General features: G+C 66.2%; 49 protein-coding genes, 5 pseudogenes and 1 riboswitch (2 of these 55 cut by a window edge). Of the genes and pseudogenes, 29 read left to right on the top strand and 25 right to left on the bottom strand.

Annotation, left to right across the window (positions count from 1 at the left end):
• The 5 genes from ACYQPG_RS31570 to ACYQPG_RS31550 all read left to right on the top strand — a co-directional run.
• Positions 1-177, top strand: the 3' portion of a protein-coding gene (locus ACYQPG_RS31570) for a Na(+)/H(+) antiporter subunit B (RefSeq protein ID WP_147941600.1). Its footprint begins 111 nt before the window's first position; the window shows 177 of its 288 coding nt (coding positions 112-288); its start codon lies off the left edge, out of view; its stop codon occupies positions 175-177.
• Positions 174-950, top strand: coding sequence for an MnhB domain-containing protein (locus tag ACYQPG_RS31565; protein ID WP_147941601.1), 777 nt, complete (start codon positions 174-176; stop codon positions 948-950). The genes ACYQPG_RS31570 and ACYQPG_RS31565 overlap by 4 nt, the downstream gene beginning before the upstream one ends.
• On the top strand, positions 947-1,348 hold the full coding sequence (locus tag ACYQPG_RS31560) for a sodium:proton antiporter (protein WP_147941602.1): 402 nt from the start codon (positions 947-949) through the stop codon (positions 1,346-1,348). Before ACYQPG_RS31565 ends, ACYQPG_RS31560 begins: the two co-directional genes overlap by 4 nt.
• The gene (locus ACYQPG_RS31555) at positions 1,348-3,117 is read left to right on the top strand and encodes a complex I subunit 5 family protein (protein ID WP_461232851.1); all 1,770 of its coding nucleotides are present in this window, start codon (positions 1,348-1,350) and stop codon (positions 3,115-3,117) included. Before ACYQPG_RS31560 ends, ACYQPG_RS31555 begins: the two co-directional genes overlap by 1 nt.
• 290 nt (positions 3,118-3,407) lie before the next feature.
• Positions 3,408-5,792 carry a type IA DNA topoisomerase gene (locus tag ACYQPG_RS31550; protein WP_461232850.1) on the top strand — a complete coding sequence of 795 codons (2,385 nt, stop codon included), beginning with the start codon at positions 3,408-3,410 and terminating at the stop codon, positions 5,790-5,792.
• Between the two features lie 115 nt (positions 5,793-5,907).
• Here the strand turns inward: ACYQPG_RS31550 and ACYQPG_RS31545 are convergent.
• The 3 genes and pseudogenes from ACYQPG_RS31545 to recD2 all read right to left on the bottom strand — a co-directional run.
• Positions 5,908-6,039, bottom strand: a pseudogene (locus ACYQPG_RS31545) (DUF4186 family protein); the annotation flags it as partial.
• A 40-nt stretch (positions 6,040-6,079) separates the two neighbouring features.
• On the bottom strand, positions 6,080-6,589 hold the full coding sequence (locus tag ACYQPG_RS31540) for a DNA polymerase ligase N-terminal domain-containing protein (protein ID WP_461232918.1): 510 nt from the start codon (positions 6,587-6,589) through the stop codon (positions 6,080-6,082).
• Positions 6,590-6,611: 22 nt separating this feature from the next.
• Positions 6,612-8,822, bottom strand: coding sequence for an SF1B family DNA helicase RecD2 (gene recD2, locus ACYQPG_RS31535; RefSeq protein WP_461232849.1), 2,211 nt, complete (start codon positions 8,820-8,822; stop codon positions 6,612-6,614).
• A 156-nt stretch (positions 8,823-8,978) separates the two neighbouring features.
• Between recD2 and ACYQPG_RS31530 the strand changes: the two genes are divergently transcribed.
• Complete coding sequence (locus ACYQPG_RS31530; protein WP_461232917.1) at positions 8,979-9,827, top strand: metal-dependent phosphohydrolase; 849 nt, start codon at positions 8,979-8,981, stop codon at positions 9,825-9,827.
• 98 nt (positions 9,828-9,925) lie between these two features.
• Here ACYQPG_RS31530 and ACYQPG_RS31525 read toward each other — a convergent pair whose 3' ends face one another.
• From ACYQPG_RS31525 to ACYQPG_RS31500, 6 genes are all read right to left on the bottom strand, one after another.
• Positions 9,926-10,735, bottom strand: coding sequence for a GntR family transcriptional regulator (locus tag ACYQPG_RS31525; RefSeq protein ID WP_461232848.1), 810 nt, complete (start codon positions 10,733-10,735; stop codon positions 9,926-9,928).
• Positions 10,732-11,739 carry a Gfo/Idh/MocA family protein gene (locus tag ACYQPG_RS31520; RefSeq protein WP_461232847.1) on the bottom strand — a complete coding sequence of 336 codons (1,008 nt, stop codon included), beginning with the start codon at positions 11,737-11,739 and terminating at the stop codon, positions 10,732-10,734. The genes ACYQPG_RS31525 and ACYQPG_RS31520 overlap by 4 nt, the downstream gene beginning before the upstream one ends.
• A complete protein-coding gene (locus ACYQPG_RS31515; protein ID WP_461232846.1) occupies positions 11,736-12,896 on the bottom strand; it encodes an ABC transporter ATP-binding protein in 1,161 nt (386 codons plus the stop codon). Before ACYQPG_RS31515 ends, ACYQPG_RS31520 begins: the two co-directional genes overlap by 4 nt.
• 9 nt (positions 12,897-12,905) lie before the next feature.
• Complete coding sequence (locus ACYQPG_RS31510) at positions 12,906-13,766, bottom strand: carbohydrate ABC transporter permease (protein ID WP_461232845.1); 861 nt, start codon at positions 13,764-13,766, stop codon at positions 12,906-12,908.
• A 1-nt stretch (position 13,767) separates the two neighbouring features.
• Positions 13,768-14,658: a carbohydrate ABC transporter permease gene (locus ACYQPG_RS31505; protein ID WP_461232844.1), complete on the bottom strand. Its 891-nt coding sequence runs from the start codon at positions 14,656-14,658 to the stop codon at positions 13,768-13,770.
• 73 nt (positions 14,659-14,731) lie between these two features.
• Positions 14,732-16,018, bottom strand: coding sequence for an ABC transporter substrate-binding protein (locus tag ACYQPG_RS31500; protein ID WP_461232843.1), 1,287 nt, complete (start codon positions 16,016-16,018; stop codon positions 14,732-14,734).
• Between the two features lie 995 nt (positions 16,019-17,013).
• On the opposite strand from ACYQPG_RS31500, the gene ACYQPG_RS31495 reads away from it, so the two are divergent.
• The 3 genes from ACYQPG_RS31495 to ACYQPG_RS31485 are packed head-to-tail and all read left to right on the top strand — an operon-like array spanning position 17,014 to position 19,503.
• Positions 17,014-17,448: a MarR family winged helix-turn-helix transcriptional regulator gene (locus ACYQPG_RS31495; protein WP_461232842.1), complete on the top strand. Its 435-nt coding sequence runs from the start codon at positions 17,014-17,016 to the stop codon at positions 17,446-17,448.
• 1 nt (position 17,449) lies between these two features.
• Positions 17,450-17,818, top strand: a complete 369-nt coding sequence (locus ACYQPG_RS31490; protein WP_340564720.1) for an antibiotic biosynthesis monooxygenase family protein — start codon at positions 17,450-17,452, stop codon at positions 17,816-17,818.
• A gap of 29 nt (positions 17,819-17,847) precedes the next feature.
• Positions 17,848-19,503: an FAD-dependent monooxygenase gene (locus ACYQPG_RS31485; RefSeq protein ID WP_461232841.1), complete on the top strand. Its 1,656-nt coding sequence runs from the start codon at positions 17,848-17,850 to the stop codon at positions 19,501-19,503.
• Positions 19,504-19,955: 452 nt separating this feature from the next.
• Here ACYQPG_RS31485 and ACYQPG_RS31480 read toward each other — a convergent pair whose 3' ends face one another.
• Positions 19,956-20,201: a hypothetical protein gene (locus ACYQPG_RS31480; RefSeq protein WP_461232840.1), complete on the bottom strand. Its 246-nt coding sequence runs from the start codon at positions 20,199-20,201 to the stop codon at positions 19,956-19,958.
• Entirely contained in the window at positions 20,198-21,325 is a 1,128-nt protein-coding gene (locus ACYQPG_RS31475; RefSeq protein WP_461232839.1) for a helix-turn-helix domain-containing protein, read from the bottom strand. The genes ACYQPG_RS31480 and ACYQPG_RS31475 overlap by 4 nt, the downstream gene beginning before the upstream one ends.
• Before the next feature lie 277 nt (positions 21,326-21,602).
• Here ACYQPG_RS31475 and ACYQPG_RS31470 point away from each other — a divergent pair.
• Positions 21,603-22,316: pseudogene (locus ACYQPG_RS31470) on the top strand (Crp/Fnr family transcriptional regulator).
• A complete protein-coding gene (locus ACYQPG_RS31465; protein WP_461232838.1) occupies positions 22,316-22,573 on the top strand; it encodes a DUF6894 family protein in 258 nt (85 codons plus the stop codon). The pseudogene ACYQPG_RS31470 and the gene ACYQPG_RS31465 overlap by 1 nt, the downstream one beginning before the upstream one ends.
• Before the next feature lie 511 nt (positions 22,574-23,084).
• Here the strand turns inward: ACYQPG_RS31465 and ACYQPG_RS31460 are convergent.
• From ACYQPG_RS31460 to ACYQPG_RS31450, 3 genes are all read right to left on the bottom strand, one after another.
• Positions 23,085-23,573, bottom strand: coding sequence for an SMI1/KNR4 family protein (locus ACYQPG_RS31460; protein ID WP_461232837.1), 489 nt, complete (start codon positions 23,571-23,573; stop codon positions 23,085-23,087).
• 109 nt (positions 23,574-23,682) lie between these two features.
• Complete coding sequence (locus ACYQPG_RS31455; RefSeq protein WP_461232836.1) at positions 23,683-24,231, bottom strand: hypothetical protein; 549 nt, start codon at positions 24,229-24,231, stop codon at positions 23,683-23,685.
• A gap of 92 nt (positions 24,232-24,323) precedes the next feature.
• Positions 24,324-24,494, bottom strand: coding sequence for a hypothetical protein (locus ACYQPG_RS31450; RefSeq protein WP_461232835.1), 171 nt, complete (start codon positions 24,492-24,494; stop codon positions 24,324-24,326).
• Between the two features lie 205 nt (positions 24,495-24,699).
• Here ACYQPG_RS31450 and ACYQPG_RS31445 point away from each other — a divergent pair, with 205 nt between their 5' ends.
• Entirely contained in the window at positions 24,700-26,043 is a 1,344-nt protein-coding gene (locus tag ACYQPG_RS31445) for a DUF2157 domain-containing protein (RefSeq protein ID WP_461232834.1), read from the top strand.
• Positions 26,040-26,702, top strand: a complete 663-nt coding sequence (locus tag ACYQPG_RS31440) for a GDYXXLXY domain-containing protein (protein WP_461232833.1) — start codon at positions 26,040-26,042, stop codon at positions 26,700-26,702. Before ACYQPG_RS31445 ends, ACYQPG_RS31440 begins: the two co-directional genes overlap by 4 nt.
• 170 nt (positions 26,703-26,872) lie before the next feature.
• Here the strand turns inward: ACYQPG_RS31440 and ACYQPG_RS31435 are convergent, their stop codons facing one another.
• Positions 26,873-27,250, bottom strand: a complete 378-nt coding sequence (locus ACYQPG_RS31435; protein ID WP_461232832.1) for a winged helix-turn-helix transcriptional regulator — start codon at positions 27,248-27,250, stop codon at positions 26,873-26,875.
• 131 nt (positions 27,251-27,381) lie between these two features.
• Between ACYQPG_RS31435 and ACYQPG_RS31430 the strand changes: the two genes are divergently transcribed.
• Both ACYQPG_RS31430 and ACYQPG_RS31425 read left to right on the top strand, forming a co-directional pair.
• Positions 27,382-28,260, top strand: a complete 879-nt coding sequence (locus tag ACYQPG_RS31430) for an alpha/beta fold hydrolase (RefSeq protein ID WP_461232831.1) — start codon at positions 27,382-27,384, stop codon at positions 28,258-28,260.
• Between the two features lie 130 nt (positions 28,261-28,390).
• Positions 28,391-28,525 (top strand): hypothetical protein, encoded by a 135-nt coding sequence (locus tag ACYQPG_RS31425; RefSeq protein WP_461232830.1) that lies wholly within the window; start codon positions 28,391-28,393, stop codon positions 28,523-28,525.
• 52 nt (positions 28,526-28,577) lie between these two features.
• On the opposite strand, the gene ACYQPG_RS31420 is transcribed toward ACYQPG_RS31425, so the two are convergent.
• Positions 28,578-28,871 carry a hypothetical protein gene (locus tag ACYQPG_RS31420; RefSeq protein ID WP_461232829.1) on the bottom strand — a complete coding sequence of 98 codons (294 nt, stop codon included), beginning with the start codon at positions 28,869-28,871 and terminating at the stop codon, positions 28,578-28,580.
• Positions 28,872-29,512: 641 nt separating this feature from the next.
• A riboswitch (cobalamin riboswitch) is annotated at positions 29,513-29,721 on the top strand.
• Positions 29,722-29,774: 53 nt separating this feature from the next.
• Between ACYQPG_RS31420 and ACYQPG_RS31415 the strand changes: the two genes are divergently transcribed.
• A complete protein-coding gene (locus ACYQPG_RS31415; RefSeq protein ID WP_461232916.1) occupies positions 29,775-31,940 on the top strand; it encodes a TonB-dependent siderophore receptor in 2,166 nt (721 codons plus the stop codon).
• Positions 31,941-31,966: 26 nt separating this feature from the next.
• Positions 31,967-33,121, top strand: a complete 1,155-nt coding sequence (locus ACYQPG_RS31410) for a DUF1624 domain-containing protein (protein ID WP_461232828.1) — start codon at positions 31,967-31,969, stop codon at positions 33,119-33,121.
• A 319-nt stretch (positions 33,122-33,440) separates the two neighbouring features.
• Here ACYQPG_RS31410 and ACYQPG_RS31405 read toward each other — a convergent pair whose 3' ends face one another.
• Entirely contained in the window at positions 33,441-34,877 is a 1,437-nt protein-coding gene (locus tag ACYQPG_RS31405) for an 8'-apo-carotenoid 13,14-cleaving dioxygenase (RefSeq protein WP_461232827.1), read from the bottom strand.
• Positions 34,878-35,414: 537 nt separating this feature from the next.
• On the opposite strand from ACYQPG_RS31405, the gene ACYQPG_RS31400 reads away from it, so the two are divergent.
• On the top strand, positions 35,415-35,939 hold the full coding sequence (locus tag ACYQPG_RS31400) for a hypothetical protein (protein ID WP_461232826.1): 525 nt from the start codon (positions 35,415-35,417) through the stop codon (positions 35,937-35,939).
• Positions 35,940-36,016: 77 nt separating this feature from the next.
• On the opposite strand, the pseudogene ACYQPG_RS31395 reads toward ACYQPG_RS31400, so the two are convergent.
• Positions 36,017-36,735, bottom strand: a pseudogene (locus ACYQPG_RS31395) (IS5 family transposase); the annotation flags it as partial.
• Between ACYQPG_RS31395 and ACYQPG_RS31390 the strand changes: the two are divergent.
• Positions 36,735-36,986 (top strand): annotated as a pseudogene (locus ACYQPG_RS31390) (C4-dicarboxylate transporter DctA); the annotation flags it as partial. The pseudogenes ACYQPG_RS31395 and ACYQPG_RS31390 sit on opposite strands and share 1 nt — an antisense overlap.
• Before the next feature lie 96 nt (positions 36,987-37,082).
• Positions 37,083-37,499, top strand: a complete 417-nt coding sequence (locus ACYQPG_RS31385) for a DUF3830 family protein (protein WP_461232825.1) — start codon at positions 37,083-37,085, stop codon at positions 37,497-37,499.
• Between the two features lie 49 nt (positions 37,500-37,548).
• On the opposite strand, the gene uraD is transcribed toward ACYQPG_RS31385, so the two are convergent.
• The 6 genes from uraD to ACYQPG_RS31355 all read right to left on the bottom strand — a co-directional run bounded on the left by uraD (position 37,549) and on the right by ACYQPG_RS31355 (position 46,304).
• Complete coding sequence (gene uraD / locus ACYQPG_RS31380) at positions 37,549-38,067, bottom strand: 2-oxo-4-hydroxy-4-carboxy-5-ureidoimidazoline decarboxylase (RefSeq protein WP_461232824.1); 519 nt, start codon at positions 38,065-38,067, stop codon at positions 37,549-37,551.
• 6 nt (positions 38,068-38,073) lie between these two features.
• A complete protein-coding gene (uraH, locus tag ACYQPG_RS31375; protein ID WP_147910287.1) occupies positions 38,074-38,427 on the bottom strand; it encodes a hydroxyisourate hydrolase in 354 nt (117 codons plus the stop codon).
• A gap of 55 nt (positions 38,428-38,482) precedes the next feature.
• The gene (gene uraH / locus ACYQPG_RS31370) at positions 38,483-39,007 is read right to left on the bottom strand and encodes a hydroxyisourate hydrolase (RefSeq protein WP_461232823.1); all 525 of its coding nucleotides are present in this window, start codon (positions 39,005-39,007) and stop codon (positions 38,483-38,485) included.
• A gap of 24 nt (positions 39,008-39,031) precedes the next feature.
• Positions 39,032-40,399 (bottom strand): MFS transporter, encoded by a 1,368-nt coding sequence (locus ACYQPG_RS31365; RefSeq protein WP_461232822.1) that lies wholly within the window; start codon positions 40,397-40,399, stop codon positions 39,032-39,034.
• A gap of 701 nt (positions 40,400-41,100) precedes the next feature.
• A complete protein-coding gene (locus ACYQPG_RS31360; RefSeq protein WP_461232821.1) occupies positions 41,101-45,345 on the bottom strand; it encodes a diguanylate cyclase domain-containing protein in 4,245 nt (1,414 codons plus the stop codon).
• Between the two features lie 500 nt (positions 45,346-45,845).
• A complete protein-coding gene (locus ACYQPG_RS31355) occupies positions 45,846-46,304 on the bottom strand; it encodes a Ros/MucR family transcriptional regulator (RefSeq protein ID WP_461232820.1) in 459 nt (152 codons plus the stop codon).
• 726 nt (positions 46,305-47,030) lie between these two features.
• On the opposite strand from ACYQPG_RS31355, the gene ACYQPG_RS31350 reads away from it, so the two are divergent.
• Both ACYQPG_RS31350 and ACYQPG_RS31345 read left to right on the top strand, forming a co-directional pair.
• Complete coding sequence (locus ACYQPG_RS31350; protein ID WP_461232819.1) at positions 47,031-47,990, top strand: AraC-like ligand-binding domain-containing protein; 960 nt, start codon at positions 47,031-47,033, stop codon at positions 47,988-47,990.
• A gap of 329 nt (positions 47,991-48,319) precedes the next feature.
• Positions 48,320-49,285, top strand: a complete 966-nt coding sequence (locus ACYQPG_RS31345; RefSeq protein WP_461232818.1) for an LLM class oxidoreductase — start codon at positions 48,320-48,322, stop codon at positions 49,283-49,285.
• A gap of 222 nt (positions 49,286-49,507) precedes the next feature.
• Here the strand turns inward: ACYQPG_RS31345 and ACYQPG_RS31340 are convergent, their stop codons facing one another.
• Positions 49,508-50,212 (bottom strand): helix-turn-helix domain-containing protein, encoded by a 705-nt coding sequence (locus ACYQPG_RS31340; RefSeq protein WP_461232817.1) that lies wholly within the window; start codon positions 50,210-50,212, stop codon positions 49,508-49,510.
• 274 nt (positions 50,213-50,486) lie between these two features.
• Between ACYQPG_RS31340 and ACYQPG_RS31335 the strand changes: the two genes are divergently transcribed.
• From ACYQPG_RS31335 to ACYQPG_RS31305, 7 genes and pseudogenes are all read left to right on the top strand, one after another.
• The gene (locus tag ACYQPG_RS31335; RefSeq protein WP_461232816.1) at positions 50,487-50,723 is read left to right on the top strand and encodes a redoxin domain-containing protein; all 237 of its coding nucleotides are present in this window, start codon (positions 50,487-50,489) and stop codon (positions 50,721-50,723) included.
• Between the two features lie 96 nt (positions 50,724-50,819).
• On the top strand, positions 50,820-51,119 hold the full coding sequence (locus ACYQPG_RS31330) for a putative quinol monooxygenase (RefSeq protein WP_461232815.1): 300 nt from the start codon (positions 50,820-50,822) through the stop codon (positions 51,117-51,119).
• A gap of 178 nt (positions 51,120-51,297) precedes the next feature.
• Positions 51,298-52,245, top strand: a pseudogene (locus ACYQPG_RS31325) (zinc-dependent alcohol dehydrogenase family protein).
• A 197-nt stretch (positions 52,246-52,442) separates the two neighbouring features.
• Positions 52,443-54,425: a PAS domain S-box protein gene (locus ACYQPG_RS31320; RefSeq protein ID WP_461232814.1), complete on the top strand. Its 1,983-nt coding sequence runs from the start codon at positions 52,443-52,445 to the stop codon at positions 54,423-54,425.
• 228 nt (positions 54,426-54,653) lie between these two features.
• Positions 54,654-55,808 carry a glutathione-independent formaldehyde dehydrogenase gene (locus ACYQPG_RS31315; RefSeq protein ID WP_461232813.1) on the top strand — a complete coding sequence of 385 codons (1,155 nt, stop codon included), beginning with the start codon at positions 54,654-54,656 and terminating at the stop codon, positions 55,806-55,808.
• Between the two features lie 86 nt (positions 55,809-55,894).
• Positions 55,895-56,224 carry an FmdB family zinc ribbon protein gene (locus ACYQPG_RS31310; protein ID WP_461232812.1) on the top strand — a complete coding sequence of 110 codons (330 nt, stop codon included), beginning with the start codon at positions 55,895-55,897 and terminating at the stop codon, positions 56,222-56,224.
• Positions 56,225-56,274: 50 nt separating this feature from the next.
• Positions 56,275-56,560, top strand: partial view of a type 1 glutamine amidotransferase domain-containing protein gene (locus ACYQPG_RS31305; RefSeq protein WP_461232811.1) — the 5' portion only. The gene runs 281 nt beyond the window's last position; only the first 286 of its 567 coding nucleotides appear in the window; its start codon is at positions 56,275-56,277; its stop codon lies beyond the right edge, outside the window.

Genomic DNA, 56,560 nt, shown 5'->3' with positions numbered 1-56,560 from the left:
GTTCTGACCGTACTCTTCACCGCGCTTCAGGCGCCGGATGTGGCACTGTCCGAACTCGCCGTCGGCACCGCGGCCGTACCGTTGCTGTTCGTGGTGGCGTTGAGCGCCGTGCGGACCGCTGCGCCGAGCCAATCGGCGGATCCCGGTGACCACGAGAAATCTCCTGAGGACGCATGAACGTACGGTGGCGCCTCGTCCTGCTCGGGCTTGCCTGCCTCGTCCTCGTGCCCTGCGCCGTCTCGGCGATCCGGGCAATGCCGGATTTCGGCGCCGACATCGCGGCCTATGGCGCGCGGATCAACGCGATCGCACCGGCCGAGCGTCACGTCGCCAACATGGTCAGCGCGATCAACTTCGACATCCGTGGGCTCGACACGTTGGGCGAGGAGTTCATGCTGCTGGCCGCCATCACCGGTACCGTCGTGCTCCTACGCGGCAGCCGCGGCGAGGCGATTACCGACCGCGCAGTTCGGCTCTCTGGCCGTCGGGTTCTGCCGCGCGCTGAGGTGGTGGTCCTGGCCTGCCGCATCGCAGGGCCGATCACTGCCCTGTTCGGGCTCTACGTGGTGCTGCACGCCACCGTGACGCCTGGCGGCGGCTTCCAGGGCGGCGTGATCCTCGCGTCCGCGACCCTGCTGATCTACCTCGGCGAAGGCTATTCCGGATGGCGCGATAGCGTCCGCAGTCGGTGGCTCGACGTCATGGAAGGCGGCGGCGCGCTGCTCTTCGTGCTCTGCGGCCTGGCGCCGATGCTGGTCGGAGCCGCGTTCATGGAGAACGTGCTGCCGTTGGGCACGTTTCGCGACCTCTTTTCCGGCGGCCTGATGCTGGTGGAAAATCTCGGCGTGGCGGCGGCCGTCGCGGGTGGTTTCACTCAGCTCTTCCTCGAATTCATGGAGGAGACCCGGGAACCCGACCAATCGGACGATCCGAAGGGAGAAGACGCGTGAGCTGGCTCCCCTACGCGGTTGCCGCATGGCTGTTCGGCATCGGCCTGTTCGGGATCAGCACCAGCCGGAACTACATCCATCTGATCGGCTGCCTCTCGGTCTGCCAATCGGCCACCTACGTGCTGCTTCTCGGCATCGGCTACCGCTGGGACGCCATCGCTCCGATCTTCTACGACCACCCGCCCGGCACACCCGCCGTCGACCCGGTGATGCAAGCGCTCGTGCTCACCGACATCGTCGTCGGCGCGACATTGACCGCTCTGCTGCTGGTCCTGACGCTGCAGGTGTACAAGCGTAGCGGCACACTCGACCCGGAGCGGCTCCGACCGATGCGGAAGAATGCCGGCGGCGGACGCGTCGGCGCGCGTCAGGAACCTGGCGCGGAGGCGCAGCTCTGATGCCGGATTGGTTCTCGCTCGGCTGGATCCCGAGCGCGGTGCTGCCGCCCCTTCCGGTGGCGCTGCCGCTGGCGATGTGCGCGGCCCTGCTCGCGACGGCCCACCTCATGCCCGGTCGTTGGCCCGACATCCTCGCGAGCCTGACGGCGCTCGCGGTTGCAACCCTCTGCGGCCTGATCGCCGTGCGGGCGGCGGACGCACCGCTGGTCTACTGGTTCGGCGGCTGGACGCCGCGGGCGGGCATGCCGCTCGGCATCGGCTTCTCGGTCGATGCCGCGAGCGGCTGGGTCGCGGCGTTCATTGGGACGCTGTTTGCCGCGAGCTTCGTCTTCGCCTGGGGCTTCTTCGAGGAGACCCACGGCCACTTTCAGATCCTGATGCTGCTGTTCCTGGCGGCCATGGTCGGATTCGTCTTCACCCGAGACCTGTTCAATCTGTTCGTCTGGTTCGAGGTGATGAGCGTCGCGGCCTTCGCGCTGACCGCCTATCATCTCGACGAATCGGCGCTGGCCGGCGCCCTGAACTTCACCGTCACCAATAGCCTCGCGGGCTTCCTGATGCTCGGCGGCATCGGGCTGATCTACGCGCGTGCGGGCACGCTCGACTTCGAGGAACTGGCCCGCGCGGTCGCCCATGCAGGGCGCGATCCGGTGACAGCTGGCGCCTTCTGCCTGGTCGCCACCGCGCTGATGATCAAGGCCGCCGTGGTCCCGTTTCAGTTCTGGCTCGCCGACGCCCACGCGGTGGCCCCGAGCCCGGTCTCGGTGATCTTCTCCGGCGCCATGGTCTCGCTCGGACTGTTCGGGCTCGCCAAGCTGACCGCGGTGGTGTTCTCCGGCTCCGATCAGGTCCGCGGGGCGGTCTCGCTGTTCATGATCGGCGCCGGCAGCGCGACCGCGCTGGTGGGCGGCTGGATGGCTGTGCTCCAGCGCCACCTCAAGCGCCTGCTTGCCTTCTCGACGATAAGCCATGCCGGCATCATGCTGCTCGGCATCGGAACGCTGTCGCAGGGCGGCACCGGCGGCCTGCTTCTCTACCTCGTCGGCCACGGGCTGGTGAAGGGCGCGCTGTTCATGGTGGCGGGCATCCTGCTCGCCACTCGCGCCGGGATCGACGAGATCGCCCTGCGCGGCCTCGGCCGCGGGATCGGGCCCGCGGGCATCGCGATGGCGCTCGGCGGCCTTCTGCTGTGCGGCCTGCCACTCGGCCTCCTCGACCAGGGCACCCGCGTGCTCCAGGGCGCCCTCCTCGACGGCGGCCACCCCTTCGCAGTCGCGGCGACCGTCGTCGGGGCGGGGCTCACCGGTGCAGCGGTCCTGCGCGCCGCCGGCCGGATCTTTCTTGGACTTGGGCCGGATCCCGGCAATGAAGCGCAGGCGCCAAGCGAGGCCGAGCGAGAGAAGGCCAACCGCCCGCTCTGGCTGATGTTGGCGCCCTGTCTGGTCCTGCTAGCCCTGAACATCGTGGCACCGGAGGCTGGGGTCGCGCGCCTCGCCGCCAAAGCGACACCGGCCTTCATGCACCAGGGTGGCAGCTTGGGGCACGGACCCGAGTGGCTGCCCTGGCTCAGCCTCGCCCTAGCACTCGTGATCGCGGCCTTTGCGCTCGGCCGCCATAAACTGCCCCGCTGGTTCTCGAGGCCGGTCCGCGCCACGCAATTGGCGCCGACCCGGCTCTTGGAACAGGTTCACAGCGGCTTGATCGGCGACTACGTGACCTGGGTGGTTGTCGGATTGGCTATCCTCGCGGGTCTTCTCGCAACCTCCTGAGCTGGCGGCTTCTTACAAACGGAGAGGGCTGCGATGCCGATGGCACGGTCGGCGGATCTGTTTGGACGTGCCCACTCCGCTTCGCCGCGTAATTCCCCCGAAGCGGTCGTTCGAAGCTCTCTCGTTGATCCTCTAAAGCAGACGTCACCGCCCATGCCCTCGGACAGCAGTTCGCGTTCAGCATCAGCCGCGGTCCTTCGCACCCCTTCGCGCCAGTTGCATGCGAAGCCGCTTTAGAACAAAATGTGAACTATCGGCCAAGCGTAGCAAGAGCCCTAGCGGTCAGCGACATGTCACCCCCGAGCTCCGGCCGCACGCTGTTCTTCTTTGAAAAGCCCTCTGCGATGCGGCAGTTGCAGCGCTTTTTCCATTCGCCGAACACGGTCTGCGTGGCGGCGGAGGGGCACCTGCTGTCTGCCGAGGAACCAGGTAGCATCCGGCCCGAATGGAAGCCCTGGCGCTTCGATATCCTCCCGATCGTGCTCGCCACCATCCCGGTCAGCTACGGCACCAACCGGTCCGGCCAGTCGCACGAACCGAAGATTGCTGCCATCCGGCAGGCGCTGAGCGGCGTCGAGCGTGTGATCATCGCCACCGATCCCGGACGCGAGGGCTCGATGATCGCCTGGGAGGTGCTGGAGCACCTCGGCTGGCGTGGGCGGGTCGACCGGCTCAAGCTCGGCGCGCTCGACGACGTCTCGATCCGCCGCGCCTTCGCTGCCCTGGCCAAGGAACCAAGCTCGGGCGAGCGCGACTACGCCGCCTATCTCGAAGCGCTCTGCAGGCAGTATGAGGACTACCACCTCGGCCTGAACGGCACACGGGCCATCTCGCTGCGTCTACGCCCGCCTGCTTTCCGGGAGCCCTGGCGCTTCGGCGGCGTGCAGACGCCCACCCTCGCTATCCTGACCGACCTGGAGGAGCGTATCCGCTCCTTCGTGCCGCAGGACTTCTTCAAGGTCGCTTTGCACCTGGGGACCCAGTCCGGTGCTGAGCTGACCCTGTGGCACGCACCCAAAGAGCGGATCTTCGACGCGGAGATCGCCGAGACGATCCGGACAGCCGCCGCGACGTGGTCGGGGGCCCTGACGGTCGAGCACAAGGATGTGCGACGCGCACCGCCCCGGCTCTTCTCGAAGGACACCCTCGCCCGGCGCTGCGCCAAGCGGTTCGGCTGGGATCCCCAACATACAGCGGGCATCGCCCAGGATCTGTACGATCAGGGCTACCTCAGCTACCCGCGCACGGAGTCCGAGTACCTGCCGGAGGGGCAGGCGGCTGATGCTGCAACGGTGATCGCCGCGATCGCCACCGTGCTGACCGACCTGCGTAGCCTCATCGCGCGGGATCATGTGCCTGTGATCCGCCGTGGCATCAAAGGGCACTACGTCAAGGATCCAGGGGAGCATCACGCGATCGTGCCCTTGCGCAAGGTTCCTGAGCGCAGCCGCCTCTCAGCCGATCAATTCCGGTTGTGGGAGCTCGTCGCGAAGACCTACCTGACCGCTCATCTCCCTGACGGAATCGATGCCCGCACCAGCGTGACTGCCGAGGTACGGACGCCGATTGGCCCAAAACGGTTTGTCGTCTCCGGCAACGTCATACGTGCGCCCGGGTGGCGTGCGGTCTACGGGAGCGAGACGGAACTCGAAGCGGACGCCGTGCCCGGCAAGGCCAGGCGCGAGGCGGAGGCCATGTCCGCCCGCCTGCCGGTTGTAAACGACGGTGAGGGCGCATCGGCTGGAACTGCTGACGTCGCTTCCGCGATGACCGAGCCGCCGCGGCGGATCACCCGAGGCGAGCTCCCGGTGGTGATGGGCCGACTGATTGATCAAGTGGATGATCCAGTGGTCAAACGCGCCCTGGAGAACCCGGTCAACCCGAACGAGCCCAAGGGGCTCGGCACGGCCGCCACGCGCGATACGATCCTGCCCAAACTCCTGAAGAGCCGCTACATCACGCTGTCCAACGGCAAGGATCCAGCCATCGAAGTCACCGAGGTGGGGCTGGCATTCATCACGGCGGTGCGACGCGTGTTCCCGGCCTACGGTGATCCGGTGGGGCGAGCGATGTTCGAGGCGGAGTTGGCAGAAATCGGTCGTGCCAAAACGCGCGCTGAGGCCATCCAGCGCGCCGATGCCTTTCAACATCGCACGCGGGCGCGTCTCGATGAGCTGATCGCCGCGATCTCGAACTCACCGGTGGTCAGCCTCGATCCCAGCCTGATCCCACACGGTCAGGGCGACAATCGGCCACCGACCTCGGCCATGCTGTCGTTCGCGGTGAGCTTGGCCGAGCGAAAGGGCGTGAAGCTGCCGCGCGGCTGCAAGAGCAACATCAGCGTCTGCCGGGCCTTTCTGGACACCCATGCCGGGCCGCGCGCGCCTCAAAACGACGGCGTCAGCCAGCCCGGACACCAGCGTGTTCCGAGCGCGGCGATGCTGAGCTATGCACACGGTCTGGCGGAGCAGCGAGGCATCACTTGTCCGCCGGAGATCGAGACGAACTTCGACGCATGTCGTCGCTTCCTCGACGCACACACCTCTCAGCCGCGGCAGCAGACGCCAGAGCCAAGCTCCGGAGGAGCGAAAGGCAACAAACCTGCCGAACGGGAAAAGCGGCGGGGCAGGGTAGTCGAGATGCCGAGAAAGGCCCCGATACGGCGCCGAGCCTAAAGCGGCGGGCGTGAGCGTTGAGATTTAAGCTCTCGATCGTGAAGCCTTGGATGGCTCGCGAAGTTCGTAATGGTTCATCGCCGGTCTCGTGGCGGCGTCACGCGCCCTGAGCATTCTAAGCAGGGCAGCCAGCATGCGCTCGTATGTGCCTGCTCGGCCGCGGTAATCCCCGCCCCACGGGTACGGCGTGCCACTCAGCCAAACAGTTGCGGCAGCAGGTTGCCATCGCATGCCGCGCCGTGAAGTTCGGATGTTCGCCTACGGCGTTCGCAAACGTGGGGCTCCGGTCATTCCCGGGACCTCAATCCGTCATCCACGGCGGAAATCTCTTCGATGGCGCGGGTCGAGATCACAGAAAGCGGCTGCTCGACCAGGATGTCGGACGCCCCGCGCGGCCGAGCGGCAGCATCCCGGCTCTTTATCAGCAGCCATGTCGCGCGTTGCTCCTCCCGCTTGGTCTTCATCCGCACCAGGCGCCACGCGCCCGTGAGTTTCTTGCCGTGCAGCTGGAATCGAAGTGAGCCCGCGGCGAGACCGGCCACGGCGTCGCCGTCCGGTTTCCAGATGCCGCGGTCCCAGATCAGCACAGCGCCCGCCCCGTACGAGCCCGCCGGGATGACTCCCTCGAACCCGGCATAATCCAGTCGATGGTCCTCCACCGGCACGGCCAGCCGACGCTCGCCCGCCACGAGACTCGGGCCACGCGCCAACGCCCAACTTTTGAGTACGCCGTCGAGCTCGAGCCGGAAATCGTAGTGCAGCCGGCGCGCAGCGTGCTTCTGTACGACGAAGGCGATGTCCGTAATCGCGTCCTCATCGTCAGGATGCTTCTACGGGATCAGCATGACCCAGCCACGCGCGCAACTTGGTCCAGCGGGGCTTGGTATTGCCGCCGCGGACCGCGATGCCCAGTGCTTTGCGCTGCCCGAGCAGCACGACCAACCGCTTTCCGCGAGTGACCCCCGTGTACAGGAGGTTCCTCGCCAGCATCGTCCAGTGCTGCATGGCCAATGGGATCACCACCGCCGGGTACTCCGAGCCCTGCGACTTGTGGATGGTCGTGGCGTAGGCCGGCACCAGCGTGTCGAGTTCGCCGTACGGGTAGACCACCTCGCGGCCGTCGAAATCGACGATCACCGCACCCTCGTCCTCGTCGATGCGGGCGACGGTTCCGAGATCGCCGTTGAACACCTCCCGGTCGTAGTCGTTCTGGCTCTCCATCACCCGGTCGCCGGGTGAGAAGCGCCAGCCGAACCGCTCCACCGAGATGGCGGGGTTCGGGTTCAGCACCGCCTGGAGTTCGTGGTTGAGGTTGCGCGCGCCGAGCACGCCGCGCTGCATCGGGGTGAGCACTTGCACGTCGCGCACCGGATCGAGGCCGAAGCGCGCCGGGATGCGTCTGGTCACCACCTCGATCAGCGTCTCCACCGCCGGCTCGGGCTCGTCGATCTCGATCAGGTGGAAGTCGCTGTCCGCGCCCCGAGCAGCTGGCTCGGGCATCTTGCCGGCGTTGATCCGGTGCGCATTCACGACGATCCGGCTCTCGGCCGCCTGCCGGAACACTTCGGTCAGCCGCGCCACCGGGATAGCTCCCGAGGCGATGATGTCCGCCAAGACCTGCCCGGGCCCGACCGAGGGCAACTGGTCAACATCGCCGACGAGGAGCAGCGCCGCGTGCTCCGGCACCGCCTTGGTCAGGGCGTTCATCAGCGGCACGTCGACCATCGAGGTCTCGTCGATCACCAGCAGGTCGCAGGCGAGCGGGTTGTCCTCGTTGCGCGAGAAACCGCCGTGCTTCGGGTCGATCTCCAGCAGGCGGTGGATCGTCTTGGCCTCGAGCCCGGTCTGCTCGGTCATGCGCTTGGCCGCCCGGCCGGTCGGGGCGGCAAGCAGCACCTGCACGCTCTTCGCCCGCAGAATGCGCAGGATCGTGTCGAGCGTCGAGGTCTTGCCCACGCCCGGACCGCCGGTGATCACCGCGAGCTTGGCGCCGAGCACCCGCCGCACGGCTTCCCCTTGCGAGGGTGAGAGCGTCTTGCCGGTCTTGTCCTGGACCCAGGGCAGAGCCCGGGCGAGGTCGATCTCGGGCCAGGGCGGTGTGCCCTTCGTTCGGCGGAGCAGCCGCTCGGCGATCATCCGCTCGGCGGCGTGCAGCCCAGCCAGGAAGATGCACGCCTTTTCGCCGAGGATGTCCTGCACGACCTCGCCGGTCTCCAGCACGTCGAGCAACGCCGAGCGGATCAGTGCCGGCTCGACGCCGAGGAGGTCGCCCGCGAGCTTGATCAGTTCCACCACAGGGAGCGCGCAGTGTCCGCCGTCGGTCGCCGTCTGCAGGGCAAACGAGATGCCCGCGCGCAGCCGCTGCGGTGCCTCCGGGGTCAGCCCGAGTTTCATGGCGATGGCGTCGGCGGTCTTGAAGCCGATGCCGCGGATGTCCTTGGCCAGCCGGTAGGGGTCCTCGGTCATGACCGCGATGGCGTCGTGCCCGTAGGTCTTGAAGATCCGCACCGCCCGCGCTGTGCCGACGCCGTGGGCGTGCAGGAACAGCATGATCTCGCGCACCGCCTTCTGTTCGGCCCATCCGGCGATGATGCGGGCGGCGCGCTTCGGGCCGATGCCGGCGACCTCGGGCAGCCGCTGCGGCTCGGCCTCGATGATCTCAAACGTGCCTTCGCCGAACGCCGCGACGATGCGCTTGGCCATGGCCGGACCGATGCCGCGCATGTGGCCGGAGGCGAGGTATTTCTCGATGCCCTCGACCCCGGTGGGCGGCGTGACCTTGAGGGTGTCGGCCTTGAACTGCACGCCGTGCTGGCGATCCGTGTGCCAGATGCCGGTGGCGGTGATCCACTCGCCGGCCGCGATGGCGGGGGCGTGACCGATCACCGGGACGAGGTCGCGCTTGCCCCGAGCCTGGACCTTGAGCACGCAGAAGCCGGTCTCGGGGCTGTGGAAGGTGACGCGCTCGATGGTACCGGCCAGCGCCTCGATCTTGGGACCGGCCGAGCCGGGGAATGCGCGCGCAGCCACGACGGCTATGAGATCCTACGAGCCTGCCCCGAAGTCTGACGCCCCGACATTTCGCGGGGCGCCTTGCTCAATATGGGCCGCCGCTCACTTGATGTCATGATGCTGATCGACACAGCAGGCCGTGTGGGCGTTTGTACGATTTGCGAGAGTCCAGTCATGTTCGATGTAACGAAGATGCTGGCCGACGCGCTGGGCGAGCACCTCGCGGTCACCTACCAGCGCACCTTCGGCAGTCGTGAACCACGTTTCGCCGAGGTGATCGAGGCGTCCGCACGTCTGACCATTGAGCGCATCGTCGGCAGCGACGCGCTCTACCACGATGGCGACCACACCGCCCTCGTCACCCTCGTGGCTCAGGACATCCTGCGCGGCCGGTTCCTCGACAAGGGCATCACGCCGGAGGATTGGCTGCACATGATCCTGGCCGCCCTGTATCATGAGATCGGCTACGTGCGCGGTGTCTGCTCAGGTGACCGGGCGAACGCCTTCGTCATCGACGCGCAGGGCACGACCATCGGTTTGCCGCGGGGTGCCTCGGACGCGGCGCTGGCGCCCTACCACATCGAGCGTTCGAAGCTGGCGGTGCAAGAGCGCTTCGGCACGCATGATCTCGTCGATGCGCCGCGGGTGATGCGAGCCATCGAGTTGACCCGTTTCCCCGTGCCCGCGGACGATGAGCATCGGGAGACTGGGACCGAAGCTGGCCTGATGCGTGCGGCAGACCTGATCGGGCAACTCGGCGATCCGCTCTACCCACGCAAACTGAACGCGCTGTTCCACGAGTTCGCCGAGATCGGCCTCGACGCCCAACTCGGCTATGCCAGCCCGGCCGACCTCGCGGAGCGGTATCCGGCATTCTTCTGGGGCAAGATCGAACCGGTCATCGGCGACGCGGTGCGCTTTCTCGATTTGACGGTGGAAGGGCGGAGCTGGGTGGCCAACCTCTACAGTCATGTGTTTGCGATCGAGCATGACCGTCGCCGCATGGGACCACACCCAGGCTGAGCCGCAGAAGTAGTCCTCACGCAGGCGAAAGTGGTGATAGCTTTCGAGAACAACCGCGCTCACGCCATGACGTATCGTCGGCTTTGCGCCCATCCCGGTCATTCAAGGCCAGAGGAGAACGGCTCCGAAGCGGACACCAAGGTCTCGGGCAGCACTGATGGCATTATTCGCGCGAGCGCGGCCGGGCGCGCGCGGCGTGACGCGTCCATCAATGACCGCGCGCCCCCGATTTCCTCACTGGCAATGCGTGCTAGATAATCGACCTTGCTCGCCTGCATGTGGTCAACGCAGAGCTGCGCGAGCGCCCAGCTATCGCGTCCGCGCAAGAGTTCGATCATCGTTCGATGATGGCCGATCGAGACCCGAAGGCCATCGGCATCCGCCAGGTTCTTGGCGCGTATGGGCAACGTCAGGCCCATGTAGTCGGTGAGCGTGCGCACTAGGTACGGGTTCCCGCACACATTGAACAAGGCGACATGGAAGGCGTCATTCGCCTCGTGGATGCCGCGCAGGTCGCGCTTCTCCACTTGGTCGCGGTAGGCGTCCTGAAGCGCTTCGAGTTGGGCGATCAGCCACGCCTCCGCCGGTAGCGCAATCATTAGCATCGCCTGCCGCGTCAGCATCTCGCGGACTTCGTAGATCTGCCGCACTTCCGCGGCGGAGTAGGATCGAACTGTCGCCCCGATGTTCCGCTCTCGCCGCACGACGCCCCGATGCTCCATCTCGACGAGAGCCTGACGGATGAAGTGGCGGGATGCACCGAAGCGCGCCATCAGGGCATCCTCGGTCAAGCGGGCGCCGGGGGCTAGCCGCCCGAAGATGATGTCTTCCTCCAGTAGCGCCACGATCGCTCCGATGCCCTCACGTCGGAGAGGCGAGATAGGATCTGCGGGCCCGTCCCCGGTCATTGCGCCTCCGCCCAGCTCGCAAACCGGTAGCAATCCTCCACAAGCCGCAGCGTCTCGAGATTGTCGGCCGGTGACGTCTCGAATGGCGCGCCGTCGTCCAGGCGATCGATGAAGTGAGCGATCGCGGCCGCGTAGGACTCCGCGTAGGTAGCGGCGAGGTCGAAGGTCCAGCTCTTTGTTTCCCGCCCCGTCATCGACAGTTCGGATCCCTGGAGGCGGATCGCACCCACGGGGCCGAGGATCTCCAGGCGATCGGGGGAAGCGGGTGGGGCGCCGTGGGCTGCGAAGGTCGCGAACACCTGCACGGCGACTCCACCCGGGCCGGCGAGCTGGATCAGCGCCGTGTCTTCGCCGGCGAGGTCTGGACAGGTCCGGCCGGTCGCGCAGGCGGTGACCCGCAGCGGTCCGAGCAGCATGCGCAGCGTGTCGAGGTGGTGGATCAGGACTTCGGCGACGAGCATCCGGGCCTCGTCGCGCATGAACGGCTGGCGCTCCAAGGCGGGAAACAGGCCCGCCGCATCCGGAAGGGTGCCGCTCGTCACGAGCTCCAGCCGCGCCGCGAAGGGCCGCCCGATGGCCCCCGCGCGCAGCCACGCCGCGGCCTCCCGGTAGTAGGCTCGGAACCGCCAGTTCTCGTGCACCATCAGGCGCGCCCGGTCATCCACCGCGGCGACCAGCGCCTGCGCCTCCGCGAGGGTCGGGGCCAGGGGCTTCTGGCACAGGATTGGCAGACCGCGCTCGGACGCGAGGCGGACGAGCGCAGCATGCGCCGCCCGGGGCGCCGCGATATCGATCGCGTCGAGTCCGCCCGCGTCCAGCATCGAGCCCGCGTCCGCGTAGGTGTGCGGGATGTCGAACGCCCGGGCGCGGGCCAAGCGCCGCTCGGCCGACGGGTCGGCGATCGCGACGACCTTGGCGCGGCCCCTCAGGGCGGCCCAGCCCGCCAGATGATGCTGCGTGACCCATCCGGCCCCGATCAGGCCGATCCGCCGGACGGCGCTCACGGCGTCGCTCCGGCAGACACCGCGCCCGCCGGCACGGTGCCCGCGGGCCTAACCTGCGCGGGGATGGCTGCCGTGGTCCGCGCGTCGAACAGGAAGGCGGCGTCGGGCCGGAAGAACAGGTCGACGACCGCGCCCACATCGGCCCGCGTGTCCCGCGGCAGGCGCGCCGTGCATTCGGCGCCCCCCTCCGTCTCTACGGCGAGGAGCGTCTCGGCCCCGAGCGGCTCGACGGCGAAGACCCGCCCGCGGATCCGGCCCGCCTCCGCGCTTCCGGTGGCGTCGGCCGCGAGGTGCAGGTCCTCCGCCCGGACGCCGAGCACCACCTCCTGGCCGGCGAGCGGAGCCAGTGCGGCCGGCGTCCAGCGCGTGAGCGCGGTGTCGATCGCGGGCGTGCGGATCCGGTCCCAGGCGGGAAGCGGCACGGTGAACAGGTTCATGGGCGGCGAACCGAGGAAGCGGGCTACGAAGGTGTCGGCCGGGTTCCAGTAAACGTCGAGCGGTCTGCCGACCTGGGCGACGCGCCCGCCGTTCATGACGCAGATCCGCGTCCCCATGGTCATCGCCTCGACCTGGTCGTGAGTCACGTAGATCATCGTGGAGGCGAGCCGGTGGTGCTGCTTGATCAACTCGTTGCGCGTGTTGACGCGCAGGGCCGCGTCGAGGTTCGACAGCGGCTCGTCGAACAGGAACACCATCGGCTCGCGCACCATCGCGCGCCCGAGGGCGACGCGCTGGCGCTGGCCGCCCGACAGGGCCTGGGGCTTGCGGTCGAGGTAGGGCACGAGCCCCAGCATCGCCGCGGTCTCGCCGACCCGCCGCTTGATCTCGGCAGGTGCCGTGCTGCGGCGCTTGAGGCCGAAGGCGAGGTTCTCGGCGACTGTCATGTGTGGGTAGAGGGCGTAGGACTGGAACACCATCGCGATGTCGCGGTCCTTGGCGGGTACATCGTTCATCGTCCGCCCGTTGATTGAGAGCGTGCCGGACGAGATGGTCTCGAGGCCCGCGATCATGCGCAGGGTCGTGGACTTGCCGCACCCGGACGGGCCGAGCAGCACCATGAACTCGCCATCCCCGATCGTGACGTCGACGTTGTCGACCACGACCGGCCCGCCGGAGCCGTAGCGCTTGCAGATCTTGGACAGCTGGACGACGGCCATGCCGGCCCCTTACTTGACGGCGCCCGCGGTCATGCCGCGGATCAGCTTCTCGGAGAAGAAGACGTAGGCGACGATCACCGGCACGACCGAGATCATGACCCCGGCCGCGATCATGCCGATGTCCTGGAAGTGGTCGCCCATGAAGGCCCGGATGCCGATCGGCAGGGTGCGCTTGTCCGGATCGGTGATCAGCACCACCGCGAACAGGAACTCGTTCCAGAGCTGGATGAAGTTCAGGATCAGGGTTGTGGCGATCGCCGGCATGCCGATCGGCAGGACGATGCGGCGGAAGATCTCGATGTCGCCGTAGCCGTCCATCTTGGCGGCGTCGAAGAGGTCCTGCGGGATCCGGGCGAAGAATCCCTCCAGCAGGTACACCGTCAGCGGCAATTGGAGCGAGACGTACACGAGGGTCAGCCCGAGGAGGCTGTTATAGAGCCCGTAATCGACCAGGATCTGATAGAGCGAGATCAGGGTGATCTGCGGCGGGAAGATGATCGACGAGAACAGGATGCCGTAGAGGATGCGGTTGCCGCGGAAGCGGTAGCGGGCGAGCGCGTGGGCGGCCGCAGCGCCGACCAGCGTCACCACCGCGACCGCGGCGACGACGACCACGGTCGAGTTCCAGAAATACGTGGCGAAGTCGGAATCGACCCAGGCGATCCGGAACTGCTCCCAGTGGAACGGGCGGGGCCACGCGTAGTGGTCGGCCGAGATCTCGCCCGTGGTCCGCACCGACATGGTGGCCAGCCACAGGAACGGTCCCAGCGTGTAGGAGGTGTAGGCGGCGATGGCGACCGCGAGGGCGGCCCGGCTCGCCAGGAAGCCGCCCCGCCCGGCGGCCGGAGGCACGGTCGCGTCGGCGCTCACGTCAGTACTCCAGCCGATCGCGGGACTTGAAGACCCGGTTGAGGATGATGACCGCCGCGCAGACCACGCCGAACCAGACCGTCGCGATCGCCGACGGGTAGCCGAGATCGAAGGTGTTCCAGTTGAAGGCGCGCTTGTAGACGTAGGTCGAGACCGTCTCGGTCGCCCAGAGCGGCCCGCCGCCGGTCATGATCCAGACGAGGTCGAAGACTTTCATCTTGCCGATGAAGGCGAGGACGTAGAGGTTGAGCAGCGTGGGCCGGAGCATCGGCACGATCACGTGGCGCAGCTTCGCGCCCCAGCCGCAATTGTCGAGTTCGGCCGCCTCCAGAACCTCGGACGGCAAGGCGTGGATGGCCGCGAGGCAGACCACCATGTTGAACCCGGCCCATTTCCAGGCATGCGTCACGATCAGGGACGCCAGCGCAGTGTTCGGATCGCCGAGCCAGGAGCGGGTCAGCGCGTCGAGCCCGACGGCCCGGAGGCCCTCGTTCACCACTCCCCAGTCGTAGTTGTAAATCCACATCCAGAGGATCGCGACCACGACGTAGGAGAGCAGGACGGGCGTGAACCACGCGACCCGGAGGAAGCGCGCGAACGGGACGCCGGCATAGAGGGCGAGCGCCAGCAGGAGGCCCGTCGCCACGTCCAGGATCGGAGCGACGAAGGCCCACACGAAGGTGTTGCGGACCGCGATCCAGAACGTCTCGTCGCCGATGAGGTCGCGGTAATTGGCGAGCCCGACGTAGGTCCGTTCCGACCCCTCGATCGTGAACAGGCTGTCGAAGATCGTCCGGAAGGCCGGGTAGGCCGTCAGGCCGAGATAGATGACGAGCGCTGGAGCGAGGAAGACGATCAGGACGGGCCAGCTCGCCCGTCGCGGATCCGACACGCGACCTGAGACTGGTGCGCTCTCCGAGGCTTCAGCCGTCCGCGTCTCGAGAGCCGACGTGCCCGCCACCGCGTCAGCTCCCCTTGCGGCAGGCCGCATCCATCTTGTCGGCGGCTTCGTTCACGCCGATCAGGCCGGCCGGGAAGGCGTTGTTCATGACCTGCGTGTACGTCTCGGCGCACTTGGACCGATAGTACATGAGCGGCGTGCCGAAGAAGTACGTGGCGCCCTTGTTGCGCGCGTTCAGCTCGGCGAAATACGCGGCATGGCTCGAATTGATCTTCGTCGGATCGGATCTGAGGCCGGTCTGCAGGGAGACCTGCGCGACCCATTTGTCGCCATTCCCGGCCGACGCCATCGAGTCGAGCAGCGCGCCCGCGCAGGCCTTGTTCTTCCCGCGGGCGTACATCACGAAGCTGCCGGCCACCGCCAGCGTCTTGCAGGTGGGGCACTGGCCCTGGTCCATGGCGGGGAACTGCATGATGCCGAGCGGAAAGTCCGCCGGCATGCCCCCGCTCTCGGGCGACGCGAAGGCGCGCCCCGTGAACCAGCTCGGATCCGGGAAGGTGAGGGCCCCCGGCTTCTGGTAGAAGTAGTAGTGCGACTCGCCGAGCTTCAGCGTCGCGAAGCTCTTCGGGTAGGCGCCGGCATCCACCAGCCCCTTGAACCACGTCATCACCTCTAGGACACGCGGGTCCTTGAAGGACAACGTGCCGTTCAGAAGCTTCCCGTAATCGTCCGTGCCGAGCTTACGCAGCAGGGACTCGAAGAGCAGTAACGCGCCGGGGAACGGCCGGTCGCCGACGCCCTGGGACACGGGCGTGATGCCGGCGGCGGCGCCCTTCCTGACCAAGTCCGCGAAGCCGGATTGCGTGAGCTGGAAAGAGGGCGGCACCTCGACCCCGACCTTCTTCACCAGATCCTTGTTGTAGTACAGCTCGACCGTATAGGCCTCGACGGGCAGGCCGTAGACCTTGCCTTTTGAGGTCCAGGCCGGCTTGGCCCAATCCTCGAGCTTGGCCAAGTCGACATGGCCGTCAAGCGGTTCGAGAAAGCCGCCCGCCACGAACTCGGGCTGGTCGGGCTCCAGATAGAAGACGTCGGGGGCCTGGCCGGTGCGAACGGCGGATTTGGCCTGCGTGTAGATGTCGGCCTTCGGGATGAAGCTCAGCTTGACCGCGCACTGCTTGTTCGTGGCTTCGAAGTCCCGGACGCGCGCGGACACCCAGTCCTTCTTGGCCGGCTCGTCGGGCCAGTTCGACCACATCGTGATCTGAGCGGGCTCCGCCGCCACGGCGGCCCCGGCTGCGATCAGGCTCAGGCCGAACATGGCCGCGATCCCGGTGCCCGCTCTGCGCATCGCACCTTCCTCCCGTATCATTGTTGGGTCGGATCGTCCGGGACCCATCGCAGATTGTCAATAAAAATGCGGACGTCGGTGCTGATCTTGCCGACGACGCATCTGAACCCGTCCGTTTTATCGATAACTACTCGGGCCCTACAGATCTAAGAAGGCCGGCTGCGACTGCGTCGGAAGTCCCTTGCGGCTCGACACGGAGCATGGTCCAGCATGGTCCGGGTTTCACGAACCGCCGTGATGAGGAGCGAGGCGCAAGGGCCGATGAATGCTCCGTGCTTGCGCACAACGCGATGAGAGCAGCGATATGGCGGCTCTGGCCTTCGACGTCCCAGAGGCGGATCATCGGCTCTCAGCAACATCCGATCGCATGGCTATAGAGATCTGAATGACCGGAATGGGTGGAGCCTGTGTGAAAACGAAAGCGCTTGCCGAAATTGTAGAGCAATCCTCTACGCTGCAGACAAGCGGCCCCGCTGCAGGGCGGTTCTGACGCGATTTAGGCCTAAATTTCGGCGCTGCCCAGGTTGTTCTCGGGAAGATCCTTCTACCCCTTTGTCGTTTTCACACATCCTCGGTGGAAAGTAGTCCATCCGCTTATGGGAAGACGAAATATTGAAGCGGACGCTCCATCGCGATGCTCCGCTGCACCTCACGGTGCCATTTGCGCCTTTGGGTCATGACCGGTGCGAGCGTCTAGGTTTCCCGGCACCTCGGCTGCAACAGCGGTGCGACCTCCTCCACGGCCTCGGCATAGCCGCCGAGCAGGGCAACGAGCTCCCGAACGGGGCGACGACCGCAACTTGATTGCTGTGCGAGCTGGATGGAGCGTCCCAGAGCGGCGCTAGGTCGTCCTCGTTATGACAATACATTGTCATGTTGACAGCCTGTTACCAAACCCCATATCGGTGTCCATGAGAACGAAGCTAAAAGGCAGTGCGCCTGACCAGGAGCGCCTTCGGCGGGCCTGGACCGGCCTCGTCATCGAGGTTTTCCGCATGAACGGGGACCTGCTCGCAGCCGGTGATGCACTGGTCGGCGACCTCGGCCTGACGAGCGCCCGGTGGCAGGTGCTGGGCGCCATCGCGCTTTCGCCCGTGCCGCTGCCGGTCGCCCATATCGCCCGCAACATGGGCCTGACCCGGCAGGCCGTTCAGCGCCTGGTCGACGACATGCGGGCCGACGGCCTCGTCCGCCTCGAACCCAATCCGCATCACCGTAGGGCCATGCTGGTCGTGGCGACGGAGCGGGGAGACACCGCCTATCGAGCGGCCATCGCACGGCAGGAGCGCTGGGCCGATGCGCTTACTGCTGATCTCTCGGCCGAGGCGTTCGAGGCCGCCGGCACCCTGCTGCGCGAGATGCAGCGCCGGATTGAGGGGTCCGATCCGGCGGCCGCTATAGAGGCGGAACCCCAGACACAAGGAGCCTGACATGCCCAAGTTCATCGAGCTGGATCGGACCGTCACCCTGGCGGACCAACTGAAGGACGAGGGCGGCCCGGTCGTCCTGATCAACACCTTCGTTGCCCAACCCGCCGATGCCGACCGCCTAGTCACTGCCTGGACGGCCGACGCGGAGGTCATGACGCGGCAGCCCGGCTTCGTCTCGACCCAGCTGCATCGCGGCATCGCCGGCAGCGGGGTGTTCCTGAACTACGCCGTCTGGGACAGCGTCGCCGACTTCCGTGCGGCCTTCACAAACCCCGAGTTCCGGGCCCGCCTGTCGGACTACCCCGAGACCGCGACTGTCAGCCCGCACCTGTTCCGTAAGGTGGACGTGCCTGGCATCTGCGCGGCGTGAGCCCCTCCGTTCTCTAGCCCGAGGCTCCCATGCAATCTGAAGCGACCACTGCAAATTACGACGCCGAAGTCATCGTCGTCGGCGCCGGCCCCGTCGGCCTGACTACGGGGTGCGCCCTGCGTCACCACGGTGTCGATTGCCTGATCCTGGAGGAGCGAACCGAGGTCTGGGCGTATTCCCGGGCCAATAACCTTTGGGCGCGGCCGCAGGAACTTCTGGCCTCCGTTGGCCTGCGCGACGCCATCGCGGAGCGTGCATACCCGGTCCGGCTGGTGAACTTCTTCATGAACGGCACGCCGACGACGCCGATCCGGATCGACGACGTCACCAGCCCCCACCCGCAGGTCCTCTACAGCGGGCAGGACGTCATCGAGACGACCCTGATCGAAACCTACGAAGGGCGCGGCGGCCGGATGCAGCGCGGCGGCAAAGTCGTGTCCGTCGTGCAAGACGGGGACGGCGTGACCGTCACGGTGAGACGCGGCGACGGACCGGAAGAACGCCTGCGCTGCCGCTACCTCGTCGCGGCCGACGGCGCCAAGAGCACGGCGCGCCCGCTGCTCGACCTCGACTTCGAACCGGAGCGGTTCGAGGGGCGGATGAACCGTCAGGTCGACGCCAAGCTGTCCTGGCGGCGTTCCCTGGAGCCCGACCAGCTCTGGTTCTTCTACTACGAGCGGGGCTTCTGCGGCGTGATGCCGGTCTGGGGGGGCTATCACCGGCTGTTCTTCTTGGCCGACGACGCGGGCGTGCCCGACCGTGATCCGACGCTCGACGAAATTCAGGCGGTGGCCCGTGAGGTCACGGGCGACGAGACCCTGACGCTAAGCGATCCGCAATGGCTTACGCACAGCCGCTTCCAATATGGCGTCTCCCCTGGCTACGCGCGGGGCCGCGTGTTCCTCGCCGGGGATGCCGGGCACCTGTCCCTGCCCATCGGCGGCCAGGGCATGAACGCCGGGCTGCATGATGCGGTCGAGATCGCGTGGCGGCTCGCGGCGGTGCTCCGCGGGCAGGCGGCCTCCGTCGTTCTGGAATCCTACGATGCCGAGCGTGGCGGCGAGCACGCCAGGCTCAGCGCGCAACAGGCGAAGGGCTTCCGCCGGACCGTCTACCGGGGATCCGTCACGGACGTGGCCCTCGGGCTGGTGGCCAAGGTGGTGCCCGGCATCGGCGCCCTGCTCCAGGGTACGGACGATCTTCAGCAGCTTTCGGTCAGCTACCCGAAGAGCCTGCTCAACGAGGATCACCTTTCGGGTGTGACCCATCTCCTCCAGCGAGGACCAGGAGTCGGCGAGCGGGCTCCCGAGGCCGAGGTGACAGTCGACGGCCGGACGACGTCGCTGTTCCCGTTCATCTACAACCCGGACGGCGTGACGACGGGCTGGGCCTTGCTGTGCTTCGATGGTCGGTCGACCGAATCCGGCGCTTCGCTGCGCGCCGCCATCGAGGCCGTCGCCCCGTGGGGCTGGGTACGACCCCGTTTCGTCCTGGCGGGTCCTGTTTCGGAGGCGGGAGGAGCGCCAGTGTTGTCGGACCTGGACGGCAAGGCGCACGGCGCCTACGGCTTGGAAGGCCAGTCCGCCCTCGTCCTCGTCCGTCCGGATGGGCATATCGCCTATCGCGGCGCTGCCGACCGCCCCGAGCGCCTGACCGCATATTGCCGGCGGACCTTCATGACGTGAACCAAACGGCGCCTTAGCCGCTTCTTGCATGGAGCCGCTCGGCCAGTGAATGGGGATGCCGACTTGAGGGGCATGGTTGGCTTCACGCCCCCTTGCCGAAACTATCGAGGGCTGACGAACGGCCGCTTTCGGGCAGCGCCGATGGCGATATGAGCGGCCGGGTTGGGTCGGTTAGAGCCTGTCTGTTTTTCTGACCGACCTTCTCCGAAGCCGACATGCTGCTTTCGGCCAGATTAGGTCATCCGCGGCTCCTCAGACTGCCGGCAGGCAGACGTTCCGAAAGTCAGAGAAGGGTCGGAAGCGGTAGGACCGGAGGGGGTGGCAACCGGACCTCAGCCTTTTGATCTGAAGCAGGCATTCCACTCACGGCCCACTTCACCACCCAAAATTCCGCTGTCAGACCTCTGAAGCGGGCATCCTGTGAATAGACTTTGATCTGGGTCGTGCTGCTGTCACATCTCGGACGTCAATTGCTCCAGGATCCAGGCCTGCGCGTCGTCCAGATCCGCGAACAGCGGGGGATGATTGAGATCGACCCGACCGAACCCGGCCTCCAGAAACCACTTGCCCGCGTCGTCGTCGTGCTGGTCGGAGAGGCGGACCAGGACCGCAACGAGGAAGCCGTCCGCGAAGACGAGCTGGCTGTGAATGTCGTCGCTCTTCGTGGCAACGTGCACGGGCTGCAGGCGCAGGTTCATGCGGCGTCTCGGTCTCCCAGGTGCAGGTAGTTGGGCCTGAACTCCGCTAGCGCCCGCAGGCGCGGCAGGTCGAGGATCTTGAGCCGTCTGCTCTTCAGTTGGATCAGCCCTTGTTGGCGGAGCTCCTTGAGAGAGCGGTTTACATGAACGGGCGTGAGCCCGGTGGTGTCAGCGAGGTCCATCTGAGTGACCGGCAATTCGTAGCTGTCGCCCGACGCCAACCCGACCGTGCGTAGACGCAGCAGCAACTCGCAGAGCAGGTGTGCCAGCCGCTCCAGGGCCGAACGGCGGCCGACGTTGACCAGCCACTCGCGCAAGGTCGCCTCGTCCACGAGCTGGGCCTTGCGCAGCCCGCGGGCGATCTGCAGGTGGTTCGCCAGGAGATCGGCCACCGTCTCGGGCGCCAGGCGCACGACCTCGCAGGCCGATACGGTGGTGATGGTATGATCCAGCGCGCTCAGCAGGGCGACGTCGAGGTCACATAAGTCGCCTGGCACCAGGTAGGCCATGATCTGTCGGGCGCCGTTCGCCCGCAGCTTATGGCGGACCGCCATGCCCTTCATCACCAGGTACACGCCGTCGGGTGGATCGCCCTCGCGTGCCAGGTCGGTACCGGGCGTGACCTGGCGAGGCTCGGCGCTGATCCGGGCCAGCATGACTCGATCCGCGTCCGACAGGGCGGTGAAGCGCTCCAACTTGCGGATCAGTGGGTTGCCCGTGGCCGCGGGCTGGGAGCGGCCTACCGTGGCGGGCGGCGCTGGCGCGACAAGCTCGTTTACGGTGATGACGATGTCTGCGGACAGTGCCGGCTTGCTGAGCCAGGGCGCACCTTGGAACTCGCTGCCGAGATGCTGGACGTGCTGCCCGCCTGAGTAGACGAGAAACGGCACGTCGAGGCGGCGCAGGGCGTGTGCCAGCTTAGTGCAGGGGCCATCTCTCAGGACCACGTCGATGATGGCCACCGTTGGCTTCTCCTGCACGAGCAGGCGCAGCGCCTCTGCGGTTGTGGCAACCGGCCCGAGCACGCGATAGCCAGCCCGTTCCAAGGTGTCGCTGAGGTCCATGCTGACGACAGCATCGCCCTCGGCAATCAGGACGACAGGCTGTTGTGCCATATGTGGCATGCAAGGCTCCAGTCGGTTGAGCCTTTCAATCATTCAGCTCATGCATGGATCGATATCCCAGTCTATAAACCTCGGTTTAATGTCGATGGAAGACGCGAATCGCCTTTGGTATGGTATCCAACCGATCAGCCAATTGCGTTTCGAATTAACATTTGTTATAATTCGTGGGTTGCGAACGCCGGATGTTCTGTACTACTAAAGGTGTTGCCTGCTGGTCGATCCGGGCTCAGGTGATTAGGAGACCGCGTGTGCTCTTGCCCCAACAGGAAGCAGGGCTGTGTCTCAGCCTCATCAATCCAGCGTCCGCAACCGCCTGCTGAAGGCACTGTAGGCCGACGACTTCGCGTTGTTGCAGCCCCATCTGCAGAGGATACAGACCGAGCTTCGCCAGCCACTGATCGCGCCCAACACCCCGATCAAGCAACTGTTCTTTCCAGAGGTCGGCTTCTGCTCGATCACCACGGCCGCCTTCGACAAGAAGGTCGAGGTCGGCATCGTCGGACGCGAGGGACTGGTCGGCGCTTTACCCATCCTGCTCAATGCCGACCGCACGCCGCACGAGATGTTCATCCAGAGTCCGGGCGAGGTTCTGAGCATCACCACGGAAGCGCTGTGCGCGGCCGTCAGCCAGAGCGCGAGCCTGCACAAGCTGCTCCTGCGCTCGATTCAGGTACAGTTCCTCCAGACGGGACAAACCGCCTTCGCGAACGCGAGCCTGACCATAGAAGTGCGCCTCGCCCGCTGGCTGCTGATGTGTCACGACCGGCTCGACGGCGACGAGCTTCAGATAACGCATGAATTCCTGTTGATGATGTTGGGTACGCAGCGTTCCAGCACGACCCTGGCCGTCCAAACGCTGGAGGGACACGGGCTGATCCAGGGGCGGCGTGGACGCATCTCGATCCTGGATCGCGAGACCCTGGAGAAGGTGACGGACGGCAGCTATGGCCTGCCCGAGGCCGAGTTCGTCCGACTGATTGAGGAGGCTTGATGCCGCGCTACTTCCTCAACGTCCGGCATCGGCCCGGACCTGCAGGTCTGGCCGTGGATCCGGAAGGCGAGGAGTTCGCTGACTTGGACGCCGCGCGTGAGGGTGCCCTGTCGCAGGCGCGCGTGATGATCGCGCGGGACCAGCATACGTTCATTCGCGACTGGATGGACTGCTCGTTCGAGATCATGGACGAGGCGGATCATCCCGCGCTGACGGTGCCATTCAGCGACACCGTACCCGTAAGCGACTGGGACTGAGCGCGCTCGACACTGGTCCAGCCAGGTGCGTGGAAACGGCTATTTTGCTGCTCTGACGCCGAGAAGCGGACCACCTGAAACCGACCCGTCCCCGCTGTAGGTCTCTGCTCACCGGACAGCCTGCAAGCGGACGTTCCTGACTTCTGCAAAGGGTCGAGCCTGTGTGAAAACGAAAGCGCTTGCCGAAATTGTAGAACAATCCTCTACGCTGCAGACAAGCGGCCCCGCTGCAGGGCGGTTCTGACGCGATTTAGGCCTATATTTCGGCGCTGCCCAGGTTGTTCTTGGGAAGATCCTTCTACCCCTTTGTCGTTTTCACACATCCTCGGTCGGAAGCAGCCCCTCGCGGCGGGTAGCATCCGTCAGATTTTGACCACTCGGCGCTTCGGCACCCCAATCGCCGGGGCGGCCGGCGTAGATCGGGCTTCCTCGCCGCGCTGGACTTCGGGCCCGTTCATAGTGTTCGCAACACGGACGTTGCCTAGTGCCGACCGCGGATCGGTACCAGCCTTCAGGCTTCCAGCACCGACGGCTCGTCCTCGTCGTCGTCTCCGGTCACGAAACCCGCAACGAGTTCGTCGAAGCTGTGCGCGACCTCGAGGCAGCCCGACGTCGACATGTTCTCGAACAGGAAGAGGACGACCGAACGCCCCTCCTTGCCGGGCCGGTATTCGAAGGCGAAGTGCCAGCCGTTTCCGGCCTCGGAGAAGACGATGTAGCCGGGGTAGGCCTCGTGGTACCGATGGTTGATCTCCGCGATCGGTGAGATCCCGTCTTCATCGGGTACGAAGCTGAAGAGCTCTCCCAGACCGATGACGTCGCGACCGCGCGGCGAGTACGGGTGAGGGAACTCGACGCTACCCGGAAAAGGAATGGCACCGTTGTACTGTCTCGCGACCTCCTCGAAGGAGTCCGGGAGCTGTACCGCGAATTCGGCCTCGAAGGCCTCGATATGATGAGGTGAAATTTCACCGCCGTATCGCCATTCGACATCGCTCATGGATGGTTTCTCTCGAGCGACCGCCGGACATGCAAACTGTAGCCGTCGATGTGACCCGCTTTCCGGTGGATGCCATTCGGCCGGGGAGAACGCCGTAGGCATGGCGGGTTCAGGAAGGATCGTCGGCGGTCCCGTCGACCGGGGCGGCCAGGCAATCGAGCACGGCCTCCACCGCGAATTGGGCGATCGACGAGCTCGGCACGACCCCGCAGCGGACGACGAGGAGTGCCGCGAGTGGCCCGAGATAGCGCTTGCGGACGCCGGCAAAGACGAGGATGCCCCCGAAGGTCTCGTCGATCGACGGACGGACGGCATTCACTCCCTCGAGCAGGACGGCAAGCACACGACGATAGCTTGCGACCAGACCATCGGCGTCCGAGCCGGACGGAAGCGCCGGACGCTCGACTTCGAGTTCGTGCATTCCCCCACGGCACTGCGCGATCGCGAGTCGGGCCAGCGAAACCATCTCGGACGCGGGCTCGTCGGGATGGTTGGCGATCAGTGCAAGCGCGACCTGGCTCTCGACGATCGTTCGGCGGAAGGTCAGGTCGCGCATCATGTCCGGCAGGCCGCGCGGACTGTTCGGAAAGCGTTCGTTCATCCCTTCGAGGATGGCGGCGGTCCGCGACCCGTGCGCGATCAGCAGCGGGAAGGTCACGTCTTGTCGGGTCTCGCCAGCAGGATCGCCGTCCGAACGGCCTGCCGTCTGATATGGTCGGACGCCTCGGGGTTCGCCATCTCCCGGGGGGGCTAGGCCTGCGTGGCCACGGCGACCGCCAGATCGACGCCGTAGCCTTCGCCCAGCATGAACAGCGTCGTCGTCGGATCGGCCATGAAGGTGTCCACGGCGGCACCGATGTCCTCGGCGGTCACGGCCTTGGACTTAAAGAGTTCGCCGACGGTCGGGTTCGTGCTGGCCATGGACGCACCGTAGCAGGCGCTGCGGATTGGGGAAGCTTCGCCGGCGGCGCGTCGACGGGGTCGACCGACCAGATCCATCAAGGCGATCCAATCCATTCAGTCGACGATAAGCATTATTCGATGTGCCGAAAGACGCATCGGATATCGGCAGCCGAGCTTTAAGGGTTCATCACTCAAGGTGTACGGCATTTCTTGAAGGCTGCCCATGCCGCTATCGTATTCCGCACGCCTGCGGCGCGATCTCCGCAATTGGCAGGAACGCGGCCTGATCCAGCCGGAGCAGGCGGAACGCATCGCAGCCCACGCCTTCGCGCCCCGCTGTTTCAACCACCTGCAGGCCGCGCTGGCTCTATGCATCCTCCTGCTTCTGGCCCCATCCATCATCGCGTTCGTGGCGGCGAACTGGTCCGTCATGTCGCCCGCGTCCCGGCTCGTAGTCCTGTTCCTCGTCAACGCCGCGGCCGTGTCGGGCACCTTCCTCGCCGCGCAGCGGCATGTCCGAGATCGGGCAGGTTCGACCGGCAGGCTCGTGGATGGGTTGGCGACGCTGTCCCTGGCCGTCGCGGCTGCCACGCTGGCCCTGGTCGAGCAGACCTTCCACGTGACTGCGGATCCCCTGCGCTTCGCCGGGACCATTGCCGCTCTCGGCATGGCGACGGCACTCGTCGCACGTTCGGGCGGCGCGGCCGTCGTCTCCTGCATCGCCCTCATTGTAGCCGACATCGGGTTTGGAGGGCTCGACCTCGCTACGCTGCGAGGGCACGCGCCCTCCGGAGCAGGGATCTGGTTCTGGACGGTGGGTCCGGCTCTGTTCCTCGCAAGCCTGTCCGGCTGGCTGCCGGCGCGACAGTCCACGCTCCTCCTGCTTCTGGTCGTGCTCGCCAACCACCTCGGAGGCGCGCCTGCGGGTCTGACGTTCCTCCTGCCGCCCGACCGGATCCTGACCGTCGCAGCGCTCGCTCTTGCCGTCGGCCACGTGCTGTCCCGCCTCGAAGCTCGAGGAGACGGGGCCTCGCGCGTCCGCGAAGGTGCGCATGCCCTGACGCGCGCGGCCGTTGGCCTCTGCCTGTTCGGCATCGTCATGGTATCCGTGCGCACGCTCGGCTTCGGCGTTGCGCGGCCGACCTTCGCGGCGGCCCTCGCCCTCGCCCTCGCTACGATCGCGATCGCGGCGTTCGTTCTGGCACGCTTCCGTCCGCCCACGAGGGCAGCATCTCCCACGGGCGATCTCCTCGTTCTCGCTGCGGCCGCACTGGCGCTTCTGGTCTGGCTCGTCGCCGGCGCAGGCCGGGAGGCTTCGACCTTCTGGACCATGTGGGGCGGCATCGTCCCGGCACTCATGCTCGTCGTGGCAGGCGACCTCGAAGACAGACGCGAGCTGTACGGCTGGGGGATGGCGCTCACCGCGGGCCTCACGATCGCCATGCTCGCCGCCTCCCGCAACCTCATCGCATTCTCGGGGAACCTGCTGCTCTGCGCCGTCCTCCTGAGCGTCGCGCTGGTGGCCTGCCGCTCGGCTGCCCGCCGCATCGCCGGGAGGGTCGCATGAAGAACCGGCTTCTCGGTCTCGCCTTCGCCGGCCTGCTGGCGATCCAAATCTCGCCATCGGCGATCCTGGCGTGGCAGCAGACGCAGCGGCTGAACGACGGGCGCCTGGTCCGATTGGCGGTCGAAACCCGAGACCCGCGAGACCTACTGCGCGGCGAGTACAGCGTGCTCGCCTACGAAATCGGTCGCCTTCAGGGGATCGGCGCCGGTACGACGCCGACTGGCTGCGACCTCGATGCCCACGAGACCTGCAGGCTCGAGGTCGGGCGAGACGTCTACATCCGGCTCTCGCCCGATGCCGACGGCGTGCACCGGGCGGATGAAGCGTCGTTCGAGGTCCCGGCCGGGGACGGTCCGTTCATCAAGGGCAGCCTAGGTTCCGCTTCGCTCGTGCGTCGAGGGGCTCCTCTCGGCACTCGGGCCAGGAGGGCCGGCGAGCCAACGGAGCCCGCCACCTGCCAGCTTTCGGTCTGTCTGACGGGTGTCGTGAACTACGGCATCGAGCGGTGGTACGGAGCGCAAGGCGTTCCGGCCAAACTCGATCGGACCGCACGCAGGGACGTTCTCGTCGAGGTGCGCGTGGCCGCGGACGGATCTGCGGTGATCGATGGCATCGCGGTAGCCGGTAAAGCCTTCGCCAGGACTGCCCGCCTCTGGTGAGGCTCCGCTTCCAGGATCTCTACGCGAGCTTCGGAGACTTCCTCCTCGGCGAGGTCCGGGGCAGCTTCGACGCGGGGTAGGTGCCGGGCACTCATCCCATGCCGGTCGGGCCGCGACCGGCCCATCCCGGCGACCGGGTCGATGTCGCCGCCCTGGCGCGACCCGAAGGATCACGACGCATCCGCGTTCCTGGCATCGTAGTCCCGCCTCGCCGCTTCGAGGTCGTCGAGATGCTTGATCGACCAGTCGTACACGGCCCCGAACGGAACCTGCAGCGTCCGTCCCAGCGGGGTGATCGAATACTCCACCGCGACTGGCGACGTGGCCAGGACCCGACGGGCGATGAGGCCATTGCGCTCGAGCCGTCGCAGCGCCTGCGCCAAGGCCTTGTGTGTGATGCCTTCCAGCCGACGCTTCATCTCGTTGAAGCGCGTAGGGTTGTCGCTGAGAATGGTTAGAATCATCACCGCCCATTTATTGGCGACCTGATCAAAGAAAGATCTTGCCGCGCAGTCGGCGAAGAAAACGTGATCGACGTCGGTCGCCAAGATATACTCCGATATACCTACGCACTAGCAGGTGCGTAATTGAGCGTAGCTATCCATCGTATATTTAGGGGCCAGCTTTGAAAAGCGATCGGCCGTGCATGTCGTGCGGCTCCAATGAATGGAAGCGGACGATGCCGACAGAACCGGACCTTTCACGGCGCAGCCTCCTCGGGTTCGCGCGCGGTGCGATTGCCATGGCGTCGTTGCCGGGCGCAGCGATCGCAGCGACGCCGTCGCCTGTAAAGCTATTTGCCACGGAGACCGGCAAGGGGCGCAACGTGATGTTGCTTCACGGTTGGACCGCGGACGGGGAGGACTGGAGCTGGCAGCTCCCCGTTCTGGAGGCCCGCTATCGCACCGTCACCGTCGACTTGCGCGGTCATGGTCGATCGGCGGTTCCGCCGTCCGGGCGCTATCTTCCTGCCGATTACGTCATGGATATCGAGGCGCTGATCGCAGGCAGGTACAAGGGCGAGCGGTGCATTCTGGTCGGCCATTCGATGGGCGGGCAGATCGCCGCCCGGCTGGCGGCCCGACGGCCCGACCTGATCGAGGCGGTGGTATCCATCGATGGATCCCTGGGCTTCGCGGAGGAAACCGCACCGCTGTTCCGCAAAGTCGCCCGCGACCTGCAAACCGGCGATCCTTCTATCGTCGCTCCGTCGCTATTCGAGAGCGTGTACGACACGGCGACGCCAGCTGCGCTCCGGCGCTGGCACGCTCGCCGCGTCCAAGGCATGCCGGCCCATGTCGTGCGGGAATCGTTCGGCCCGTTGTTCGTCGGATCCGATCAGGTCGGAACAGGCGCGCCAAGCGAGCGATTTCTGAGAACCGTCACGACGCCGTTCTACCACCTGTGTCGTGACCCGGCACAGGCTCGACGCATGCAGCCGTGGTTCTCCCACCCCGCTTCGAAGGTGGATTCCTGGGATCGTGCAGGGCACTGGATCATGCAGGATCGCCCGGACGAGGTGAATGCCGCGATCACGGCATGGATCGACGGAATCTGATCCAGGGCTGCGCAGTACGTGGTCGTTGCGTTCGGATGCAGAGAGCACCAGAAAGCTGATGCCCGTCTCGTCATTCCAGGGGCAGAAGGCGCGCCTTCGAACTGCAAGCAAGGTCCCTGGAACAGTAGACATGCTCGGACTCTACGACTGGGCGCAGTTCCATTTCCTGCGCTGGCGCTACCCGCCGCGACCCATGACCGGTCTCGGGGCGATACTCACGCCCGAGCAGCGGAAGCGCATCCTCGAGAGCAAGGCAGACGTTTGAGCCGATAGGATGGGGGATGGGCGCCGCGCATCCCGGCGGCGCCCGGTCCTTCTCAGTAGCCGACGTAGCCGCCGGCACCCTGGCCCGGACGTGCCACGCCGGAACCGGTGGCGGGCGGGGCGGCCTGCCGCGACGGCGCGACGACTTGCTGGTTCTTCGCCTGGCGGTTGGCCAGCGCCCGGCCGGCGGCGCAGCCCCCCATGGCGCCGATCACGCCGTGCCCGGCGTAGTGGCCGGCGATACCGCCGACGATCGCGCCCTTGATGCAGCCCTTCGCCTCGGCCGCCTGGCTGGCGACCATCAAGGTACCTGCCGCCAGAGCGGCCATTGCGACACGCGACATCATGATGTTCGTTTCCCGTGCGGCCTCATTACCGCGACAGCGATGTATGTATCGGCAGGCCGGATGTAAGACTACGTCAGACAAATTTAAGTGAATGCCGGCATCTTGAAGTTTGCATATTCCAGTTGTCGCCTGGAGCGGCAAATCACACGGCCGATCGCCGACGTGAACGATGCTTGAACGAGCTTCGATGGATCGCGCGGCGACTTCCGTTCGGCGCCTGACCATTCGGTCGATGCGGCTCCCCACCCGGCCGCGGGCGAACTACCGGTTTTTACCCGGATTCTGGTAATTTACCGGACGGCCGGTAAAAGCCGGTAATTCGGCTGCCCATCCACCATTCCGGGCAGTTCGCAGGCGCACCTCTTCCGATGTCGATTCCGGACGATCTAGCGGTCGAGTTCGGACGCTTGGTGCCTTCCGCGAAGGGTGGACAGCGGAAGTCGGGTCTACGCCCAGAAGCGGACCGTCGGCTTCGCGCCCATCCCGGTCATTCAGCCGGCTCGGACAAATTTTCGGAAGCGGACATCGACAGCGTCCCTTGAGCCGATCGCATAGGAACAGCCTTTGAGATCGTTCTGTCGCGCTACAGACACACTGCGACACAGAACCCATATCTCTTGTTGACGCGACCCAGCAACGCAGCTGATGGTGACGATGACGGTTCCCTTTGGGGATCAAAAGGGAACGCGGTGAGGATCAGTCCGTGAGGGTCGATCCGAAGCCGCGGCTGCCCCCGCAACTGTAAGCGGCGAGCCCTTCACCACCGACGTCACTGAGCCGCCTCGCTCGGGAAGACGGTGAAGGGCAACGACCCGCGAGCCAGGAGACCTGCCGTCAGTCGTGGTCACACGCGAAACGCGCTGGGCGGGGTGCCCCGGCGGGTGCGGAAGCATGCGCGTGCGTATGGCTTCGGCCTCGTTCGCGGTGACGTGCCACTGCCGTTGCCCGAGGCCGTCCGCTTTGTCCTGTTCCGCGTCGATCCCGATCCTGCCCGTGCTGGCGCTCGCCTGTGCGTTTCCCTCCCTTGCCAGCGCGCAGGCCGCACGGTCCGAAGAGGCCGCCGTGGTCCTCGACGCGCTCTCGGTCGAGGGTACCCTTACCGCCACGCCGACCTACCGGGTGCCGGAGCTCTACAGCGGCACCAAGACGATCACGCCCCGCTTCGACCTGCCGCAGCAGGTCGACGTGATCCCCCGGGAAGTCCTGATTGACACAGCCGCGACCCGCGTCGAGCGCGCGCTCGACTACGTGCCCGGGGTCGGAAAGCAGAACGATTTTGGCGCCCAGAACCTCGCCCTCTACTCCGTTCGGGGATTCGCAACCCAGGACATTTTCTTCAATGGCTTCAACATCGCCCGCGGCTACAATGGCGCCCCCGACACCCAGAACGTCCAGTCCATCGAGGTCCTGAAGGGCCCGGCCGGCGCCCTCTACGGTCGCAGCGATCCGGGCGGGACCGTCAACATCCTGACCAAGCAGCCCGTAGCCCGACCCTTCGTCGAGATGGGCACGCTATTCGGCAGCTTCGGCACAGCCCGCACCACGGTCGATGCCGGCGGCGCACTGAGCGAAGACGGCAGCGTGCTCTACCGCTTCAACGGCGTCCTCGCCCGCCAGGACAGCTTTCGCGACTTCGTCGGCGGCGACCGGGTGCTCTTGGCGCCCGTGGTGAGCTGGCAGGTCACGCCCGATACCAAGATTACGTTCGAGGCGCAGTACCTGCGCAACCGCCAGACCTTCGACCGGGGCACAGTCGCGGTGAACAACCGCCTCGGCCTCGTCCCGCGCTCGCGCTTCTTCGGCGAGCCGGGCGACGATTCCGTGTCCGAGAGCGCGCTCCTGCAGGTGCGGCTGGAGCACGCCTTAAACACCGACTGGCATTTGCGAGTTGCCACGCACCTCAACACCGGAAGCCTGACCGGCCTGCAGACCGGCGCGACCGGCATCCTCGACGACGGGCGTACGCTCTTGCGCGAGTTCCGCCGGCACGACTTCACCTGGGGCGTCGCCATCGGCCAGGCCGAACTCGTCGGGCGCTTCGAGACCGGGCCCATCGCTCACACCCTGCTGCTCGGCCTGGAGCACGAGCGCTACAACAGCACCGAGAACCTGCTGCGCTCGACCCCGCGCCTCGACCCCTTCGCCATAGACCTGTTCGACCCCATCTACGGGCAGGCCAAGCCTCCGTTCACGCGCCGCTACAGCGCCAGCGAGAACGTCGGCAACACGGCAATCTACCTCCAGGACCAGATCGCGCTCAGCCCGGAATGGAAGTTGCTGCTGGGCAACCGCACCGACTTCTACAACCAGACCTTCCGGGACAAGGTCGCGAACGAACGGACCGAGCAGGACCGCACCGGCTTCTCGCCCCGCGCCGGCCTCGTCTACCAGCCGCTGTCGTTCCTGGCGCTCTACGGCAACGTCGCCGCCTCGTTCCGCCCGAACACCGGCTTCGACAGCGCGTCGCGGCCCTTCGCGCCCGAGACCGGGTTCGCCTACGAGGTTGGGACCAAGCTCGACCTGTTCGACGGCCTCAGCGTGACGGCCGCCGCCTTCCACATCGAGAAGGAGAACGTGCTCACCACCGACCCGGCGGACTTCTTCTTCCAGATCGCCGCCGGGGCGGTGCGCAGCCAGGGCTTCGACGTCAGCCTGGTCGGGCAGGTCACGCCGGAGTTCCGGGTGATCGGCGGCTATGCCTTCATCGACGCGGCGGTCACCCGCGACGAGGTGCTTCGGGTCGGCTCGCCGCTGCTCAACATCCCGCGCCATAGCGGCTCGCTGCTCGGCATCTACGAGATCCAGGCGGGCGACTGGAACGGTTTTGGGATCGGCGGTGGGTTCCGGGCGGTCGGCTCGCGGCTCGGCGACACCGGCGTCGAGAGCTTCCGCTTGCCGGGTTACATCCTGACGGACGCGCTGGCCTACTACCGCTACGAGAACCTGCGCTTCGGGCTCAACGTCGACAACATATTCGACGCGACCTACTACGAGCGCTCCTACAACACCTTCTGGGTCGGCGTCGGCGAGCCTCGGCGGGTCACCGTGAGCATGACGGCACGGTTCTGATGAGGGTGCATCCCGGAACGTCCAAGGTGTCGGCGTGCGCACCGGCCGCGTCAGGCCGCATCGGCTCCATTGATGCCCTGCGCGGGCTGGTGATGGTGCTGATGCTCCTCGACCACCTGCGCGAGACCTGGTTCCTGCACGTGGCCGTGGCCGACCCCATCGACGCCCGAACCGCCCTGCCAGCCGTGGCCCTGGCTCGGCTCGTCGTCAGCCTGTGCGCGCCCATCTTCATCGCGCTGACCGGCGTTGCCGCATTCCTGTTCGGTACCCGGCACACGCTGGCCGAGACGCGGGCCTACCTGCTGAAGCGTGGCCTCGTGCTGATGGCGCTGGAGGTCCTCTACCTGTCGGAACTGTACTGGGGCGTGGCCAGTCCGACGCTGTGGCTGCAAGTCATCTGGTGCATCGGCGTCTGCATGATCGTCCTGGCGGCCCTGATCGGTCTGCCACGCCCGGCTCTGTTCGCGGTGGGGCTGTTGATCGTCTGCAGCCATAACCTCCTCGACCCTATCCACCTCCAGCCGGATCAACCGCTCTTCCCGGTCTGGGCGATGCTGCACCAACGCGACGTGATCGCGTTGCCGTTGGGTCTGGTCGCCAAGACGACCTATCCGGTGATCCCATGGATCGGCGTGATCGTGCTCGGCTATGCGATTGGCCCGTGGTTCCTGCCGAGCGTCGCGGAACGCACTCGCGAGCGCCGGTTCATGGCTCTCGGCTGCTTGATGCTCGTCGCGTTCGCGGTGCTGCGGCTGGTGAACGGCTACGGCGACAAGCCCTGGTTCGTGGTCGAAGGCGATGCGCTCCGGACCACGATGAGCTTCCTCGCGCTCACGAAGTATCCGCCATCGCTGCTGTTCCTGCTGCTGACGCTCGGGATCGGAGCGCTGCTCCTCGTCGCGCTGGAACGGATGCGCGAAGCTTCGGTCGTCGCGGCTTTGGCGGTGTTCGGCGGAGCGCCGTTGTTCTTCTACCTGCTCCACCTCACGATTCTGCGGCTCCTGTACCATGGCGCCGTCGCCATCTGGGGGACGACGCAGGGCGCCGTGTTCGGCGTCGCGAATTATGGCTGGGTGGTCCTCTGGTATGTCGGACTGATCGCGCCACTCTATTGGCCGACAGCATGGTTCTCGCGCGTCAAGGCGGCTCGACACGATATCGCATGGCTCAAGTATCTTTAGTTCTTTGAGCGTGATTGAAGCCGGGTGTCCCGTTCTTCGTCTGAGCATTCAAGTTATGGCTACGGCGACCCTGCGGTTGATCTCATTGCTCCGCGCGCGGGCGGCAAATTTCGGCATCAACCGATGCCGGCTCGCCGTCCCGGCCGGGACGGATCGCTTGCCGGAAACACAGCGACGAGCGCGCCACCCTGCTCGACGAGATCCTCCAGCCCTACGCAAATGAGCCGAACCACACCCGCTGCATCAGAGGGCGGCGAGGTGGGCTATCGCACGCTCTTGCACGTGAACGCGCGCCGGCGCCCCAAGAGCCCGGCAACAGTCACCCGGCGCAATGCTTTGGAAACCAGTTTCCGTGGAAGCCTGGTGGGATCCGATGCCCGAGGTGGACTGTAGCGACGGGCGGCGCCTCGAACGCGTGCGCGTCGAGGACGGTGAAATCCGTCGTGTCGCTCGCTGTGTCGATGACGAGCCCGACGAGCCACCCCTTGTCCTCGCCAGCCTCTGGCCCCGCCGGCACGAATACGAACTCACCCGGGACACGGGCGGCGCCGAACTCGTGCGTGCGCCGCTCCCCGGTCGCCAAATCGTGTTTGTAGAGCCGTGTCGCGCCGACGAGCTGCGTGTTGCCGTCGGCGGGGACTGAGCCCGTGTAGACGTATCGGTGGGGCTGCCCCAATAGGCGCTCGTCGATCCGGGGGAACTCCTGCGCCGCGGGGTCGATCATCTGCCGATCGACCCGCCCCGTCGTGGGGTCGGCGGTCCAGCGCTCCAGCCGTCCGGGTGCGTCGAAGCCGCCACCGGCCGAGGCGAACACCGTCTCGTACGCAATGACGTCGAGGACCACCTGCCCGTCCGTGGTGTCGTAGCCGTTGGCGACGTGGAAGACGAAGCATGGCTCCACCGTGCACCACGTGATGTCGGCAGCGGTGCCGTGCCGGGGGAGCAGGCCGACGCGGGCGTTGTGGGTGGGGTTCCAACGGAACGGGAAGCGGTGGCCGGCCAGCACAGCCCGCATCGAGAAGGTGACGGGCAGATCCAGCACGACCGCGAAGCGCGCGGTGATCGCGCAATCGTGGATGCAGGGGCCGTGCTCGACCGGGATCGACACGTCTCGCACGACGCGACCGGCGGGCGAGATGACGACGTGGCGCACGCGGTCCCAGACGCGGCCGTCGTAGGCGATGGCATGTGTCTCGCCGGTCGCCGGGTCGCGGTGCGGGTGTCCCGTGAAGGATCCGGCAAGCGTTCCGTCGAACGGATCGTAGCGTTGGGTTTCCAGGTCCTCTGACAGCGCCACAGGGTAGCTGCCGGCCTCGACCACGGCGAAGGCGCGGCCGCCGATCTCGACGACGTTGGTGTTGACGGTATCATCACCCCGGCGCGGCCCGGGGGCGGCGGTTCGGCCAAGCGCCGCGGACGCCGCGCGCGAGCCGATCCAGCGGTTGCGGTACCACAGCGCTTTACCGCTCTCGATACATAGACCATGCACCATGCCGTCGCCAAGGAACCAATCGTGACCGCGCGTCGTCGGGCGAGCAGGGTTGGCGCCCATCTTGAGATAGCGCCCATCAAGCCCGGCCGGGATCGTCCCGGTTACCGGTAAGTTCCAAAGCGTCAGTTCCTCACGCATTGGCGCGTGGACACCAACGACAAAGGGGTGCGGCGTCCCCGGCAGGCGTAGTCGGCTGCAGGCTGCCACCAATGCTACGAGCCCCTCAGCGGCGGTGCGCAGGCTCGACTCGATAAAGTTCGGCATCGGTCGCTGCCTCGGGGCGGTGTGGATGAAGCACGAGGTCCTTCGTGACGGGGGCGCCCCCCGTTACCGAACGAGAATGACAGGTCTGTCCATAAGGGACGACGCGACACTCTGGTCAACGTTGTATCCCTACGGTCGGCCAACCGAACAAACTGTTGCACCACGTCGACGGCTGGGTCGGCCTCTGATAGCAGCCTGCGGCAACGCCGCTTGGCAGGATGCCAAGTCGCACTGATCTTCAGCCGAGGCGCAGGCCAGCGTGAGACCCCGCGGCGAGCCGATCGCGTCGCGATTGTCCCCCGTTTCGAACCCGATCACCGCGATAATCCCGTCCGCCCTGGCTAGCTCTATCACGGGCACGAGCAGGTTTGTGACGTCCTCGACTGCCTTCCGAACGCGGCGGCTCGGCATGCTCGCGAGGCAGAGCGGGCGCACTCAAGACTGACTAACAGAACCGTCTGCCCCAAGCCGGAGATAAGGGGCCCGCCGAAGCCCAGTCGTGAAGCCGGACTGTCGGCAGAAGGAAGGACGTGCAGCATGGTGGATCGCAGATCCTGGCTCCGTGGCGGCGCGTTGTCGATCGCTGCGCTGTGGGCCTCCTTGACGGCCCTCCCGGCGACGGCACAGGGGATCAAACTGCTCGATGGCGCCGAAGCCGCTGCAAGTCTTCCCCCGAGCGACGTGATGGCGAAGGCGCAGCCCCTTCTCGGGGCGGGCCGCGGAGACGAGGCGACGTTCTGGTTCTATGCTGGACAGTTGCGCTATCGCAGCTACCTGGCGGCACATCGCGATCTTGATCAGACGGGGCACCCGGCCCTTTTCGCCGCGCTCATCGAGACGATCGGGCGGCCGGTCAATGAATATGCCTTCGGCGACGTCACGAAGCTGGCGAGTACGATCTTAATGGTCCTGGAATGGGACCGGCTCTATCCCGATCCGTCGCTGGCTAGTCCGGAGCACGAAAAGACGCGAAACGGTCTCGAAGGCCTTCGAAAGCAGATTATGGCCCAGGCCGACAGCATCCGTCGCGAGCGTCAGCTGCGGGGATTGCCAAACCGGTAGGAGCGGCGGGCGGGGCCACAGCCGGTGAGGCCACCTGATCCATGGGGCGAATCCCGCCTTAAAACGCGTACCAACGCTCTGATCTGGTTGAAGGTGATGAGGCTTGCGGCGAGGCTGGTGAAGGCCTGGTAGATGTCGGCGCGCCGCTCGTAGCGAATGGGCAACCGGGGGAAGCGGTTGAACCAAGCATGGATCCGCTCCACCACCCAGCGATGACGCCCGAGCTTCTCGCTGCTCTCGATATCTTTCCGGGTGATGCGCGGCCTCATCCCGCATGTGCGGCACTCCTGGCGTCGGACCTTGGCATTTTAGGCCTTGTCGGCGTGCAGCTTGCTGGGCCGCCGACGCGGGCGTCCACGCCGTCCGCTGCGCAGGGGTGGGATAGCGTCGAGCGTCGGGGCCAGCACCGGGTTGTCGTGCCGGTTGGTCCCGCTCAGGCAGAAGCCAAGCGGCGTACCGCGCGCATCGGTGACAAGGTGGCGCTTCGTGCCCGGCTTGCCCCGGTTCGTCGGGTTCGGGCCGGTGGCAGAGCCCCTTTTTTGGCCGGGACAGACGCACTGTCCAGGCTGGCCCGGCTCCAGTCGATTTGCCCGACCGCGTGCAGACGCTCCAGCAGCACCTGATGCCGATGCGCCCAGACGCCCGCCTCTTGCCAGTCGCGCAGACGCCGCCAGCAACTCATCCCGGAGCCACAGCCCATCTCGGCCGGCAGCATCTCCCAGGGCAGGCCCGAGCGCAGCACGAACAGGATGCCGGTCAGCGCGGCCCGATTCTCGATCGGGCGGCGACCGCCTTTCAGCCATCGTGATCCTAGCGGCTACCTTGAGCGCGGTTCCCTCGATCCCTGCAATCGGCCTCGTGCTGGTCCTATTGGTGGACTGGTTCATCGGCATGGCACGTGCAGTCAGCAACCTGATTGGCAATTGCGTTCCCACCGTCGTCGTGGCCGCCTGGGAGGGCGACCTGGATAAGGCGCGGGCGCGGGCGGTGCTCGACAACCCGCCATCCGATATTGCGGTCATCTCGGCGGGCGAGCAGCTTGCCTGAATCTCATTCACATCGCCCGCCACCCAATCAGGGATGGTGGGCGATCGGCCCCACTCGGGCCTATAACCGTTACCGGTAAGGCGAAGAGAGCAGCAGATGGGCGATTTGCGCGTGACGGCCGGGCCGTTCGTATTTGAGGCGCGGTTTGAGGAAGAAGTTGCGCCCAAGACTTGCGCGGCGTTCCGCACGCGCATGCCGTTCAAGACCCAGGCGGTACACGTCCGCTGGAGCGGCGAAGGTGTGTGGATGCCGCTTGGGGACTACGATTTCGGTGTTGGCTACGAGAACCACACCAGTTACCCGGCACCGGGACAGATCATTCTTTATCCCGGTGGGATCAGCGAGACTGAGATCCTACTTGCCTACGGCGGCGTGCATTTTGCTTCGAAGATGGGCCAGCTCGCGGGCAACCATTTCCTCACGTTGACTTCTGGCTTGGAGAACCTGCGTAAGCTCGGCGAGATGGCGCTGTGGCAGGGCGCTCAACCGATTGTTTTCGAGATAGATGAATAATTAACAAATCTTCTTATCGGATGGGCGGTATCGGCCACTATATAGTGGATCAGATACTTGCCTCGCTCACTAGCCGATTGAGCCGCATCCGCGTGATTGCGGCGATCTCATCGAGGACGGCAGACGCCTCCTCGTCCCGCGAGCACAAGAGGCGCGCCTCGAACAGCGCGAGGATCTCGCTTCGGTCCCGGCCACGCACGGCAACGATGAACGGGAAGCCGAATTTCTTTCGATAGGCCGGGTTCAACCGATCGAAGGCGTCCGCGTCCTGCTGCGGCATCCGGTCGAGCCCTGCCGCGCCCTGCTCGCTCACGGACTCGGCGGTCATGCTCTTCGCCCGCGCCTCCAAGCCAGCGAGTTCCGGATGACCGTTGAGGAAAGCCAGACGCCGATCTGGCGGGGCGGCGCGTACCGCAGCCATCATCGTCGCGTGCAAATCCGAGACGCTGGCGAAGGGGCGGCCCAGCCAAGCGGCCTCCGCCACCCAGGCGGCGTGCTCGAACACCCCACCGAGTAGGACGACGAAGGCGTCCCGCTCCAGCCCGTTGATCTTGGCGATGTCGGGCACGGGGCCTCAGCTGCCGCGGTAGGTAGTGAAGCTGCCCGGCGCGCACAGCATCGGCACGTGGTAATGCTGCTTGGCGTCGAAGATCGCGAAGCGCACCACGGGGTCGTCGATGAAAATGTCGGCCTCGGCCGTGCCAGACCGAGCCTTCAGGTAGTCGGTGACGTGGAACACCAGCTCGTACTGGCCGACCTTGGCCTCGTCGCCGGGCAGGATCGGCTTGTCGGTGCGCCCATCGGCGTTGGTAACGACGCTCTTCACCAAGCGCCACTTGCCGTCCTCCATCATCGAGAAGTCGATGCGCACCCCGCTGGCGGGACGGCCGCGGTCGGTGTCGAGGACGTGGGTCGAGATGCCGGCCATGATCTTCGGTGTCCTGAGCGAGGGATGGGGTCTATCCGTTCGGACGGTGCCGATCTCAGCTGCCGCTATAGTACGAATAGCCCCAGGGCGTGAGCAGCACCGGCAGGTGGTAACGCTGGCCGGCATCGTGGATCTGGAAGCGGATCGGCACGAGGCTCAGGAAGTTCGGGCTGGGTAGCTTTACGCCGAGCTTTGAGAAGTATTCCTCGAAATGCATCACCAGCTCGTAGTGGCCAGCTTTGAAGGCGTCATCGACAAGCACCGGGTCGGCCGGGCGCCCGGTTGCCGTAGTGGTGATGATTTTGAGTGGCTTGTAGCCTTCGCCATCGAGCATCGCGAGGTCGCAGACCATGCCGGCGGCGGGCGTGCCATGAAAATTGTCGATGGCGTGCAGGGTCAACCGCGGAGAGAGGCCGGTCTGTGAAGTCGGGGCGGTGGTCGGCGCGCCGGGTTTGGCCGGAGAGCTCGTGGGTGCGCCCTGCGCCATCGCCGTGCTTGCGGACGCCACCGCCACGGTGCTGAGGCCGACGCCTACGAGGCTGCGCCGCGTCAGTTCGGATCGGTTTGAGGGATGATCCAAGGTTGGCTCCTGATGGCAGTGAGTTTACGCCGGCTCGTGCGCGGCGCGGGACGAAGCGCGCTGCTCCAGTTCCGGGGTCGCGGGCGGGACGAAGGCGAGGATCAGCGCGAGTGAGAGCGCCTCGACGGCCGCGACGATCCATAGGCCGATCGAGACCGAGCCGGTGTGCTCGCGTAGATAGCCCATCACCGCCGGGGCGCCGAAGCCCGCGAGGTTTGCCACCGAGTTGATGAGCGCGATGCCAGCTGCCGCGGCCGAACCTGCCAGGAAGCGCCCCGGGATCTGCCAGAAGACGGGGATCGCGCTCATCGTGCCGACGATCCCTACCGCGAGCGCGATCATCGCAAGGATGGGCGCACTCGATACGAGGAGGCCGGTCAGCGCGATCGCGGCGGCGCCCAGGAACGCCGCCACACCGCAATGCAGGCGTGCCTCCCCCGTACGATCGGAGTCGCGCCCGTTGAGGATCATCCCGGCACCGCCGAAAAGGTAGGCCGCCGACATGATCCAGCCGACGGTGAGCGGATCGGTGAAGCCGGCGTCACGCACCACGCTGGGCCCAAAGAAGGTCAGCGCCGAGTTCGCCGTGACGATGCAAAAGAAGATTGCGATGCATTGCCAGACACGAACATCCTTCAGCGAGGCGAGGATGCGGTGCTCGCGCGGGCCCTGGGCTGCGGCGTCGCGGGCTAGGTCGGCCTCGACCAGCGACCGCTGCTCGGGCGTCAACCAGTTGGCCTTGGACGGCCGGTCGGTAAGGTAGAGCAGCGTGACGACGCCCGCGAGGATCGACGGGATGCCCTCCAGCAGGAACACCCACTGCCAGCCCGCCCAGCCGTTGACGCCATTCATACCGTTGAGGATGCCGCCGGCGAGCGGACCGCCGATGACGCCGGCCAGTGCCGAGGCCGACATGAACAAGCCGAACACCTTGGCGCGCCGCTCGCTCGGGTACCAGTAGGTCAGGAAGAGGATCACCCCGGGATAGAAACCGGCCTCGAACACTCCGAGGAAGAAGCGCAGCACGTAGAAGAACGCCGGCGTTGTGACGAACATTATCGCCACGCAGCATATGCCCCACAGGAAGGTGATCCGCGCGATTGTCTTGCGGGCACCAACGTATTCCAGCATGAGGTTGCTTGGCACCTCGCAGATAAAATAGCCGATGAAGAATATGCCGGCGCCGATGCCGTAGACGGTCTCGCTGAATTTGAGATCGGCCAGCATCTGAAGCTTGGCGAAGCCGATGTTCACCCGGTCGATCCAGGATAGGACCCAGAGGGCCATCAGGAACGGCAGCAGCCGCAGGGTAATCCGACGGTAAGTGCTATCGAGCGTAGCAGGCGGATTGAAGGCCGGCGCATCAGAGTCTGAGTACGACTGGATAGCCATCGATCCCCCCTAAAGATCAGACACATCACCCGTGTCGAGGGATATCCCCACTTGGCGGCTGCAATATATGAGCCATCTCTCCATCGGCTTCGTGATTGATCGTCGCCCAACTACGTTTTTGCTGAAACGCTTCGATTGCGAACGAAATAATCAGGCTAGTTCCATCACCCCTGCTTGTTCGACGGTCCGGCAGCAGAGCAACATGCACACTTTGAGGGATGGTCGAAAGTATCTTGAACGGCCGGCACGAGAGAAACACCGATCGTCCAGTTTCGGGCGTCAAGCCAACCACTGCTTCTCGCCTTTATCGGACTTCTGTCCTATTAGTTCGGATCTCGGGTATCTGATCGTCTTCCCGACAAACGCTGGCCATAAATGTTGCGCCCGCCGAGGCTGCCGGATTCTGTCGCAAAACCGCGTCGGAAATTCAAACGTCGAATAAACGTGTCCGTCGGCAGCCGGCAGCGAGAACGCTGCGATGTTCGGTTTAGCACCTCACGCAACCGAAAGCCGCCAGACCGCTTTCGGCCAGACTACGCCATGTCGGATCGCCGATGGGCGCAAAAGCGGTCGTTCGGCTTTGCGCCCAATGCTGCCGTAACAGGCAGGTCATCCCGTCCCGAATAGCGACAGGCTGGAACTCACCCTCAGCAGTCCTTCACACTGCGATGCGGAGAGGTTCTGGCAACGGAGATGAGCCCTCAAGCTGAGCGTGCCGGGACCTTCCGACCGACGAAAGCGTCGGGGTCCCAGGTCTTCAACAACCACGGCACGCGCGAGCTAGGCATCGGCTTGGCATAGAGGTAGCCCTGAGCGTCGTCGCAGCCCATCGCCGCAAGGTGCTGCGCCTGCTCCACCGTCTCGACGCCTTCCGCCGTGACTTTCATCCCGAGGTTCCGGCCGAGGCCGATCACGGCCGCGACGATCGCCGCGTTGTCCGGGTCCCGTTCCAGATCGCGCACGAAGCTCTGGTCAACCTTGATGTGGTCAACTGGGAACTGCTTCAGGTGTGTGAGCGAGGCGAAGCCGGTCCCGAAATCATCGAGCGCGATGCTAATGCCACTGGCGTGCAGGCGTGCCAGCGTCGCGGGCACGGTCTCCGCCCCCGCACCGAGGAACACCGTCTCGGTGACCTCGACCTCGAACTGCGTCGCGGGGACCCCGAAGCGGCTCAGGACATTGAGGATCATTCCGGCCAGATCGGGTTTGCGGAACTCGGCCGCGGCGAAGTTCACCGCCACGCGCCCGAAGTCGATGCCGCGCGCGTTCCAGGCGCGCATGTCGGCCGCCGCCGTTTCGAGAATCCTGTCGCCGATCGCGGTGGACAGCTCCGGTTCCTCGAACGCCGAACCGAAATAGCCCGGCGTCAGCAGCCCCCTCTCGGGGTGCCGCCAGCGGGCCAGCGCCTCGAAGCCGACGATCCGGCCCGACGGGAGGCAGACCTTCGGCTGGTAATACGGCACGATCTGCCCGGCCGCGAGGGCGGCGCGCATCTCCGCGGCGATCCTCAGCCGGCGCAGGGCGTCGACCCGCATCGCGGCCGAGAACACGACGACGCGGCCCCGGCCCCGCGCCTTGGCCTGGGACAGCGCGATATCGGCGTCCTTGAGAAGCTCGCGCAGGTCGCTGTGGTGATCCGGGCAGGCCGCCACGCCGATGCTGGCCTTGCAGGTCAGCGTCTGGTCCCGGATCTGCAACGGCTGGCGCAGGCGCTCGATCAGCGCTTCCGCATGCTGGACGGCGTCGGGCAGGCGCAGCGGGTCGACGAGAATGAGGGCGAACTCGTCGCCCGTGAGCCTTGCGAGCGTATCGCAGGGCCGCAGACCCTCCCGCAGGCGATCGGCGACCTCGCAGATCACGGCATCGCCGACATCGTGGCCGAGGGTGTCGTTCATGTCCCTGAGATGATCGAGGTCGATCAGAAGCAGGCTCACGCAGGTGCCGTCCCGCTCCGCCGCCGCGAGCGCCGCCTCCGCGCGCCCACGGAACAATTGCCGGTTCGGCAGACCCGTGAGCGCGTCGAGGTTGGCCGTCTGCCACAGCTTCTCCTGCGCCAGCTTGCGGTCCGTGATGTCGAAGGTGATCCCCACGATCCGATCCGCATCGACCCGCTCGACCGACGAACACAGCCATTGCATGCGTCCGGCGGGTGAGACGTACCGGAACTCGCGCTCCTCGCGCGCGCCGCAGGTTCGAATGAAGTCTGCCATCTGCGCGCGATCGTCCGGGTGTACGAGATCGAGGAACTCAGATCGCAATTCCGTCGCCAGACCGAGGATGTGGGGGGCATTCTCGGTTTGGGTGACCCGACCCGTCTTGAGGTTGCGCTCCCACGCCACCATCCGGCCGGCGCGCAGGGCGAGACGCAGGCGCTCCTCGCTGGTGCGCAGCGCGGCGATCGCCCGCCGCTGCTCGGTCACATCGCGCACCGCACCGACCATGCGGACGGGCCGCCCCCGCGCGTCGCGAACGACGAAGGCCTGGTCGATCACCTCCTTGTAGCCCCCGGCAGCGCTGCGGTAGCGGTACTCGGCCTGCCACCGATCGTCCGTGCCGTCGACGGAAGCGGCGAAGCTGGCCATCACGCGCGCGCGGTCCTTGGGATGGATCCGGGCCGCCCAGCGCGACCACGACGGCTTGCTCTCATCATCCGTGTAGGTACGCACCTCGCCGGTCGCCTTGATCCAGGCGACGTCATCCGACGCCACGTCCCAGTCCCAGATGCCATCCTGCGTGGCGCGCACCGCCAGGCGATACCGCTCCTCCTGAACCCGGATGGTCTCGGCGGCCTCGTGACGCTCGTGGATGTCGGTGATCGTGCCGACCCACTCCCGGACCCGGCCCGTCTCATCCTTCAGCGGCACGGTCCGGCCCAGAACCCACCGGTACCGGTCCTGTGCATGGAGGACCCGGTAGGTGGCACTGCCCGCCTGCCCGGTCGCCATGGTCGCCTGCCAGATTGCGGTGATCGTTTCCCGGTCTTCCGGGTGCACAACCTTCAGCCAGCCATCGCCGAGATAGGCGTCCGTGGCCTGACCCGTGTATGACGCCCAGCCGCGGATCTCGATGATGCTGCCGGCGGCGTCCGCGCGCCAGACCATGGTGCCGGTGGCTTCGATCAGGGCCTGATAGCGCCGCACCGTCGTTTGCAGGTCGGCATCCAGCGCGACCTGTTCGGTGATGTCGCGGGACACGGCCAGAATGCGCTCGGGGCCGTGTCGGCCGCCCGCGAGCGGGCTGAGGTTGACCGCCCACCATTTCGGCTGCCCAGACGGCGTCGGGCAGAAGCCGCGGAAGCTGGCGCTGCGCCCGGCCCTTGCGTTCGCGAGCGCGGCCTGAGCCGCTTCGTGATCCGCCCCGTGCCAGAACCCGAGCCAGGATCGTCCGAGGAGCGGCTGGCTGTCGTCGATCTCCATCAACGCCTGACCGCCGGCGCTCATGAACAGGAGGTCGCCCCCCGGATCGACGAGGGTCACACAGTCCGTGCTGCTCTGGAGAAGGCCGCCGAAGAGTGCGTCGAACAGCCCGTGCTCGGTCGGATCCGGGGGTGCGAGGTCCGTCGTCGGATCGAGGGCTTTCTCTTCCGCGATTCCGGGAGGCCCAACCTCCTCGGTTCCGTAGAGGTGATAGCCGCCCCGCCCGGCGGCCTTGGCGCGATAGAGCGCTTGATCCGCGAGCCAGAACAGGCGGTCAGGGTCGAGCCCATCGTCCGGCGCGCGCGCGATTCCGATGCTGAGGCCGATGCGCGCCGGATAGCCGCCGAGATCGACCGGCGCTGCGACCGCCGCGAGGAGCCGCTCGGCCAGTGCGCCTGCGTCCTCGACGCAGCCCGTCCCGGTCTGGATGATGACGAACTCGTCGCCCCCGAGGCGGGCCACCATATCCTCGGCTCGCACGACGTTTTTCAGCCGCTGCGCCACCGCGCACAGCACACTGTCGCCGGCCTGGTGGCCGAAGGTGTCGTTGATCGGCTTGAACTGATCCAGGTCGAGGCAGAACAACGCGAAGCCGCCGTTCCACTGGGTCCGCGCGATCTCCCGCGCAAGCCGCTCGCGGAAGAAGAGCCGGTTCGGGAGGCCCGTGAGCGGATCGTGACGCGCCATATGCGTCACCTGCCGCTCGGCCTCCTTGCGCTGAGAGATGTCCCGGATCACGGCGACGTAGCCGTCAGACGCCCCCGTCGCCGGGTCGGTGGTCAGATTGAACGAGACCTCGACCCAGACCCACGCGCCGTTCTTGCGGCGGTACCGTTGCTGGCTGATGGCTTGCTTGAGCGTGCCGCGTCCCACCTGTTTGAGCAGGCGCGCGAAGGCTCTGGCGTCCTGCGGATGGACGGAGTCGATCGGCTTCGTGCCGACAAGTTCCTCCGGCTCGAAGCCGAGCAGCCGTTTTGCTGCGGGCGACACGTAGCGACGGGTCCCATCGAGGTCACAGCGGACGATCACATCGGTCGTGTTGTCGGCCAGCAGCCGGTACAGGGCTGCGCTCTCACGAGCCTCGCGCTCGGCCCTGCTCATGCGCAGCAAGGTGACGGCGATCTGCGCCAAGCTCCGAAGCTGGCACTGCTGCTCGGCCGAGAAGGTGCGTGGCACCCGGTCGATGATGCATAAGGCGCCGAGGTGGATGCCCGGGGCGAGCACGAGCGGCGCGCCGGCATAGAAGCGGATGTGCGGTTCGCCCGTGACCAGCGGATTTGCGGCAAACCGCTCGTCACGCGTGGCGTCCTCGACCACCATCACCGCGTCGGACAGGATGGTATAGGTACAGAAGGAGACCTCGCGCGGGGTGCTGCGCGTGTCCAGGCCGCATCGACCCTTGAACCGCTGCTCCCTGTCGCCGATGACGCTGACGAGAGCGATCGGAACTCCGAACATCGCCTGCGCCGTCTGGCAGAGCGCGTCGAACTGCGGCTCGGCGGATGAGCCGAAGACGTTGAGATCATGCAAGGCCTCAAGACGCCTGACCTCATTCGGATGAACCGGGTACATGTCTGATCCACTTGGGTCCGCTTGCACCCCCCGGGGTGCCCCATCTCGCTCAACTCGACGATCAGACTATCGAGCATATTTGGATCGATCGGGCTATTGGATGCCTTTACCAATTGCATCGAATGCAATCTATATTCACAAGACAAGAATTAATACGAGAAAGACGCAAAAATGTTTAATATATGATCGTAATGCTATCAACTCGCGCAATGTTCAGACTATAAGAAACCGCGATCATTGATCTGGCTGCTCGGAGGAGATGGTCTCCGTCAAGCTCGAGAGCGCCCTAGCGTTCGCGGTGCGGGTGACATGAGCGTGACCGTATTGCGCTTGGTGAACATCGCGCCCCTCTCGCCCGCTGGGATCCAGACGATCCGGGACGGGGCCCACAGCCGCCAACCGCGTCCGGAGACGCGGGTTCGCCGGCAAGCGCCGGCAGCACCCCATGGTTTCCATCATCACCGACCGCCGCGCATATCCGTCTTGCGTGTCTCGACCGGCGCTCTCGGTGTTCCGAGGCCGATGGCTTTGGCAATCTGGGAGCGTTGCTCGGCGTAGCCCGGGGCGACCATCGGGTAGTCGGCAGGCAATCCGTAGCGCGCGCGGTAGCTGCGCGGGTCTAGCCCGTGGCCCGTCAGATGCCGCTTCAGCGTCCTGTAAGCTTTGCCATCGATGAAACTGATCAGCGTATCCGACGTGATCGACTTACGGATCTCCGCAGGTGTCGCCTTCCGATCGCTTTCGAGAGGCGTGTTGGCTGCAACTCCGTTCAGAAGTCCGCTGACCGCCGCATGAATGCGACCTATGAGCTGCGGAAGCTCGGATATGGGAACCGCATTGTTCGAGACATAGGCCACGACGATATTGCCAGCCAACCCAACCGAATTAACGGGACGCCACCCGTCGCCTTCTAACATAAGCTCTCTCTCCGCGATGAGCCGGACATCGATAGTCCGACTGAGACCGTTGCAGGATTTGTAGTAAGTCTTAATATTAAAGAGACTGGCATTAGGCGCAGCTCCAGCCCAAGCCGCCGAAGACGTAGCTTTACTGTCATTTCTGCAAGCGACCGTAGATTTTTCCGATTGCCTCGTCCAGACGCTGCATTAGCGAATCGACCTGAACGATATTTAGATCTCCGTCATTATTTCAACGACGCGCTGTAACTTATTAGTCATTACCGCAAAGACAAATTAAAAAATTTAAGCGTTAAATATGCTCTCTGCAATCATTTCAAAATCGTGATATTTTGAAAAATCACTTCGCGCATTCGATTTTGTCGAACTCCGGCTCAAACATGGTTCGGATCGTGGTGTTTCAGACGCGAACCCGCCTCTGTCCCTCATCTCCACTGCGATTGCGATTACATTCGATTGCGACACCTTCAGCACAAAGACTTTGTCGATCTTTCACGGCGACTCGGCGCGGGAGCGGCTGAATTCGGTGGGTTCTGCCAGTCCATGTCCCGGGATTACCCGATCTTCGTATGCGTTGAACGAGCCGCGTCGCATGCGATTTCTCAAAGCGTGATCTGGCGGAGCCGGGTGCCTTCGGCCTACTGGGGTTCAGTAAACCACGACGGTGCGGCTTCGAATCGGCTATGGCAGCGCTTATCGTCGGCTATTCGAACGGGCGAGGGCTAGGTGAAAACCGTTTTCACGACAGAACACGTCCACCCGCGCGATCGGTTCGATTTCTGGCACGACGTTGCCCGGAAGGATGTCGTCGATCACGCCTCCACGCCGCGATGCCGGAACACGTTTCGCGCTCAGCTTCGCTCAGGTTCGGTCGGCTCCATTGGGCTTGTTTCGTTCCAGAATTCGGAGATGTCGGTCACTCACACACGCCATCACATCGCGCGCGCGAACACCGACGAGCTGTTCGTCTGCCGGCAACTCGGCGGTCGGATCGCTCTGGAGCAAGATGGACGCCAAGTCGTGCTCGAGCCGGGGGACATCACGCTGATTGACCCAAGCTTGCAATACCAGGGACGGTTTTCCGAAGCGTCAGAAGTGCTTGTGTTGAAGGTTCCACGGCAGCTCATGGAGGCCCGGCTCGGGGAGACTCGGGAGATGACGGCGCGCGCGATCAAGCCCGGCACGGCCGAGACCGGTCTGCTCTCGGCAAGCCTTGCGATGCTGCCGTTCCACACGCCGGAGGCGGGCTCGACCGCGGAAGCGCTCCTGGAGCCGCACCTGCTTGATTTGATCACCCTGTCGGTCGGTCAGACGATGGGGCAGGACAGGGGGCGGACATCGTCGTCCCGCTCACTCGTCCGCGTGCGGCTGCGGGCCGTGATCGAAGCGCGCTTGGCTGACCGAACGCTCGATGCCGGCACGGTCGCAAGCGCAGCCGGGGTCAGCGTGCGATACGCCAATGCGGTGCTGGCCGACGAGAGCACGTCGATCGTGCAGCTCATCCAGGCACGGCGCCTCGCGCGTTGCCGGCAGGCGCTGGAAGACCCCATGCAGAAAGGCCGAACCGTCAGCGAGATCGCCTATGGCTGGGGGTTTTGGGACATGACCCATTTCGGCCGCCGGTTCAAAGCCGCCTATGACGTCTTGCCCAGCGAGCATCGTCGGCGCGCAGCACGGAGCGACTGAAGGTCGGTCCCGCGCTTCGAAACGCATCCCCCGGACGAGCCCCTGTCAGGCCGCAGCAGACGTCTCGGCCTGGCGCCGGCGGAGGTGGTGTCCTGACAGTTCGGTGGGCTCGGCCTTGCGGCCCTGCTTCGACGGCGACGCCCGCGAGAGCGGGAGGGGCGCCAGGAGTGATAGGGCGCAGGGCGACCCTCCTTCAGGCCATCGGTTCAGGCTGTTCGTCTGCGCGCCACGAAAAGCGCTCGGATCCGGCTGATATGCGTCAGGGCCCCAGGGCTCGGAACGTGATTGCTGAACAAAGCAAGACGGCGGCCGACCTCCGGAGTTTCCTCATGCTTCAGCCTTCCGGCGCAGCCGACCCGAGCGTCACGCCCGGATTCCGGCGCATGTTCGCACCGGGCCGCCTGACGGTTGGCGTCTTCTTCCCCATCGAGGCCTTCCAGCGCGACCAGCCGACCATGCGCGATCAGGAGCGCCTGGCGATTCGGGCGGAGGAGCTCGGCTACGCAGCGCTCTGGACCCGCGACGTGCCCCTGCGGGATCCGACTTTCGGAGACATCGGGCAGGTCTACGACCCGTGGGTCTGGCTCGGGTGGATCGCCGCGCAGACGCGCGCGATCGCCCTGGCGACGGGGTCGATCGTCCTTCCTCTGCGCCACCCGCTCCATACCGCCAAGGCCGCCGCCTCCGTGGACCGGTTGTCGGGGGGTCGTTTCGTCATGGGGGCGGCCTCGGGTGATCGGCCGATCGAATTCCCGGCCTTCGGCGTTCCCGTGCAAGAGCGCGACGTCTTGTTCCGCGAGAGCTTCGTCGTCATCCGCCAGGTTCTCGAGGAGGCGTTCCCCACCCTGCGCTCACGCTTCGGAGAGATGCTCGGCACCGTAGACCTCGTGCCGAAGCCAATCGGGCGGCTGCCGATCCTTGTCACCGGATCGAGCCGGCAGAGTTCGGAGTGGATCGCCGAATATGCGGACGGCTGGATCACCTACCCACGCTCCCTCGAGCGCCAGGCCGAACTCGCGGCCCGGTGGCGGGCCACCACCGCGGCGGTGGCGCCGGGCCGGTTCAAGCCCTTCACCCAATCCCTCTACGTCGATCTGCACAGCGATCCGGACCACCCACCACAAGCCATTCACCTCGGGTTCCGCAGCGGTCGCAAGGCTCTGCTCGGCGTCTTGGTCGCGCTCCGCGCGATCGGCGTCCACCACGTGATCCTGAACCTCAAGTACGGCGCCCGCAGCGCCGACGACGTGCTCGAAGAGATCGGCCTCGAAGTGTTGCCGCAGTTGACAGCTTAGAGCCGTGCCCGATCGCGGTGCAACGCGATTCACAGTAGGGACGCCAGCTTCACCGAACGCGGCGCGAGCCCCCTCTCCCGCACGGGAAAGGGCTTTCGTCGCACCTGCTAGGCCAGTCCGACGCACGATCGTCGTGCCCTGTACGCGATTCAATCGGGAGCGAATCTGAGTTCTTCAAGACGCCCGTTTTCGCAGAAGCAGTATCCGCTTCGGCGCCGCGTGCTAGCTCGCATCGCGCATCAGGTTGCCGTTCATGCGCTTGAGGGCGACCGGATCGAGGAGGGTGACGTAGCGTCCGCGCGTAACGATCAGCCCGTCGAGGCGCAGCGTGGTGAACGCCCGGCTGACGGTCTCGCTCGAAAGGCCGAGATAATCTCCGATGTCGGTGCGCGACATCGGCAACGCGATTGATCGACCGGCCGAAACCCGGTCCATCAGGTCGATCAGGAAGTACGCGAGCTTCTGCGTGGCGCTGGTGCGGCCGAGCGCCGAGAGATCCTGGGCACGCTCGGTCATCTGCAGCAGCCAGAGCAGGAGCTCGTTCGCAATCTGCGAATCCGACGCCGCGAGCGCGTTCAGCCGGGAGCGGGAACAGCGTATGGCCCGCGTGTCGCTGACCGCCTCGGCCGAGGAGGCATGCCGCGGAGCCCGTTCCAGCCCGAAGAACTCGCCGGACAGGTGGAACCCGCGCACGACCCGATTGCCATCGCGACCGATGTTGATCGTGCGGACCATCCCGGCGGCGACCCAGTAGACGGACTCGCCGACATCGCCTTCGGCATAGAGGGTCGTGCCGGGCGAGAAATGCTCGACCCGTCCAAGGGCGCCGATGCGCGCCAGCGTGAGATCGCCGGCGGCCAGGGCCGTAGCAAGCGGCCGATGAACGTGCGGGCCGGGCGCGGGCACGACGTGACCATACTGCAGCATGATGCTCCTCACGCGCGAGATCTCTAAGATCGGACATCGCCATAGGTTGGACCATGCGGAGGGCATCTAGGGACTATCCCGGATCCATGGCGCCATCCTGCCCTCGGCGGCGTCCTCGGGAGCGGCGGGGCCCGCCCGCCAGGGGACCGGCGCGGATGCATTGAAGGCGCCGCCCGAGATCCGTCGCCGGAACTGATGTTCGTCAGTGCCGAGACGCCCGGCCGCGTGGTCATATGCGCCGTGGCCGCTCCGCAGGCCGTCCGGGAGATTCAGAATGGGACAGGTCTTAGCGCCGGGGGTTACGGCGCCCGATTTCACGCTCCATGTCACGCCCGATCAGACGCTCTCGCTGGCCGATCTGCGCGGACGGCCCGTTGTTCTGGCGTTCTATCCCGCGGATTGGAGTCCCGTCTGCGGAGATCAGATGGCGGTCTACAATCAGGCCCGACCTCGTCCGCCGGCAGATCGTCGAGGCCTGCGCGGCGCAACGCCGATCCTGACGCCGAACTGACCAGCATCAGGGCCGCTTTGCGGTCGACCGGCTTAATCCAACGCCGACCCGCCGCCGCGTCCGCGGTCTCTGGGGCTCTTCGGAAGGAACCGGCAGATGGCCAAGTTCGCGCTTCTCGTCATCCTGAACGCCAAGCCCGGACAGGAAGCAGCGGTCGAGGCGTCTCCGAGGGACAGCCGGCCCATCGTGCAGGACGAGCCGGGAACCATCGCATGGTTCGGCCTCCGCCTCGGCCCGTCGACCTTCGGGATCTTCGACGCGTTTCCCGACGAAGCGGGACGGGAAGCCCACCTTTCCGGCCGCGTGGCGGCGGACCTGAAGGAGCGCGCGCCCGATCTGTTCGCCACAGCCCCGCAGATCGAAAAGCTCGACGTGCTCGCGTCTAAGCTGCCCTGAGGCATGGACCGGATCTTCGATCAGGGCTCGTTCAGCACGCTGGTCGGCGACCAGCGGCTTGGGGCGCCGGCGGACGCCGCGCCCCCCGCTGTGCGTCCGCGCGCGCGGCGCAACCACCGAAGGAGATAGCATCAAGGCACGCGTGGTCAGGTTTCATCGGACCGGTGGACCGGAGGTGATGCAGTTCGATGATCTCCCGGTCGGCGATCCGCAGCGCGGCGAGATGCGCGTCCGCATCGAGGCGATCGGTCTCAACCGCGCCGAAGCGATGTTCCGGTCGGGCGCCTATCTCGAAACGCCGCGCCTGCCCGCGCGTCTCGGCTACGAAGCCTCCGCGACGATCGAGGCCCTGGGCGAGGGCGTCGACGGCTTCGCGCCGGGCGAGGCCGTCAGCGTCATCCCGGCCTTTTCCATGAACGATTACGGCGTCTACGCCAACACGGCCATCGTGCCGGCTTACGGCGTCGTCCAGCGCCCGACCGGCGTCTCGGCAATCGAGTCGGCGGCGGTCTGGATGGCCTAACTCACGGCGTGGGGTGCGCTCATCGACATCGGGCGTCTCGGGCGGGGCGACGCGGTCATCATCCCGGCGGCATCCTCGAGTATCGGACTCGTGGCGATCCAGATCGCCAACAGCGTCGGCGCGATCCCGATCGCGACGACCCGGACGCGCGCCAAGGCGGCGCTGGAAGAGGCTGGCGCCACGCAGGTTGTCGTCACGTCCGAGCAGAACCTCGTCACCGAGGTCGGCCACGCGACCGGCGGCAAGGGTGCGCGCCTTCTGTTCGATCCGGTCGGTGGCCCCCAGGTCGAGACGCTCGCCCAGGCGATGGGCCACCGCGGCGTCATCCTCATCTACGGCGCCCTCGCGACCGCGCCCACGCCGTTTCCGGTCATCGCGGCCATGCAGAAGGCCCTCATGCTGCGCGGCTACACCCTGTTCGAGTTCATCCGGGATCCGGACCGGCTGGCCCGCGCCTCGGCCTTCATCGAGGATGGGCTCGCCAGCGGGGGGCTCAAACCGATCATCGCGAGGACGTTCCCGCTCGACGCGATCGGTCAGGCGCATGTCTACATGGAATCGAACGCGCAGTTCGGGAAGATCGTCGTCACCGTCCAGCACTGACACCCTGGTCCTCCACGGGCGGGGCGGACGACGGTTGACGCCTGGGGCATCCTGTCAGCCGTCGGACGGCATTCCTTTGCCAGGTTATAGTATGTCCTCACGGGGTAGTTTAGAAAACACTTACTTCTGCGGAGCGTCAGCGTATCCAATGCGCGCCGACGTTCGGTTAACGCCATTGGCCGCGCGATGTGCCGTGAATGATCATGGGCGATCTATCGGATACCCTATCGCAAGCCCCGGACGGCGCGCACGCATTCGGCAGTCTGGTTGAGCACACGGCCTGGATTTCGGCCCAGAAGGAAGCCTTCCGGACCGCCATCAACGGCGCGCCGCTCGTAGAATCGCTGGGCATCCTTGTGGACACGGCCTGCTCCCAGTCCGGCGGCGCCCTTCGCGCCGCCTTCTACCTGACCGATCCTAGCGGCACCGGGCTGCAGCACGTCATCGGCATGCCCGAGCCCTATGCCCTGGCCGTCGTGGCCGGCGTCAAGGTCGGGCCGGACTCGCTCGCGTGCGGTCTGGCGGCCTTCACCGGCCAGCCGGTCATCACCGTCGACGTGCGGAAGGACCCGCGCTGGCAGCACTGGCTCTGGTTGGCCGAGGAGCACGGCTTCCGGGCCGTCTGGTCGTTCCCGACGGAGACCGCGGCGGGGCGGATCGTCGGCACCTTCGCCGTGTACTTCCGTGAGCCGCGTGAGGCCACGCCCCGTGATCACGCATTCGCCGCCGCCCTGACCCAGACCGCGGCGATCATCATCGAGCAGTACCGGCACGCCGCGGACCTGATCGAACGGCGCACCGCGGAGGTGGCGCTGCGCGCGAGCGAGGAGCGCTTCCGGGCTGTCGCCGAGCAAGCCGAAGCCGGCATCGTCATCGTCGACGCCGCCCATCGGATGAGCTTCGTCAATGACCGCTACTGCGAGATCCTGGGGCGTCCGCGCGATGATCTGCTCGGCCGCACCGTGCAGGAGCTGACCCACCCGGACGACTGGGCGTTCAACGAACCCCTCTACCGGCGCGCCATGACGGACGGCACATCCTTCACCATCGAGAAGCGCTACCTGCGTCCGGATGGTACGGCCGTGTGGGCGCGCAACGTCGTCAGCGCCCTGCGCGATGGGACGGGTACCATCGTGGGTGGCCTTGCGGTCTCCCTCGACGTCACCGAACGCCATCAGGCCGAGGCAGCCTTGCGCGAGAGCGAGGAGCGCTTCCGGCGCTTTGCCGAGCATTCGGCCAACGTGCTCTGGCTCGCCGATCTGAAGAGCGGAGGACTTGACTACCTCAGCCCGGCTTTCGCGCAGGTCTGGGGTATGCCTCCCGAAGACATGCCGGATATCGCGAGCTGGCTTGCCAGCGTCCATCCCGAAGATCGCGACGCCGCCAAGCAGGCGGTGGAGCGCGTTAGCAACGGCGAGACGCTCGTGCTGGAGTACCGCATCCAGCGCGCCTCCGACCACGCCGTGCGCCGGATCCGCGACACCTTCTTCCCGATCCCGGGCATTGACGGGCACATCCGGTCCGCGGGCGGGATCGCACAGGACGTCACCATCGACACTGGCCTGCGCGCCTACGTGGTTGCGGTCGGTGATGATGCCCGGCGCGGCCTCGTCGGTGCCCTGCAGGACGGCGGGTACGAGGTGGGAGCCTTTGGGAGCGGTCAGGCCCTACTCAAGATGGTGGGTTCGCTGCTGCCGGGCTGCGTCGTACTCGATTTGAGGGAAGACGGTGGCTTGGTGGTCGCAAGCGAGCTGAAGGCGGCACGCTCGCACCTGCCCGTGGTCGTGGTCGGAGCGAGCGGGGGCGATGTCGGCTTCGGGGTCCGCGCCATGAAGGCGGGCGCGGTCGATTACCTCGAAGCCCCCTGGACGCCGGAGGCTTTGCTGTTCGCGGTTCGAACGGCGCTCGCCGAGTTCCACGCCGCCGCCGATCGCACGCGCGGGGGCGACGAGGCCCGGAGCCGGATCGCGGGGCTTTCCGCACGGGAGCGCGAGGTGCTGGAGGGTTTGCTCGCGGGTGGCACCAACAAGACCATCGCCCGGACGCTGGGCCTGAGCCCGCGCACGGTGGAGATCCACCGGGCCCGGGTTATGGAAACGCTTGGTACCCGCACGCTGCCCGAGGCCGTTCTCATCGCGACGGCCGCCGGCGTGCGTCCCGCCAATCACGACGGCCATTAGGTCGAAGCCCGGCGTTTGAGCCGTTTTCGGCTGTACAGTTGGCCACGGCGGCTGCCGAAACCCAGACCTTCTCGATCCGAACCGCTTCGGCCGGTTGTGCTGGCATGCGTCCCTGAGACAGGCTCACATCGCGCTACGGAGAACACCCTAGGCACCGACCGGATAGTTTGAAGACCGGCAGCATGTACTCCTCTGACCTGGGAAACAGCTTCAGGTCAGGAGAGCGCGATGCGAGCAGTCGTCTACAATGGCCCACGCGATGTCGCCGTTCAGGACGTGCCCGACGCGCGGATTGAGCGGCCGACCGACGTGCTGGTGCGGATCACGAGCACCAACATCTGTGGCTCCGACCTGCACATGTACGAGGGCCGGACCGACTTCCCGCGCGGGGGCGTATTTGGGCACGAGAACCTCGGCCAAGTGGCCGAAGTCGGCAAAGCCGTCGATCGGGTGAAGGTCGGGGACTGGGTCGCGATCCCCTTCAATATCGGCTGCGGCTTCTGCAAGAACTGCGAGCGCGGCCTGAGCGCGTTCTGCCTGACGACGGCCGATCGCAGCGTCATGCCGAACATGGCCGGCGCCGCGTACGGCTTCGCCGATATGGGGCCGTACCGGGGCGGGCAGGCCGATCTGCTGCGCGTTCCCTACGGCGATTACAATTGCCTGAAGCTGCCGCCGGACGCCGAGGAACGGCAGAACGAATACGTGATGCTGGCCGACATCTTCCCGACCGGCTGGCACGCCACCGAGCTCGCAGGCCTGCGTCCGGGCGAGTCGATCGTCATCTACGGGGCCGGACCTGTCGGCCTGATGGCGGCTCACGCGGCGATGATCAAGGGTGCCTGCATGGTGATGGTCGTCGACCGCCACCCCGACCGGCTGCGCCTCGCGGGTTCGATCGGCGCGCTGCCCATCGACGACTCGAAGGGTTCCCCGGTGGACCAGGTGCTCGAACTGACGAACGGCATCGGCGCCGATCGCGGCTGCGAGTGCGTCGGCTACCAGGCGCATGATCCGCAGGGTCACGAGCACCCCAACATGACCATGAACGACTTGGTGAAGTCGGTGAAATTCACCGGCGGCATCGGCGTGGTCGGCGTCTTCACGCCCCAGGATCCGACCCCGCAGGACAAGCTCTACAAGCAGGGCGAGATCGTGTTCGACCACGGCCTCTTCTGGTTCAAGGGGCAGACGATCGGCGTCGGTCAGTGCAACGTCAAAGCCTACAACCGGCAGCTGCGCGACCTCATCTCGACCGGCCGCGCGAAGCCGTCCTTCATCGTCTCGCACGAGCTTCCGCTGGGAGAGGCGCCGAAGGCCTACCGGCACTTCGATGCCCGCGACGAGGGCTGGACCAAGGTGATCCTCAAGCCCGCCGCCTGACGGCCAAGCCGATCTGCCGAGCCGGGTGGGCATCCGTTCGCCCGGCCCATCCGCCATCGCGCCGAACGGGCGCGCGTGAGGACGCCATGCCGATCTACGACTACGCGTGCGACGCGTGCGGGCCGTTCACGGCCCTACGGCCGATGGCACTGTTCCGGGAGCCCTGTGCCTGCCCGGAATGCGGCGGCGGAGCTGCACGGATAGTCTTGAGTGCACCGGCCATCATCGGCGGCAGCGCAAGTGGCCGCGTCGCCTTCGCTGCAACCGAGCCTAGTGCATCCCCCGCGCACCCGGCTTCGGCTGCCCATCCCGCCGGCTGCGGCTGCTGCGCGCGCCGCGTGCCGCTTTCGAGCGCCCTGTCCGCGGGCGGGCGGGTCTTCACGGCGCACGGGCCGGGCCGGCGCAGCAATCCATGACGGCGCCCTCATGGGCCTGCACGCATCCTCAGTCTGACCAAGGAGCAACCATGGCGTCCGACACCCTTAACGGCCTGAAGGTCGCAATCCTGATCACGGACGGTTTCGAACAGGTCGAGATGACCGAGCCGCGCAAGGCGCTCGATCAGGCCGGCGCCGAGACCCGGATCGTGTCGCCGAAGGACGGCGCGGTGAAGGCCTGGAACTTCACCGAATGGGGCGACCAGTTCCCGGTGGACGTGCCCCTGAACGGCGCGCGTCCCGATGACTACGATGCGCTGCTGCTCCCGGGCGGCGTGATCAACCCCGACACGCTGCGCACGATTCCCGAGGCCG

It is taken from the genome of Methylobacterium sp. CM6246 (assembly GCF_054818005.1).
This window is presented reverse-complemented; position numbering and strand designations above follow the sequence as displayed.

Coding starts and splice junctions, on each gene's coding strand:
- ACYQPG_RS31515 (WP_461232846.1), bottom strand. CDS start 12,896: ATGGCCGTCGTCCAGCTGTCCAAGATCTGCAAGCGCTACGGCTCCGGC.
- ACYQPG_RS31315 (WP_461232813.1), top strand. CDS start 54,654: ATGCGAGCAGTCGTCTACAATGGCCCACGCGATGTCGCCGTTCAGGAC.
- ACYQPG_RS31555 (WP_461232851.1), top strand. CDS start 1,348: ATGCCGGATTGGTTCTCGCTCGGCTGGATCCCGAGCGCGGTGCTGCCG.
- ACYQPG_RS31355 (WP_461232820.1), bottom strand. CDS start 46,304: ATGTTAGAAGGCGACGGGTGGCGTCCCGTTAATTCGGTTGGGTTGGCT.
- ACYQPG_RS31335 (WP_461232816.1), top strand. CDS start 50,487: ATGGGACAGGTCTTAGCGCCGGGGGTTACGGCGCCCGATTTCACGCTC.
- ACYQPG_RS31310 (WP_461232812.1), top strand. CDS start 55,895: ATGCCGATCTACGACTACGCGTGCGACGCGTGCGGGCCGTTCACGGCC.
- ACYQPG_RS31550 (WP_461232850.1), top strand. CDS start 3,408: ATGTCACCCCCGAGCTCCGGCCGCACGCTGTTCTTCTTTGAAAAGCCC.
- ACYQPG_RS31405 (WP_461232827.1), bottom strand. CDS start 34,877: ATGCCGAACTTTATCGAGTCGAGCCTGCGCACCGCCGCTGAGGGGCTC.
- ACYQPG_RS31400 (WP_461232826.1), top strand. CDS start 35,415: ATGGTGGATCGCAGATCCTGGCTCCGTGGCGGCGCGTTGTCGATCGCT.
- ACYQPG_RS31500 (WP_461232843.1), bottom strand. CDS start 16,018: ATGCGCAGAGCGGGCACCGGGATCGCGGCCATGTTCGGCCTGAGCCTG.
- ACYQPG_RS31440 (WP_461232833.1), top strand. CDS start 26,040: ATGAAGAACCGGCTTCTCGGTCTCGCCTTCGCCGGCCTGCTGGCGATC.
- ACYQPG_RS31340 (WP_461232817.1), bottom strand. CDS start 50,212: ATGCTGCAGTATGGTCACGTCGTGCCCGCGCCCGGCCCGCACGTTCAT.
- ACYQPG_RS31525 (WP_461232848.1), bottom strand. CDS start 10,735: ATGACCGGGGACGGGCCCGCAGATCCTATCTCGCCTCTCCGACGTGAG.
- ACYQPG_RS31485 (WP_461232841.1), top strand. CDS start 17,848: ATGCAATCTGAAGCGACCACTGCAAATTACGACGCCGAAGTCATCGTC.
- ACYQPG_RS31320 (WP_461232814.1), top strand. CDS start 52,443: ATGATCATGGGCGATCTATCGGATACCCTATCGCAAGCCCCGGACGGC.
- ACYQPG_RS31415 (WP_461232916.1), top strand. CDS start 29,775: ATGGCTTCGGCCTCGTTCGCGGTGACGTGCCACTGCCGTTGCCCGAGG.
- ACYQPG_RS31430 (WP_461232831.1), top strand. CDS start 27,382: ATGCCGACAGAACCGGACCTTTCACGGCGCAGCCTCCTCGGGTTCGCG.
- ACYQPG_RS31565 (WP_147941601.1), top strand. CDS start 174: ATGAACGTACGGTGGCGCCTCGTCCTGCTCGGGCTTGCCTGCCTCGTC.
- ACYQPG_RS31425 (WP_461232830.1), top strand. CDS start 28,391: ATGCTCGGACTCTACGACTGGGCGCAGTTCCATTTCCTGCGCTGGCGC.
- ACYQPG_RS31475 (WP_461232839.1), bottom strand. CDS start 21,325: ATGCCACATATGGCACAACAGCCTGTCGTCCTGATTGCCGAGGGCGAT.
- ACYQPG_RS31385 (WP_461232825.1), top strand. CDS start 37,083: ATGGGCGATTTGCGCGTGACGGCCGGGCCGTTCGTATTTGAGGCGCGG.
- uraH (WP_147910287.1), bottom strand. CDS start 38,427: ATGGCCGGCATCTCGACCCACGTCCTCGACACCGACCGCGGCCGTCCC.
- ACYQPG_RS31495 (WP_461232842.1), top strand. CDS start 17,014: ATGAACGGGGACCTGCTCGCAGCCGGTGATGCACTGGTCGGCGACCTC.
- ACYQPG_RS31530 (WP_461232917.1), top strand. CDS start 8,979: ATGTTCGATGTAACGAAGATGCTGGCCGACGCGCTGGGCGAGCACCTC.
- ACYQPG_RS31420 (WP_461232829.1), bottom strand. CDS start 28,871: ATGATGTCGCGTGTCGCAATGGCCGCTCTGGCGGCAGGTACCTTGATG.
- ACYQPG_RS31445 (WP_461232834.1), top strand. CDS start 24,700: ATGCCGCTATCGTATTCCGCACGCCTGCGGCGCGATCTCCGCAATTGG.
- ACYQPG_RS31480 (WP_461232840.1), bottom strand. CDS start 20,201: ATGAACCTGCGCCTGCAGCCCGTGCACGTTGCCACGAAGAGCGACGAC.
- ACYQPG_RS31465 (WP_461232838.1), top strand. CDS start 22,316: ATGCCGCGCTACTTCCTCAACGTCCGGCATCGGCCCGGACCTGCAGGT.
- ACYQPG_RS31365 (WP_461232822.1), bottom strand. CDS start 40,399: ATGGCTATCCAGTCGTACTCAGACTCTGATGCGCCGGCCTTCAATCCG.
- ACYQPG_RS31330 (WP_461232815.1), top strand. CDS start 50,820: ATGGCCAAGTTCGCGCTTCTCGTCATCCTGAACGCCAAGCCCGGACAG.
- ACYQPG_RS31345 (WP_461232818.1), top strand. CDS start 48,320: ATGCTTCAGCCTTCCGGCGCAGCCGACCCGAGCGTCACGCCCGGATTC.
- ACYQPG_RS31450 (WP_461232835.1), bottom strand. CDS start 24,494: ATGGCCAGCACGAACCCGACCGTCGGCGAACTCTTTAAGTCCAAGGCC.
- ACYQPG_RS31490 (WP_340564720.1), top strand. CDS start 17,450: ATGCCCAAGTTCATCGAGCTGGATCGGACCGTCACCCTGGCGGACCAA.
- ACYQPG_RS31460 (WP_461232837.1), bottom strand. CDS start 23,573: ATGAGCGATGTCGAATGGCGATACGGCGGTGAAATTTCACCTCATCAT.